The following is a 55,079-nucleotide window of genomic DNA, read 5'->3' as shown; positions in this document are numbered from 1 at the left end:
GTCGAGTGCCTCGCGTACGGCACGGTCGCCGAGCGCGTGGAAGTGGACCTGGAAGTCCAGCGCGTCCAGCGCGGTCACGTGACCGCGCAGGGCCTGCGGATCGACGAAGCTCAGCCCACTGTTGGCCGTGGCGCAGCCGCAGCCGTCCAGGTACGGGGAGGTCAGCGCGGCCGTGAAGTTCTCCGCGATCCCGTCCTGCATGATCTTCACCGACCCGGCCCGGAACCGCTCGTACGCCAACTCCTTGCGGCGCTCGACCAGTTCGGGTATCTGCTCGGCGCCGCGCTCACGGTCCCACCACAGCGCACCGGACACGCGGGCGGTCAGAGAACCGTCCCGTGCGGCGGCCAGATAGGCCGCCGAGGGGTCCCCCATCCCGTTGAAGCTGCCGAGCAGCGCGTCCTGCCAGCCGGTGATGCCGAGCGAGTGCAGCAGCTCCTGCGCCCGCAGCAGCCCGGCGAGCCGGTCCTCCGGCGTACTCGGCGGCACCAGCCGCGACACCAGAGCCGTCGCGCCCTCCTGGAGCATTCCGCTGGGCGTGCCGTCCGGCTCGCGCTCGATCCGTCCGTCGGCCGGATCCGGGGTGGTGGCGGTCAGCCCCGCCCGTTCCAGGGCCCGGGTGTTGGCCCAGGCCCCGTGGTGGTCGCGGTTCGCGAGCAGTACCGGCCGGTCCGGCACCACCGAGTCCAGCAGCTGCCGGGTCGGCAGTCCGCCCGCGAAGCTCTCCATCGACCAGCCGCCGCCGGTGATCCATTCCTGCTCCGGGTTCGCCTCCGCGTACGCCCGGATCCGCTCCAGGTACGCGGCGGCGTCGACGATCTCGGTCAGATCGCACTGCGCCAGCTCACTGCCCCCGCCCACCGCGTGGACGTGGGCGTCCTGGAAGCCGGGCATCAAGAGCCTGCCCGCGAGGTCGACCACCTCGGTACGGGGCCCGATCAGCTCCCGCACGGCGTCGTGGCCGACGGCGGTGATCCGCTCCCCCGTGACCGCGAGCGAACTCGCCCGGGTGCGGGCCGGGTCCATCGCGAGGACAGGACCTCCGGTGAAGACCAGATCGGCGTGAGGCATGCGGCGGCTCCCTTGCGTGCGGATGCGCTGGACGGATTGCGTACAGATGGCCCGGACGGCGTGGGTACGCAGGTGCGAAACGGGTGACGGGCGCCATCGAAGCCCCCGAGCCGTTTACACGTCAATAGTGTTGACGTAAGGTCCCGGCCATGTCCGAACGCGTGGTACCCGAGGGCAGCCGGCAGCGCAGCCGCCCGACCAAACACGGCGCCGTCCTCTCCGAGCGCCTCATCGTCGACACCGCACTGCGCCTCGTCGAACAGCACGGCGCGAAGGCACTCTCGGTCCGCAGGCTCGGGGCCGCGCTGGGCGCCGACCCCACCTCCCTCTACCGCTACTTCCGCAACACCGACGCCCTCCTCCTCGCCCTCGCCGACGAGCTCATCGGCCGTGCCCAGGAGGGCTGGACGGCCACCGGCAACTGGCGCGAGGACCTGCGCTCCATGGGCCGGCGCATCCACGCCTCGTACCTCGCCCAGCCCCAGGCCGCACTGCTCGCCGCCCACCGCACCACCGGCCGCCCGCACGAAACCAGGGCCGTCGAGAAGATCCTGGGCATCCTCCGCGACGGCGGTTTCCCCGACGCCTTGGCGGTGCGGATCTATCACGCCTTCGTCGACCAGTCACTCGCCTTCGCCGCCCAGGACGCCGCGGCGGCGGCCCTGCCCCCCTCGGCGGCGGCGGCCGACGCCGAGGTCTGGCATGCCGCGTACAGCCGCCTCCCCGCCGACACCCACCCGCACATCGCGGCGACGTACCCCCTCCTGGCCGTCGACATGCGCGACAGCGGCTACCCCTTCGCACTGGAGCTGATGCTCGTCGCCGCCGCCGCACTGCACCCGGACGCGGGGCGGTAGCGGCCGCGGACCGGGCCTCCGCAATCCGCCCGTAGGCGCTTATGTCAACATCATTGACGTTGTCGCGGCCGACCGGGTCTCATGGGCGGCACCTCGGAGGGAAGCCCCCGCGCGCGGGCTCCTCCGCCACCCGAAGGAGCCACCATGGACCCCCTGCTCTCGCTCCGGGACGCCGATCCGACCCCGTTCTGGCTCGACGATCCGCGCCGCCCCCGGCCCACCCCCGCCCTCATCGGCGCCGCCACCTGCGACCTGCTGGTCGTCGGCGGCGGTTACACCGGTCTGTGGACCGCCCTCATCGCCAAGGAGCGCGACCCCTCCGTCGATGTCGTCCTCGTCGAGGGCGACCAGGCCGGCGGCGCCGCCTCCGGCCGCAACGGCGGCTTCTGCGAGTCGAGCCTCACCCACGGTCTCGGCAACGGCCTCGCCCGCTGGCCCGACGAGATCGGTGTCCTCGAACAGCTCGGCCGCGCGAACCTCCAGGCCATGGAGGACACCCTCGCCCGCCACTCCATCGACTGCGACTGGGAGCGCACCGGATCCCTGGTCGTCGCCACCGAACCCCACCAGGTCGGCTGGCTCGCCGAGGAGGCCGAGACGGCCGCCCGGTACGGCGCCACCACCACCGTCCTCGACGCCGACGCCGTCCGCGCGGAGATCGACTCCCCCACCTTCCTCGGCGCCGTCTGGAACAAGAGCGACACCGCCATGGTCAACCCGGCGCGGCTCGCCTGGGGCCTCAAGCGCGCCTGCCTCGATCTCGGCGTCCGCATCCACGAGCACACCCCGGCCCTCTCCCTCGAAGAGCACGGCGCCGTCATCTGCGTCCGCACCCCCTACGGCCGGATCACCGCCGGGCGAGTGGCGCTCGCCACCAACGCGTACCCCTCCCTGGTCCGCCGCCACCGCCTTTACACCGTCCCCGTGTACGACTACGCCCTCATGACCGAACCGCTCGACGAGCAACAGCTCGCCTCCGTCGGCTGGCACAACCGGCAGGGCTGGGCGGACCCCGCCAACGCCTTCCACTACGTGCGGCTCTCCACGGACAACCGGATCCTGTGGGGCGGCTACGACGTCGTGCACCAGGGCCGGGTCCGCGCCGAACACGACCGGCGCCCCGAGACGTTCGCGACGCTCGCGCGACAGTTCTTCGCCACCTTCCCGCAGCTGGAGGGCATCCGCTTCAGCCACGCCTGGGGCGGCGCCATCGACACCAGCACCCGCTTCTGCGTCTTCTTCGACACCAGCCATCGCGGCAAGGTCGCCTACGCCGCCGGCTTCACCGGGCTCGGCGTCGGCGCCAGCCGGTTCGGCGCCGAGGTCATGCTGGACCTCCTGGCGGGCGAGCGCACCGAGCGGACCGCCGTCGACCTCGTGCGCCGCAAGCCGCTTCCCTTCCCGCCCGAGCCCGCCCGCTCCCTCGGCATCGGCATCACCCAGCGCTCCCTGGCCCGCGCCGACCGCAACGAGGGCCGCCGCGACCTGTGGCTGCGGACCCTGGACCGCCTCGGCCTCGGCTTCGGCAGCTGACCGGTCCCGCGCGCCCTCAGTCCCGGTCCCCGGCGGCCCGCATGCCCCGGGCTCGGGCGGTCTTCCACGCCGCCTCGGAACCGAGGAGATCGAGGACTTCGCGGGCCCGGCCCGGTCGGGTGGAGGCGGCCAGTACGCCTCCGCTGAACGTCGAGGTGATCTCGGCGGCGCCCGGCAGCGGGCCGACGACGACGACGCCCGGCAAGTCCATCAGTTCGCTGTGCTGCTGGAAGGCCAGGTCGGCCGTGCCGGATGCCAACAGGCTGCCTGCGGGCACACCCGGTGGTGCTTGGACGAGCCGGTCCCGGAGCGTTTCGGCGAGGTCCAGCCGGGTGATGAGATCCAGGAGGGCCGCGCCGCTGGGGCCCGTCGAGTAGGCGATCCTCATCGCGGACAGCAGAGCGGCCCGCAGGTCGGAATCCGAGCGCAGTGCCGGCACCGGTGTTCCTTCCGGCACGGCGGCGACGACCTGGGAGACCCACAGCGGGCGCACCGTGTCTCCGAGGAGGTGTCCCTCGGCCGCCAATTCGACCATTGCGCCGTCGGCCAGCACGAGGACGTCGGCATCGGCTCCCTGGCGCACCCGCTGGGCGATCTTGACGCCGCCGGCGGATTCGAACCGCATCGGAATCCCGTGCGCGAGGCGGATCTGTTCGGAAAGCTCGGCCAATATCAGCCGCGTCGCCATCGAGGACAGCCCGGAGGTGTGTCGGTCGTCCCGGTCCATGTCGCCTCCTTGTGTCCGGCAGGTGGTACGGAGTGTCCGGCAGATGGTAGGGCGCCCGGCCGGGGGCTACAACGCCGGTCTGCGAGACTGACCGTGTGAGCAGAACCCGGAGCACGGCGGCTGGGAAGGTCCTCGAAGTCCTCTCGGCCTTCGATCGCGACCACCCGTCGCGCACACTGTCGGAGATCGCCCAGTGCACGGGACTGGCCTTGAGCACCGCGCACCGAGTGGTCGCGGAACTGGCGGAGTGGGGCGCGCTGGAGCGCACCGAGGACGGGTCCTGGCACATCGGGCTGAGGCTCTGGGAGATCGTCTCGGGATGCCCCCGCACCCAGATTCTGCGCGATGCGGCCCTGCCGTTCATGCAGGACCTCTACGAGGCGACCCACGAGAACATCCAGCTCGCCGTGCGAGAGGGTACCGATCTCGTATTCGTCGAACGGATCGCCGGGCACCGCTCGGTGGAGCTGCTGACGATGGTCGGGTCCCGGTTCCCCATCGGCTCCACCGGGATGGGCCGCGTGCTGCTGGCACACGCACCGCTGGACGTCCAGGAGGAGGTACTCGACTCGCCGCTGCGCGCCTGGACCCCGCACACCGTCACCGACCAGCGAACGCTGCGCGCACAGTTGGACCTCATCCGCCGCGAGCAGGTCTTCGTCAGTGACCGGCAGCTCTCGGAGAGCACGGTCGCGGTGGCCGCACCGGTACGGATCGGCCCGGCCGGACCGGTCAGCGCCGCGCTGGGGATCGTCATCGCGGCCAGCAGCGCGAGCCGTGCGCGCGGGCTGCGCGAGCCGCTCCTGAGAGCCGCGTACGGGATCTCCGAAGAGCTCGGCCGGCGGACCCGTACGACGGTCTGAAATCCGAGCGGGGCTTCCGCCTGACGGAAACGGCGGTGACCGGTCGCGGTCGCGGGTGCCAGCGTTCGGGGTGTTCGAGACGCTCGCAGTCGCTCAGGAGGTGCCATGGCCGACGCCATCATCGACACCGTTGCCCCGGTTCCGGTCGTTGTCATCGGTGCCGGTCCAGCCGGCTTGATGCTGGCCCACCTACTCGGGCGCGCCGGAGTAGAGACGATCGTGGTCGACACCCGTACCCGGCAGGAGATCGAGAGCACGCAGCGCGCCGGCATCCTGGAGGCCGATGCGGCCCGGGACCTGGTCGAGACCGGCGTCAGCGACCGGATCCTGCGCGAGGGCCGCGAACACGAAGGCACCGAGCTGCGGTTCGGCGGGCGGGCGCACCGCCTCGACTTCAAGGAGCTGGTCGGCGAGTCGGTGTGGCTCTATCCGCAGACCGACGTGTTCATCGACCTGGCCGACGCCCGGGAGCGCGACGGCGGCACGGTCCGCTTCGGCGTCAGTGACACCGAAGTCCTCGACATCACCACCGACGCCCCCCGGGTCCGCTACACCGCGCCCGACGGGTCCCGCCACGAGATCCGGGCCCGGTACATGGTCGGCGCGGACGGTTCGCGCAGCATGTGCCGCGATCTGGTGCCGGAGGGTCAGCGGGTGCGCTACGGCAGGGAGTACCCCTTCGCGTGGTTCGGCATCATGGCCGAGGCTCCGATGAGCGCGCCCGAGCTGGTCTACGCCCACTCCGAGCACGGGTTCGCGCTGATCAGCCAGCGCACCGGGACCGTGCAGCGGATGTACTTCCAGTGCGGCCCCGACGAGTCCCCCGACTCCTGGCCGGACGAGCGCGTCTGGGAGACGCTCCAGGTCCGGGTGGCCGGCGAGGACGGCTTCCGTCTCAAGGAGGGCCCGATCCTGGACAAGACGGTGCTGCGGTTCCGCTCGTTCGTACAGGAGCCGATGCGGTGGGGCTCACTGTTGCTCGCGGGCGACGCCGCGCACACGGTGCCGCCGACCGGCGCCCGCGGGCTGAACCTGGCGCTGCACGACGTGAAGGTGCTCTCCGACGTTCTGCTGCGGGCACTCGGTGGCGCAGGCGAGGCCGCGCTCGACGAGTACCAGCCGCGCGCCCTGCAACGGGTCTGGCGGGCCCAGAACTTCTCCTACTGGATGACCCAGCTGCTGCACACCGCGCCCGGCGGCTCCCCGTTCGACCTGAGGCGTCAGCTCGGCGAGCTCGACAACGTGGTCGGCACCCGCGCCGGCCGCAGCTACCTCGCCGAGCAGTACACCGGCTGGCCCGCCCGCGGCCGGGGCTGACCCCACAAGACCACCGGAGAGAGCACATGATCATCGACTGCCACGGGCACTTCACCACCGCACCACCCCAGCTGGCGCAGTGGCGCGACCGGCAGACAGCGGCGGTCGGCGCCCCCGGGGACGCGCCCGACCCCGACGAGCTGGTCATCACCGACGACGACCTGCGCCGGGCGATCGAGGGCAACCAGCTGCGGCTCATGGACGAACGCGGAACCGACCTGACGGTCTTCTCCCCGCGGGCCAGCTTCATGGCCCACCACATCGGCGACTTCGCGGTCTCCTCGGTCTGGGCCCGGATCTGCAACGACCTGGTCCACCGTGTCAGCACGCTCTACCCCGGCCGCTTCGCGATGGGCGCGATGCTGCCGCAGTCACCGGGCACCGATCCCGCGACGTGCCTGCCCGAGCTGCGGCGCGCGGTCGAGGAGCTCGGCGCGGTGACGATCAACCTCAACCCTGATCCCTCGGGCGGCAGGTGGACCGCGCCGCCGCTGACCGACCGCAGCTGGTACCCGGTCTACGAGGCGATGGCCGAGTACGACATCCCCGCCATGATCCACGTCAGCACGTCCTGCAACCCGGCCTTCCACACCACCGGTGCCCACTACCTCAACGCCGACACCACGGCGTTCATGCAGCTGATCCAGGGCGACCTGTTCGCCGACTTCCCGACGCTGCGGTTCGTGATCCCGCACGGCGGCGGCGCGGTGCCCTACCACTGGGGCCGGTTCCGCGGCCTGGCGATGGCGCTGGGCAAGCCGGATCCCGAGACGCTCCTGGACAACGTCTTCTTCGACACCTGCGTCTACCACCAGCCCGGCATCGACCTGCTCACCCAGGTGGTCCCCAGCAGGTCCGTCCTGTTCGCCAGCGAGATGATCGGCGCGGTCCGAGACCTCGATCCCCGCACCGGCCACCACTTCGACGACACGAAGCGATACGTCGAGGCCACCCCACACCTCTCCGACGAGGAGCGGGCCGCCGTCTACTGCGGCAACGCCCTGCGCGTCTACCCCCGACTCGCCGCCCGCCTCGCCGCAGCCGGCCACTGACCCCAGGAGAAGAACCCATGGAGCACACCGAGATCGGCGTAGTCCACACGTCGATCGTCCGCGCCGACCCCGAGGCCGTCGCCGCGCTCTCGGCCTTCGGCGTGGCGACCATCCACGAGGCCATGGGCCGAGTGGGGCTGATGCGCCCTTACCTGCGCCCGGTCTACCCGGAGGCCCGCCTGTGCGGCACCGCCGTGACCGTGCTGCTTCAGCCCGGCGACAACTGGATGCTCCACGTCGCCGCCGAGCAGATCCGGGAGGGCGACGTCGTGGTCGCGGCCTGCACGACCGAGACCGAGGACGGCTTCTTCGGCGACCTGCTCGCCACCTCGTTCCGCTCCCGGGGAGGCCGGGGCCTGGTCATCGACGGCGGTGTGCGCGATGTGGCCGACCTGGCGGAGATGGACTTCCCGGTCTTCGCACGGGCGATCAACGCCAAGGGCACGGTCAAGGCCACGCTCGGCTCGGTCAACGTACCGGTGGTCTGCGCCAACGCCCTGGTCAGGCCCGGGGACGTCGTCGTGGCCGACGGCGACGGCGTGGTCGTGGTGCCGCGTGAACGGGCCGCCGCGGTCGCCGCGGCGTCGGCCGCGCGCGAGGCCTCCGAGGCGGGCAAGCGTGCGCGGTTCCGCGCGGGCGAGCTCGGCCTGGACCTGTGCGGCATGCGCGGCCCGCTGGCCGAGCGCGGACTGCGCTACGAGGACTGAGGATGACGACCATGTCCGAGAAGGTCCCCGACTGGCTCGACTGGTACGCCGGTCCGAGCCGACCGCGGTTCCAACTGCCCGAAGGCGCCGTCGACGCGCACTGCCACGTCTTCGGCCCGGAGTCGCAGTTCCCGTTCGCACCCGAGCGCAAGTACACCCCCTGCGACGCGTCCAAGGACCGGCTCTTCGAGCTGCGCGACCACTTGGGCTTCGCCCGCAACGTCGTGGTCCAGGCGACCTGTCACGGAGCAGACAACAGCGCCATGGTCGACGCCCTGCGGCACTCGGGGAACCTGGCCCGCGGCGTCGCTACGCTTCGGTCCGGGGTCCCGGACGCGCAGGTGCGGGAACTGCACGAGGCCGGCGTCCGCGGCGTGCGGTTCAACTTCGTCAAGCGGCTCGTCGACGCGGCGCCGCGGCGGGACCTGTGGGACGTCGTCGAGCGGATCGCCCCGTACGGCTGGCACGTGGTCGTCTACTTCGAGGCAGCCGACCTCGCCGAGCTGCGCGACTTCCTGCTCTCGGTCCCGGTGCCGTTGGTCGTCGACCACATGGGCCGGCCCGATGTCGCCAAGGACCCGTACGGTCCGGAGTTCGAGGCGTTCTTGGACTTCATGCGGGCGAGGCCGGACATCTGGTGCAAGGTGACCTGCCCGGAGCGGCTGTCAGCGGCAGGCCCGCCGGCCCTCGACGGACAGCGGGACGCCTACCGCGACGTCGTCCCGTTCGCCCGGCGCGTGGTCGAGGAGTTCCCGGACCGGGTGCTGTGGGGCACCGACTGGCCGCATCCGAATCTCGTCGACCACATGCCCGACGACGGCCTGCTCGTCGACTTCATCCCGCACATCGCGCCGACACCACCGCTCCAGCACAAGCTCCTCGTGGCCAACCCGATGCGCCTGTACTGGCCGGGCGCCGAATGACCACCCCACGATAGGAGCACCCGCAGTGTCGCTGGACAAGACCTACAAGCTGGTGCCGGGGACGACCCTCTTCGACGCCGAACAGTCCGCCAAGGGTTACCACCTCAACCAGTTCTGCATGTCGCTGATGACGGTGGACAACCGTGAGAGCTACCTGGCCGACGAGCGCGCCTACCTCGACGCGTGGCCGCTGCGGGAGGAGCAGAAGCAGGCGCTCCTCGACCGCGACCTCAACGCCGCGATGCGCGAGGGCGGCAACATCTACTTCCTCGCCAAGTGGGGTGCGGCGCTGGGACTGTCGTTCCAGCAGATGGCGGGCTCGATGACCGGCATGACTGAGCATGAGTACCGGGACATGATGGTCGGTGGGGGCCGCTCCGTCGAGGGCAACCGGATAGACCGCGCCGTCCTGGAGGCGGCACACGCCGCCCCGGAACCGTCGGCCGGGCACGCCGTGATCACCGGCGCGGTGTTCACCTCGCACGTGCCGGCGATCGGCGCGGCGATGGACCACCACAAGACGGACGAGCCCTACTGGAGGCCGGTCTTCGAGGGCTACGAGTTCTCCAAGCGGTGGGAACGCGAGAACGTACCCGATGTGGTCTTCCTGGTCTACAACGACCACGCCACCGCGTTCGACCTGTCGATGATCCCGACCTTCGTGCTCGGCACCGGCGCGGCCTACGACACCGCCGACGAGGGCTACGGGCCCCGGCCCGTCCCCGGCATCGAGGGCGACCCGGAGCTGGCCGCACACATCGCGCACTCGCTCATCAGGGACGACTTCGACCTCACCCTCGTCAACGAGATGGTCGTGGACCACGGTCTGACCGTACCGCTGTCGCTGATGTTCGGGGACGTCGAGAAGTGGCCGTGCAAGGTGATCCCGTTCCACGTCAACGTGGTGCAGTACCCCGTGCCTTCGGGCGCCAGGTGCTTCAAGCTCGGCCAGGCGCTGCGCAGGGCGATCGAGTCCTACGACAAGCCGTTGAAGGTCCAGGTGTGGGGCACCGGCGGTATGAGCCACCAGTTGCAGGGCCCCCGCGCCGGCCTCATCAACCGGGAGTGGGACAACGCCTTCCTGGACCGGCTGGTCGAGGACCCGGTCGCCCTGTCGCAGGTGCCGCACCTGGAGTACGTCGAGGAGGCGGGCTCGGAGGGCATCGAGCTGGTCATGTGGCTGATCGCCCGCGGGGCGATGAGCGACCTCGACGACTCCGGGCAGGTCGAGGTCAAGCACCGCTTCTACCACGTGCCGGCGTCCAACACCGCCGTCGGCCACCTGATTCTCGAAAACCACCCGCGGGCCGAGGCGCCCGCCGTCAAGGAGTGACATGACCGACGAGCAGACCCTGCGGATCGCCCTGGTCGGGGGCGGTGCCTTCGGCGCCAAACACGCGGCCGCACTCAGGCGGATCGACGGCGTCGAGGTCGCCGCCGTGGTGAGCAGCACCCTCGACAGCGCCCGGAGGTTCGCGCAGGAGCAGGGCGTCGGCCGCGGCGTCGCGACCTTGGAGGAGGTGCTGGCGATGGACGACATCGACGCCGTCATCCTCGCCACGCCCACGCCGATGCACGCCGCGCAGACGCTGGCCTGCCTGGAGGCGGGCAAGCACGTCCAGGTCGAGATCCCGCTCGCCGCCTCGCTCGGCGACGCCGAGGCGTGCCTGGCGGCACAGCAGCGCACCGGCCTCGTCGCGATGGTGGGGCACACACGGCGCTTCAACCCGAGCCACCAATGGGTGCGTCGGCAGATCCAGGCCGGGGAGTACCGCATCCAGCAGATGGATGTGCAGACCTACTTCTTCCGACGTACCAACCTCAACGCCCTCGGCCAGCGGCGCTCTTGGACCGACCATCTGCTGTGGCACCACGCCGCGCACACCGTCGACCTCTTCGCCTACCAGACCGGCTCGCCGATCGTGCAGGCCAACGCGATCCAGGGCCCGATCCACCCCGACCTCGGCATCGCCATGGACATGTCCATCCAGCTGCGCGCGGAGAACGGCGCCATCTGCACCCTGTCGCTGTCGTTCAACAACGACGGGCCGCTCGGCACGGTGTTCCGCTACATCGGCAACACCGGCACCTACATCGCGCGCTACGACGATCTGTCCACCGGCAAGGACGAGCCGATCGACGTGAGCGGGATCGACGTCTCGATGGACGGCATCGAACTGCAGGACCGCGAGTTCGTCGCCGCCATCCGCGAGGGCCGCGAACCGAACTCCTCCATCGCCCAGGTCATGGCCTGCTACCGGTCGCTGGCCGCCCTTGAGGAACAGCTCGACGCCGCCTCGGCCTCGTGACGTGACCTAGGCGCCGAAGCCGCGGCCCGAGTCGGCGTGGCGCGCGACTCGGGCCGCGGCTTCGGCGCCGACGAGGAACCACCTTGACCGGGTCAAGGTGCGCTCCGGCCCGGTCAAGTGCGCTGGTCCCCAACTGGTCCCCAAAAACGATCAAGGGGCCGTTTTGGATTGCTCCAAAACGGCCCCTGATCTGCGACTCTTTCGAGTCGGGACGACAGGATTTGAACCTGCGACCCCTTGACCCCCAGTCAAGTGCGCTACCAAGCTGCGCCACGTCCCGTTTACTGCTTTGCGCCCTTCACCTGGGGTTTCCCCTCGTGCCGGGCACATGCAGAACATTACCCCACGCCGAGGGGTGTGTGTGCACGGGTGATCGGCGGCGGGCAGGATGGCTCGGGTGAGCGAACGGGATCGGGACCGGGACGGTGAGGGGCGGGCGCGCAGTGCGCGGCCGCGGGACGGACTGGGGCGGCCGCTGCCGTACGGGGCCGAGGGGGTGGAGCGGCAGCCCGAAGGGGTGGTGCGCACGCCGGCCGGGACGGTGGCGGAGGCGCAGCGGCTGCTGGACGGCGGGATGCCCTTCCACGCGCACGAGGTGTTCGAGGACGCGTGGAAGTCCCGTCCCGGGGCCGAAGAGGCCCTGTGGCGGGGGCTGGCGCAGCTGGCGGTGGGGCTGACGCACGCCGCGCGGGGGAACTCCGTCGGCGGGGCGCGGCTGCTGCGGCGCGGGGCCGGCGCCCTGGCCGGGTACGGGGAGGCGTACGGGATCGACACGGCGGGGCTGGCCGGGTGGGCCCGGGCGCTGGCGGGGCGGGTGGAGGCCGGGGAGCGGATCGACGCGGCGGCCGAAGCCCCCCGGCTGACCGGGCCGCCGGGTACCGTTTAGGCGGGCTGGAGCAGGTCCCAGCGGTTGCCGTAGAGGTCCTCGAACACGGCGACGGAGCCGTACGGCTCGTGGCGCGGCTCCTCCAGGAAGCGGACGCCCTCCGCCGTCATCCGGGCGTGGTCGGCCGCGAAGTCGGCGGTGTAGAGGAAGAAGCCGACGCGGCCGCCCGTCTGGTCGCCGACGCGGGAGCGCTGGGCCTCGTCCTTGGCGCGGGCCAGCAGCAGGGCGGACTCCTTGGCGCCGGGCGGGCGGACCACGACCCAGCGGGAGCCGTCCGGCCGGGGGGTGTCCTCGGCGAGTTCGAAGCCGAGGGCGCGGGTGTAGAAGTCGATGGCCTCGTCGTAGTCGTGGACGACGAGGGCGGTCAGGGCGATGTGGGAGGGCATGGGCCTATTGTGCGCCGAGGAGGACGACTTCCAGGGTGCGGGGGCCGTGCACGCCTTCCACCCGGTCCAGTTCGATGTCGCTGGTGGCCGAGGGTCCGGAGATCCAGGTCAGCGGGCGGGTGGGGTCGAGGCGTTCGAGGGCCTGCGGGACGGAGTCCACGACCTGGCCGGGGACGCGGACCACGCAGATGTGGTGGTCCGGGATCAGGGTGATGCGCCGCCGGCCCTGGTCGGGGCCGCCGTCGAGGACGAGGGTGCCGGTCTCGGCGACGGCCAGGGCGCAGCCGGTGACCACGCTGTCGACGCGGTCCAGGTCGTACGGGGTGGAGTCCGCGTGGTCGTGGACGAGGGTCGGGTCCGCGGCGGAGAGCCAGTGCGGGGGCAGAGCGGGCGGGACCAGGACCGTGCGGGAGCCGCGCTGGGCGAGCAGCCGCGCGAGCAGCGGCGGGAGGCCGTCCTCGTCGGTGCGGTGGACCTTCGCCCGGTATTCGGTGAGGTGGGCGGCGAGCAGGTCGGCGCTCTCGGCCGGGGTGCGGGTGCCGTGGACGCGGAGGTAGTCGCGGGGGACGGCGGGGTCCGGGCCGGAGGCGGCCCTGCGGATGCGGGCCAGGACGCGGTCCTTGCTGCTCACGGTCGGTTCCCCCGTTCGCGGGTCCACCAGTCGCGGAAGGATTCCGCCGGGATCTCGGGCAGTTCGCGGGTGTCGGTCCAGGCGCGGCCCGGCCCCGGCAGCCGGCGCGGGCGCAGCCGGCGGGCGCGGGACAGCAGCCGCTCCCCGGCCCGCAGCGCGCCGGGGTGGTCGAGGAGGAGCCGGGCGGCGCGCATGGCGGCCCGTTCGGCGGTGTGGCCGTGCGCGGGCCGGATCCGTACGCGGACGCCCTCGCGGGTCACGGGCCCGCCCTGGACCACGCGTTCGCGGAGGTGGACGAGGACCTCGGGGATGTCGATGGCGACGGGACAGACCTCGTAGCAGGCGCCGCACAGGGTGGAGGCGTAGGGCAGGCTGGCGTCGATCGCGCTGCCGGTGCCGCGCAGTTGGGGGCTGAGGACGGCGCCGATGGGGCCGGGGTACACGGAGCCGTAGGCGTGGCCTCCGGCGCGTTCGTAGACGGGGCAGACGTTCAGGCAGGCGGAGCAGCGGATGCAGCGCAGGGCCTGGCGGCCGGTCTCGTCGGCGAGGGTGTCGGTGCGGCCGTTGTCGAGGAGGACGAGGTGGAAGGCGGAGGGGCCGTCGCCGTCGGCCCCTTGAGACGGCCCCGTTCCGGTCCACATGGTGGTGTACGGGTTCATCCGTTCGGCGGTGGACGAACGCGGCAGGGTCTGGAGGAAGACCTCCAGGTCGCGGAAGGTGGGGACGACCTTCTCGATGCCGACGACCGAGATGAGGGTGTCGGGCAGGGTCAGGCACATGCGGCCGTTGCCCTCGGATTCGAGGACGACCATGGTGCCGGTCTCGGCGACCATGAAGTTCGCGCCGGAGACGGCCACTTTGGCGCGCAGGAACTTCTCGCGCAGGTGGAGGCGGGCGGCTTCGGCGAGTTCGCGCGGGTCGTCGCCGAGTGCCTCGGGGGCCGGCCGGCCCCAGCCGGCCATCTCGGAGCGGAAGAGGTCGCGGATCTCGCCGCGGTTGCGGTGGATGGCGGGGACGAGGATGTGCGAGGGCCGGTCGTGGGCCAGCTGGACGATGAGCTCGGCCAGGTCGGTCTCGTAGGCGGCGATGCCGGCGGCTTCCAGGGCTTCGTTGAGGCCGGTCTCCTGGGTGGCCATGGACTTGACCTTGACCACCTCCCGCTCCCCGGTGGCGCGGACCAGGCCCACGACGATCCGGTTGGCCTCCTCGGCGTCGACGGCCCAGTGCACGGTGCCGCCGGCCGCGGTGACGGCGGCCTCCAGCTGGAGCAGGTAGCGGTCGAGGTGGCGCAGGGTGTGGTCCTTGAGGGCCTTGCCCGCCTCCCGCAGGCGGTCCCAGTCGGCGAGTTCGGCGACCGCGCGGGCCCGTTTGTCCCGGATGGTGTGGGTGGCGTGCCGGAGGTTGGCGCGCAGTACGCCGTCCCGTACGGCCTCGCGGGCGACGGCGGGGAACGGCGGGAAGGCGGGCATGCCGAGGTGCGTACCGGTCATGGCAGGGGGTCCTCCTCCGTGGCGGCCAGGATCTCGGCGAGGTGCAGGGTGCGCATGGGGTCCCCGGCGCGGTGGAGGATGCCGCCGAGGTGGGCGAGGCAGGAGTTGTCGGCCCCGCACAGCACCTCGGCGCCGGTGGCCCGGGCGGCGGCGGTCTTGTCGGCGCCCATCGCGGCGGACACGTCCGGGTTCTTCACGGCGAAGGTGCCGCCGAAGCCGCAGCACTCCTCGGCGCCGGGCAGCTCGACCAGTTCGAGGCCCTTGACGGCGGCCAGCAGCCGCCGGGGGCGTTCGCCGAGGCCGAGGGAGCGCAGGCCGTGGCAGGAGGGGTGGTAGGTGACGGTGTGCGGGAAGTACGCGCCGACGTCGGTGACTCCGAGGACGTCCACGAGGAACTCGGTCAGTTCGTGGACCCGCGGTACGAGGCCCTCCGCGAGCTCCGCCAGGGCGCTCCCCCGCCCCTCCTCGGCGGCCTTGCGGCCGATGCGGGGGTAGTGCTCGCGGATCATCGCGGCGCAGGAGCCTGAGGGGGTGACCACGTGGTCGTGGCCGGCGAAGGCCTCGGCGGTGCGGCGCAGCAGCGGCTCGGCCTCGTGGCGGTAGCCGGTGTTGTATTGGGGCTGGCCGCAGCAGCTCTGGGCGGCGGGGAAGTCCACTTCGACGCCGAGGCGCTCCAGGAGCCGTACGACGGCGATGCCGGTCCGGGGGTACAGCGCGTCGTTGACGCAGGTGACGAACAGGGCGGCGCGCATGATGGGCACAATAGCCCGGTGAAGAAGTTCTCAGTCATCGGCATAGGCGCGGGCGACCCTGACCACCTGACCCTCCAGGCGGTCCGGGCGATCGGCGCGGCGGACGCATTCCTCATCCTGGAGAAGGGGGAGGAGAAGTCGGACCTGACCGGTCTGCGGCGGGCGATGCTCGACGCGCACGCCCGTCCCGGCCACCGGCTCGTGGAGGGCCGCGATCCGGACCGGGACCGCACCCCGGCCGACTACACCCCGACGGTGGACGGCTGGCGCAGCGCCCGGGCCGAGATCTTCGAGCGGTTCATCGCGGAGGATCTGGCGGAGGGCGAGACCGGGGCCTTCCTGGTGTGGGGCGACCCCTCGCTGTACGACTCCACGCTGGCGATCCTCGACGAGGTGCTGGAGCACGGCCGGGTGGCCTTCGAGCACGAGGTGGTGCCCGGCATCAGCAGCGTGTCGGCGCTGCTGGCCAGGCACCGGACCAATCTGAACCGGGTCGGGCGGCCGGTCCAGATCACCACCGGCCGCCGGCTCGCGGAGGGCTGGCCGCAGGACGTGGACGACGTGGTGGTGATGCTGGACGCCCGGCACGCCTTCACCGCCCACCTGGACCAGGACCTCTACATCTACTGGGGTGCCTACGTCGGCACGCCGGACGAGATCCTGGTCCAGGGCAAGCTGGCCGACGTCGCGGGCCGCATCGAGGAGCTGCGGACCGAGGCCCGGGCCCGCAAGGGCTGGATCATGGACACCTACCTGCTCAGGCGCCCCTGAGGAAGCCGGGCAGGGCCGCGGCGAGGCGCTCGTACTCCTCGGCCCGGTTGTAGAGCTGCCCGCAGACCCGGATGCCGCCGCCGCCCGGCCGTGCCCAGATCAGCACGCGGATACGGAGCTTCGCCGCGAGTTCCTCGCGCATGGCCGCGGCGGCGTCCTGGGTCTCGGCGGTGCCGGGCGGCAGCAGCAGCGAGCGCATGGCCACGCCCGGGGTGTGCGGGAGCGGGGTCAGGCCGGGGACCCCGGCGAGCAGTTCCGCCCCGTAGGCGGCGAGGGCGCCGTTGTGGGCGCGGACCCGGTCGGCGCCGAGCCGCTCGATGAGGTCGAGGCCCTCGGGGGCGGCCAGCCAGCCGGTGTAGTCGGCGGTGGCGCGGTACTCGACGGAACGGGGGAAGCCGTGGTGGTCCTGCCAGGAGGGGGAGAAGGAGCGGACCCGGTCCCGGTGGGCGGGGGCGACGGCGAGGAGGGCGGTACCGGAGGGCGCGTACCCCCACTTGTGGAGGTTCCCGAACCAGAAGTCGGCGCCTGCGGGGACCGGCGCGGCCAGCATGCCGGGGGTGTGGGCGCCGTCGACGACGGTGGTGACGCCGCGGGCGGAGAGCTCGGCGAGGAGCCGGGGTCCGGCGATGAGGCGGGCGGTGGGCGAGCTGACGTGGTCGAGCAGGGCCACCTTGGTGCGGGGCGTGAGCGCGGCCAGCACGGTCTCGCGTACGGCGTCCTCGTCGGGCAGGCGCGGGTCCAGGGCGACGGTGGTCACGCGGGCGCGCCGGGCGGCGGCCGCGGTGACGGTGCCGTAGCCGTGGTCGGTGGCGAGGACCTCGTCGTCGTCGGCCAGCGGGATGGCTTCGAACGCCAGGTTGGCGCCCTCCGTGGCGTTGGAGACGAACGCGAGGCCGTCGGGGTCGGTGCCCAGCCGGGCCGCGATCCGCGCGCGGGCGCCGGCCAGCCGGTCGGGGAGGCCGTGGAAGAAGGCGTCGGGGTCGGCGTGGGCCTCGGTCCGCAGGGTCTCCTGCGCTTCGAGGACGGGCAGCGGGACCGCTCCGTAGGAGCCGTGGTTGAGGTGGGCGACGGCGGGGTCCAGCCGGAAGAGGCCGGGGCCGCCGGGGAAGGCGGGCGGGGCGGAGGGGGCGGACGGCGCGGGCACGGGTACCTCCGGACGGGACGTGTCGGGTGCGGGCTCCGTGGCCCGCACCCGGAGCATGCGGGCTCGCGCGCGGGGACGGAAGGGCCGCCTGGGCCGAATTGGCCTGCCCGGCCGCGGGCGGTCCCCCGGCGGCGGGCCGGCTCCCGGGCCGCGGGCCCCTCTCCCGCCCACGGGCCCCCGGCCGCGGGCCGGTCCCCGGGCCGGCGTCCGGTCACCCCGGGCGGCCGCTCGTCGCCGCGTAGTACTGGAGGTCCTGCACCGGTACCTCGTGGTCCGCGGGGTACGGCAGTTCCACCCGTACGGCGGCCTTCCCGGCGCGGGCCACCTCCGCCGCGCTGGTGCCGGGACGCAGCGGCAGCAGTTCGGCGTGGACCCCGGCCGGGGCCCGGTGTTCCCGCGTGGCGGAGCCGACGACGCTGCGGACGGTCGCGGGCTCCGTCAGGAAGCTGAGCACCTCGACCGTGTCCCGGGCGGCGGCGCTGCCCTTGCGCAGGGACATCAGCAGCGACTGGTCGCCGGTCGGGTCGGCGGCCGCGAACTGGGTGCGGCCGGTGAGGTAGAGGGTGTCCCGGACGATCGGGGGCCAGCCGCCGGTCTTGAAGCGGGTCAGGTAGTAGGAGGTGAGGTCCAGGTACGCGTGGCCGTTGTTCCGGGACGGGGCGAACTGGCTGCCCTCGGAGTAGTCGTTCCAGGTGGTCAGCTGGACCCAGTCGGCGCCGTCCTCGATGGCGTGGGTCCACGTGGCGCGCAGGGTGGCCGTGTTGCCCGCCTCGTCGTAGACGCCCTGGTTCGGGCGGGCGTCCTGCACGGAGACGGGCTGCATCCAGATCTTGCCCTGGCCGTGCGCCCGCCGGACGTCGGCGGCGGTGCCCTCCTGGCCCGCGTAGCTGCGGCTGCCCCACTCGGAGAACCCGTGGCTGATGGGTGCGAACGCTTCGTGGTGCGGGCCGAAGTCGAGGAAGAGGGGGACGAAGGCGGTGCGGATCCCGTGCCTCGACCTCAGCTGGTCCAGGACGCGGCGCCACCAGTCGGCGCTCTTCTGCTCGGCCTTGAACGGTGACACGACGAGCCGGCCGTCGTCGAGCCGGTGCGCGGCCGGGTGCCCGCCCAGGGCGGCCAGGGCCCCGGCGATCACGGCGGGGTCGTCGGTGTCCAGGGAGGTCATGTCCGGCATCAGCATGACCTTGAAGGCGGGGTCGACCGCGTGGGCGGCCCGCATCAGCAGGCCCGCGCGCTCCCAGTTCTTCCCGGAGAGGGAGAGCAGGTCGAGGGTGAAGCCGTCGATGCCCGCGTTCCGGGCGGTGCGGACCTCCTGCTGGAGGTTGGCGTACTCCCAGTCGCCGTCCTTCGGAGGGACGGGCAGCGGGCGGTCGCGCAGCAGGCCGCCGTACCGCTGGTGCTTGCCGTTCTCGCCCCGGGGGTCGAGGTAGTGACGGGTGTAGTAGTCGGCTTCGGTGCTCGCGTTGTCCAGGGAGAGCGGGTACGGGGTGAAGTAGTGGGCGAAGACCAGCTTGCGGCCGCCGGCGGCGGAGCGCAGCGCGTCGGGCGCGGGGAGGTCGAAGGGCAGGGCTCCGGTCGGACGGGCCGCGTCGGCGGCGGCGCTCGGGGCCGTGGTCCCGGCGGGTGACGGTGTCGGGTCCTCGTGCTCCGCGTCCGGGCCGGTGGCGGAGGGCGCGGCGGACGTGGCGGCGGGTCCGGTGGAGGAGGGCCCGGGGGCGGGCCGGGCGAGGTCCTGGCCGGCCGCGGCCGTGAAGGGGTTCCAGGCGACGCCGGCCGCGGCGCAGACACCGGCCAGCAGGAAGGCGGTGACCAGCAGGGCGGGCCGGCGCCCGGGCGGACGCGAGCGGGGCCGGTGGGACGGGGGTCCGTGCCGGTGCCCTGTCATCTGGTTCCCTCCCCTGGACACGCCCCGCCGCCGGGGCTGTTCAGCAGTAGAGCGGATTACCGCCACGCGGACAACCGTTCACCGGGAGCCGGGCGCGGCGACGGGGGCCGGGACCCCCGGCCCCACGCGACGGAACACGCCATTCCCCTGGCAGTGCCGCTGATTTGACGCATAATCATCTCCACGCGGCGCGAAACAACCCTCACGCCGCACCGGGTCACGCATGCGACGGGGGGCATCGTGATGATGGGCGACTCCAGGCCTGCGCCACCGGGCGGAGCTACAGGAACGCTGCCGGCCACCTCCACGGAACTCTCCCGGCTGCTCACCGTCGTGCGGCGGGGCCGGGTGCTGACGGTGACGGGCCGTTTCCACGAGCCGCGGAGCCTGCTGGTGCGGGACGTGGCCCGGCGGCTCTCCTCCAACTTCTGCGACGGCGTCGCGGTGGTCACGGTCAGCCCGGACGGCGGCGTACGCGGTCTCGTGGCCGCGCTGGGCTGCGTACCGGGGATGCCCTTCCTGCCCTGCGGGACGGCCAACGCGGCCTCCTGGCTGGCGGAGCGGGACGTGCTGCTGGTCCTGGACGGCAGCGACCGGCTCGGCCCGGAGGCGCTGACCTGGCTGCGGGAGCTGCTCGCCGCCGCGCCCGGGCTGCGCATCCTGGCCGCCGGCCGGCATCCCCTCGCCGTGGGCCAGGGCCGGGTGCACCGGCTCTGACCCCGCGCTGCCGCCCGCCGGGCCCCGCGCCCGGAAACGGGTCCGCCCCGGCCGGGCACGGGGCCGGCCGGGGCGGAACGCGTACTGCCTGCTGCTGCGGGCGTCAGCCCAGGAGGGCGAGCGCCCGGTTCAGCGTCGCGGAGGGACGCATCACCGCGGCCGCCTTGGCCGGGTCGGGCTGGTAGTAGCCGCCGATGTCGGCCGGGGAGCCCTGCACGGCGTTGAGCTCGGAGACGATGGTCTGCTCCTGCTCGGCCAGCGTCTTGGCGAGCGGGTCGAAGGCGGCGGCCAGCTTCGGGTCGTCGATCTGGCGCGACAGCTCCTGCGCCCAGTACATGGCGAGGTAGAAGTGGCTGCCGCGGTTGTCGATGCCGCCGAGGCGACGGGTCGGCGACTTGTCCTCGTTGAGGAAGGTGCCGGTGGCGCGGTCCAGGGTGTCGGCCAGGACCTGGGCGCGGGCGTTGCCGGTGGTGGTGGCGAGGTGCTCGAAGCTCGCGGCCAGGGCGAAGAACTCGCCGAGGCTGTCCCAGCGCAGGTAGTTCTCCTTGACCAGCTGCTGGACGTGCTTCGGGGCGGAGCCGCCGGCGCCGGTCTCGAAGAGGCCGCCGCCCGCCATCAGCGGGACGACCGACAGCATCTTGGCGCTGGTGCCCAGCTCCAGGATCGGGAAGAGGTCGGTCAGGTAGTCGCGCAGCACGTTGCCGGTCACCGAGATGGTGTCCTCGCCGCGGCGGATGCGCTCCAGGGAGTACTTCGTGGCCTCGACCGGAGAGAGGATCTCGATGGTCAGGCCGTCGGTGTCGTGCTCCGCGAGGTACGTCTTGACCTTGGCGATCAGCTGCGCGTCGTGGGCGCGGGTCTCGTCGAGCCAGAAGACGGCCGGGGATCCGGTGGCGCGGGCGCGGGTGACGGCGAGCTTGACCCAGTCCTGGATCGGCAGGTCCTTGGTCTGGCAGGCGCGGAAGATGTCGCCGGCGGCGACCTCCTGCTCGATGACGACGTTGCCCGCGGCGTCGACGACGCGGACGGTGCCCGCGGCGGCGATCTCGAAGGTCTTGTCGTGGCTGCCGTACTCCTCGGCCTTCTGGGCCATCAGGCCGACGTTCGGCACCGAGCCCATGGTGGCCGGGTCGAAGGCGCCGTGGGCGCGGCAGTCCTCGACGACGGCCTGGTAGACGCCCGCGTAGCTGCTGTCCGGGAGGACGGCGAGGGTGTCGGCCTCGGCGCCGTCGGGGCCCCACATGTGGCCGGAGGTGCGGATCATGGCCGGCATGGAGGCGTCGACGATCACGTCGGACGGCACGTGCAGGTTGGTGATGCCCTTGTCGGAGTCGACCATCGCGAGGGCGGGGCCCTCGGCGATCTCGGCGTCGAAGGAGGCCTTGATCGCGTCGCCGTCGGGGAGGGCGCCCAGGCCGTTCAGGATGGTGCCGAGGCCGTCGTTCGGGGACAGGCCGGCGGCGGCCAGGGTCTCGCCGTAGCGGGCGAAGGTCTTCGGGAAGAAGGCGCGGACCACGTGGCCGAAGATGATCGGGTCGGAGACCTTCATCATCGTGGCCTTGAGGTGCACGGAGAACAGGACGTCCTCGGCCTTGGCGCGCTGGATCTGGTCGTTCAGGAAGGTGCGCAGGGCGTCGACGTGCATGACGGACGCGTCCACGACCTCACCGGCGAGGACCGGTACCGACTCGCGCAGGACCGTGGTGGCGCCGTCGGCGGCGACGTGCTCGATGCGCAGCGTGCCGGCCTCGGACATCACGGCGGACTTCTCGGTGGAGCGGAAGTCGTTCTCGCCCATGGTGGCGACGTTCGTCTTCGACTCCGGGCTCCAGGCGCCCATGCGGTGCGGGTGGGCCTTGGCGTAGTTCTTCACCGAGGCGGGGGCACGGCGGTCGGAGTTGCCCTCGCGCAGGACCGGGTTGACGGCGCTGCCCTTGACCCTGTCGTAGCGGGCGCGGATCTCGCGCTCCTCGTCGGTCTTCGGGTCGTCCGGGTAGTCCGGAAGGGCGTAGCCCTGGCCCTGGAGCTCGGCGACGGCGGCCTTGAGCTGCGGGATGGAAGCCGAGATGTTCGGCAGCTTGATGATGTTGGCTTCGGGGGTCTTCGCCAGCTCGCCGAGCTCGGCGAGGGCGTCGGCGATCCGCTGGCCCTCCTCGAGGTACTCGGGGAAGACGGCGATGATCCGACCGGCCAGGGAGATGTCACGGGTCTCGACATTCACACCGGCCGTCGACGCGTACGCCTGCACCACGGGCAGGAAGGAATACGTCGCGAGGGCCGGGGCCTCGTCAGTGTGCGTGTAGATGATGGTCGAGTCAGTCACCGGATGCTCCGCTCCACAGTCTGCGTCTCTCGTCTGCAACATTGCTCGACATCAAGATATCTCGTGATCGGGGCTGTCCGGACAGCCCCCTCCCGCAAGACGCGGAGAGACGCGCGTCACGGGAACGCGAAAGGCGCCGCCGCCGGCCCCGTGGGCCGGCGGCGGCGCCGTGTCGCGCCTGTCAGGCGGTGAGCTGCTTGGGGTTCGCTCCGTACTGGTTCGGTCCGGCGTCACCCTCGATGGCCATGAGGACGATGATCCCGATCCAGCCGACGAAGGGGATGAGCCCGACCAGGTACCACCAGCCGGACCTGCCGGTGTCGTGGAGGCGGCGGACGCTGAGCCCCAGGGTGGGGAGGAGGACGCCGAGGTTGTAGAGGTAGAAGGCGACCGGGTAGCTCCCGAGCGCGAGGTCGAGCGCGATCAGCACGACCATGACCGGGATGCTGCACAGGACGAACATCCAGTACTCCCGGCGGCGCGCACGGCCGGAGAAGTCCGCGTAGCGCTTGATGACGTCGACGTAGTAGTGCACGAGTCCCCCCTAAGGACGGCATCGACGGCCCCTCGGCCTGAAAAGGGGGCCGGGCCCGCTTTATGCCCTCCGACCACCGCGTTCAAGCCACCACGGGACACTTGTACGAGGCCAACCGCGTTGTTTTCAAAGGGAGTTGAGCACGCCTGCGACGGGTGTGCCGGCAGGGGCGGGGCTTGCGTCAGCCGATGCGGCCGGGCGTCCGGGACGCCAGGCGCTCGCGCAGGGCGGCCTTCGCCGCGGGCCACTCGGGGCGGGTGAGCGCGTAGATCACGGTGTTCCGGACGTGGCCGTCCCGCATCACCATGTGCTGCCGCATGATCCCCTCCTCGGTCGCACCGAGACGGGCGATCGCGGCGCGCGAGGCGGCGTTGCGCTCGTCGGTGAGGAGCTCGACCCGGTTCATCCCGAGCTCCTCGAAGGCGTGCGTGAGCATCAGCAGCTTCGCCTCGGCGTTCACCCCGGTCCGCTGCCAGGTCCGTCCGAGGAAGGTCCAGCCGATCTCCAGCCGCCGGTGCTCCGTATTGATCATCATCAGCCGGGTCGAGCCCGCGATCCGGCCCGTGGCCAGGTCGACCGTGGCGTACGCCCCCTCCCGGCCGGCCTCGCGCGCCGCGACGGCGTCGGCGATGAAGCCGCGTACGTCCTCCGGGCGCGGCACGAGGGTCACGGCGAGTTCCCACAGGGCCCCGTCGCTCACGGCCTCGCACAGGCCGTCGTGGTGCCGGTGGTCCAGCGGTTCCAGCCGTACCCGCTCGCCGGTCAGTTCCGCCGCCAGCGGGTCCGTCCCCGCCCCCGCCGCCCGCGTCCGTTCCACCATGTCCGGCCTGCCCGTTCCCATCGGTTCCCGTGCTGTCGAGCGGACCCTACGCGGCGGCCCGACCGGTTTCACCCGGGTTTCCGGGACCGGGACGGGCCGGCGGGGGTGGCGTTCCGGGCCGGTGCGGCGTGCGGCGTTCCGGGCCGGTGCGGCGTGCGGCGTTCCGGCCGGTGCGGGGTGCGCGTGCGGCGTGCGGCGTGCGGTCAGATCCAGCCGTTGCGCCGGAATCCCCGGTGGATGAGGAAACAGGCGACCGCCATCACACCGAGGACCAGCGGGTACCCGTACGTCCAGCGCAGCTCGGGCATGTGGTCGAAGTTCATGCCGTAGACCCCGCAGACCATGGTGGGCACGGCCACTATGGCCGCCCACGCCGTGATCTTGCGCATGTCCTCGTTCTGGGCGACCGTCACCTGCGCGAGGTGGGCCTGGAGGACGGAGTCGAGGAGGCCGTCGTAGGCGCCGATCTGCTCGGTGGCACGGGTCAGGTGGTCGGCGACGTCGCGGAAGTAGGCGCGGACCTCCTGCGGGATCACCGGTATCGGCTGCGTCGCCAGGTGCTGGAGCGGACGGTCGAGCGGGGCCACCGCCCGGCGCAGCTCGAGGAGTTCCCGCTTGAGCTGGTAGATCCGGCCCGCGTCGCCGCGTCCGCCGTGGTCGCTGAACACGGCCGTCTCCACGGCGTCCATGTCGCTCTGCACCGCGTCCGTGACGGCCACGTAGTCGTCGACCACGTGGTCCGCCATGGCGTGCAGCACGGCAGCCGGGCCCTTGGCCAGCTGCTCCGGATCGGCTTCGAGGGCCTCGCGGACGGGGCCGAGGGTGCCGCGCCCGCCGTGCCGGATGGTGATGACGAAGTCCTGGCCGATGAAGGCCATCAGCTCGCCGGTCTCCACCACCTCGCTGGTCGCGGTCAGCTCCTCGTGCTCGACGTAGCGGACGGTCTTGAAGACGGCGAAGAGGGTCTCGTCGTAGCGCTCCACTTTGGGCCGCTGGTGCGCGTGGACGGCGTCCTCGACGGCGAGGGGGTGCAGGCCGAAGAGGTCGGCGAGCCCTGCGAGCTCCTGCTGCGAGGGTTCGTGCAGGCCGATCCAGACGAAGCCCCGGCCGGTCTTGCGGACCCTGCGCAGCGCCTCCTCGGCCTCGGCGCACCCGTCCTGGCGGACGCCGTCCTGGTAGACCACACAGTTGACGACGGCGCTGCCGAGCGGGGAGCGGGCGGGGTGGCTGAGGTCGACGGCCCGCCGGTAGCCGCGGCGCACGGCACGGCGCAGGTTGCTGAACATGGACACGGACGTACTCTCCTTCGGCGGATCAGCGGCCAGTCTGCCACCGACCCGCCGACGGCCCGCCACGCGCCCGCGCCCGGGTCCCGCGCCGCCGCCCTCCCGGCGGGTCCGGAAGCGGCCGGCACCGGGCCCGGCGCCCCCGGGGTGTCCGGACCCACGCCCGGCGGCCCGTGCGGCGCGGCCCAGGCGGGCCCCTGACGACAGGCCTAGCAGGCCGGGGAGGAGCCCTTCTGGCGGGTGAGGTCGCGGTTGTACAGCCAGCCGGTGGTGTTGGTGCCGTCCACGCGCACGAACGTCCACTGGTTTCCGTACGAGTTGACGATGTAGCAGTGGTACCAGAGCTTCGTGCCGCTCTTGACCAGGGTGCCCTTCGCGCACTGCTGGTACGGCGCGGCCAGCAGGTGGTGGTCGCCCGAGATGTAGCCGTAGGTGCCCGGGGTCGGGTCCCGGTGGGTCCAGCCGGCGCACCCCGTGGGCACGGGGCTGGGCTTGCCCGGGGCCGGCGAGGAGGACTTCCCGGAGGGCGACGGCGTGCCCGGCTTCTTCGAGGCGCTCGCGGACGGCTTGGTGGTGGGCGCCGAGCCGGAGGGCGAGGGGGCGGGGGCGGGGGTGTCCCCGCCCGGCTGCCCGCCGGGCGCCGGGGAGCCGCCGGGTGCGGGTGTGGGCGCCGCGCTCCCCCGGCCCTGGCCGCCGCCGGAGGTCACGGCGTAGGTGACGCCCCCGGCGGCGAGTACGGCGACCACCGCGACGGCCATCACCGCGCGGCTGCGGCGCCGCGCCCGGTCCGCGGCCGCCGAGGCGGGCCGGGTGGTGGCCGTGAGGGGCTGGCCGCTCGGGGGCCCCTGCGGCGGGAAGCCGGGCTGGGGGGCGGGACCGTACGGCTGCGGAAACGGTACGCCGCCGGGGCCGGCCGCGGGCGGGGGCCCGAAGCCGGGAACCGGCGCGGGAGCGTACGGGGACGGCGGCACGGGGACCGGCGGCACGGCGGCGGACGGCTGCGCGGGGGCGGCGCCGCCCGCCGCCACCTGCTCCAGCATCGCGCGGGCCCGCTCGGCGGTGGGCCGGTGCTCCGGCTCCTTGGCCATCAGCTCCCGCAGCACGGGGGCGAGAGGCCCCGCCCGCCGGGGCTCGGGCAGCGGGTCGCCGACGATCGCGGCCAGCGTGGACCACACCGAGGTACGGCGAAACGGCGACAGGCCCTCCACCGCCGCGTAGAGGGTCATCCCGAGCGACCAGATGTCCGAGGCGGGACCGGGCTCCCTGCCCTGCGCGCGCTCCGGCGGCAGGTAGTCGAGCGAGCCGACCAGCTCGCCGCTGCGGGTCAGCTTCGCCAGGGCCTCGTCGCCGGAGGACTCGATCGTGGCGATGCCGAAGTCCGTGAGCACGACCCGGCCGCCGCGCTCCAGCAGGACGTTCCCCGGTTTCACGTCCCGGTGCAGGACGCCCGCCCGGTGCGCGGCGTCGAGCGCGTCCATCAGCTTGGCGCCGATCGCGGCGGCCTCGTGCGGGTCGAGAGCACCATGCCGCGTCACCACCTCGTCGAGGGAGGGGCCGTCGACCAGTTCCATGACGATGACGGGCAGGCCCTGCTCGTGGGTCACGTCGTGGACGGTGACCACGCCTTCGTGCCGGATGCGGGCGGCGGCCTGCGCCTCGCGTTCCATCCGGGTGCGTAGGTCGGCCAGTTCGGCGTCGCTGGAGTCGGTGTAGGCCCGCAGGACCTTGACGGCGACCTCGCGGGCGAGCAGTTCGTCGACGGCCCGGGCGACCACGCCCATGCCGCCGCGGCCGACCACGGAGGTCACCCGGTAGCGCCGTCCGAGCACCTTGCCGACGAGGTCCCCGTCGTTCGCTTCCCCCGTTTGGCCCGCTGGCACCACATGCTCCGTTCCACGACCGGTCGTCCGTCTCGACGATCTACGGGGCACAAGCGTAGATGCACCACCGGCGGGCGGGCCGGGCGGCCGCCCCCAGGCGACACGGTCTGGGTCGTCTCTTTCGGATCTTGCCGGTTAAGCCCGCGCTGTCCGGTGCCGTGCATCGCAAGGCGGAGCGGCTCCCGATTACTGGACGTCCTCGGGTGCCGCGACAACGCGGCGAGGTGCGGTGCCGGACAGCGCGGGTCTGGGGGCACCTCCCAGCGGTAGCTGGGGGAGCAAGATCCGGAAGAGACGACCTAGCCGCCGGTGCGCGGCAGATGGGCCTTCGCTTCCCGGTAGCCGGCGCTGCCGGGCCGCTCGGCGGGGGCGTAGAAGAGGTTGAGCACGCCGGTGCCGAAGGCCTCGCTGGAGAGCAGTTCGAGCGGGACCGCGGGCCCGCCCTCCTCGAAGAGGCGCATGCCCTTGCCCAGTACGACCGGGTGGACGAGCAGCTGGAGGCGGTCCAGCAGCCCGGCGGCCAGCAGTTGGCGGACGACGGAGACCGAGCCGCTCATCACGACCGGGTCCTCGCCCGGCTCGTTCTTCAACGCCGTGACGGCCTCGGTGAGTTCCCCGTTGAGGCGCTCGGAGTTGCGCCAGCCGGAGTCGAGCGGCTGCCGGGACACGACGATCTTCCGGGCGTCGCCGAGGCACCGGGCGAAGTCGGCGTCCTCTCCCCCGGCCGCTTCCCGAGCGGGCCAGGCCCCCGCGAAGCTGTCGTACGTCCTGCGGCCGAGGAGCAGGGTGCCGGCCGATCCGACCACGGCGTCGACGGCCGCGCCCATCCGGTCGTCGACGTAGGGGAAGTGCCACTCGTGGGGCGCCTCCACGACGCCGTCGAGCGAGATGAACAGCTCTGCGGTGATCTTCCTCATCCGGGCGCTCCAGGGAGTCGGTCCTCTCCCTCCAGTAGACGCCCGGGCGCGGACCGCCACACCCGGGCCGTCCCGTCCGTCGGGATCACGGCCCCGCGGCCGACGCGGGGCAGGTCCCGTCAGGCCGGCCGCAGCTCCTCCATGGCCGTTTCGGCGACCACCCGGGCGACCAGTGCCAGCGCGGGCGAGTCCAGCTTCCACTGCTGCCAGTACAGCGGTACGTCCAGCCACCGCCCCGGCGCCAGCGGTACCAGCGCCCCGGCCTCCAACAGCGGCTCCGCCTGCGGTTCGGGGACGAGCCCCCACCCGAGGCCGGCGGCCACCGCGTCCCGGAAGCCCTCCGAGGTGGGTACGAGGTGCCGCGCGGCCGAGGCCGTCGCGGCGCCGCCGGTCAGAGCCCGGACGAAGTCGTCCTGGAGGACGTCGCGCCGGTCGAAGACGATCAGCGGGGCCTCCCTCAGGTCCCGGGCGGGGGCCCCGGTCAGGTGCCGGGCGGTGAAGTCGGGGCTGGCCACCGGCAGGTACCGTGCCAGCCCCAGCGCCCGTACGGTGCAGCCGGCCACCGGGTCCGGGGAGGAGGTGACGGCCGCCATGACCTGCCCCTCCCGCAGCAGGGCGGTGGTGTGGGACTCGTCCTCGCGGTGCAGCTCGAAGCAGATCGGCGGCTCCTGCGGCACCCGGGTCAGCGCGGGCAGGAACCACGTGGCCAGCGAGTCCGCGTTGACGGCGATCGGCATCCGGACCGGTCCGAGCCCCTCGCCCATCCCCATCCCGAGCTCGGCGCGCGCGTCCCGCTCCAGCCGGGCCAGCTGCCGGGCGAAGCGGATGACCACCTCCCCCGACTCCGTCGCCCGCACCGGCTTGGTCCGCATCAGCAGCACCCGCCCGGTGCGCTGCTCCAGGGCCTTGACCCGCTGGCTGACGGCGGAGGGCGTCACGTGCAGGGCCGCGGCGGCCGCGTCGAAGGTGCCTTCGTCGACGACCGCGAGCAGGGTCCTCACCTGCTCCAGGGGAAGCTCGTCCATCACGAGCGCTAATGATACGTAAATATCTTTAGCTGTACTCAGCGACGCGCCGTCCTTACGGTCGGGTCATGACGAACGGCATCACCACAGCACTCCTGGCCGGTTTCGGTACCGGCCTCTCCCTCATCGTCGCGATCGGCGCGCAGAACGCCTTCGTGCTGCGCCAGGGCGCGCGCCGGCACGCCGTCCTGGCGGTGGTGGCCATCTGCGCCGTCTCCGACGCGGTCCTCATCTTCCTGGGCGTGGCCGGGGTCGGCGCGTTCGTCACCGCCTGGCCGGCCGCCCTGACCGCCGTCGGGATCGCCGGGGGCGGCTTCCTGATCTGCTACGGGATCCTCGCGGCCCGGCGCGTGCTGCGTCCCGCCCCCGGGGCGGCGCTGAGTTCCGAGGGCGCCACCGCCGGCTCCGCCCGCGCGGCGGTGCTCACCTGCCTCGCCATGACCTGGCTCAACCCGCACGTGTACCTCGACACCGTGCTGCTGGTGGGCTCGCTGGCCGCCGACCGGGGCGATCTGCGCTGGGCCTTCGGGATCGGGGCCGGGCTGGCCAGCCTGATCTGGTTCAGCACCCTCGGCTACGGCGCCCGGCTGCTCAGCGGCGTGCTCGCGAAACCCGCCGCCTGGCGGGCGCTGGACGGGCTGGTCGCCGCGACGATGGTCACCATGGGCGGGCTGCTCCTCGTACGGGCCTGAAGCCGTGCCGCCGGGCCCGGACGTGGTACTGATTCCGGTACGTCCCGAGCCCCGACCCGACTCCCGACCCGATCCCCGTCAGCATCCCGATCCCGGAGCCGCCGCCGTGCCCGACCGCCCGACGCCCGAAGCCGTGCGCGCCTACTACGCCGCCCGGCCGGCCCCGCTCGTGGCCGCGACCGGGATCGTGCTGGACCCGCGGGGGCGGGTCCTCGTACTCACCCCCTCGTACAAGGAGGGCCTGGAACTGCCCGGCGGCTCGGTGGAGGACACCGAGACCCCTGAGGAGGGCCTGGCCCGGGAGCTGGCGGAGGAGCTCGGCCTGTCCGTCCCGGTCGGACGGCTGCTGGCCGTGGACTCCTGCCCGCCGGGCGCGCTCGGCCGCTCGATCGTCGTCCACGTGTACCTCGTGGGGCCGCTGACCAGCGCCGCTGTCGAGGGGATCACCTTCGCGGACGGCGAGGTCGCCGAGGCCCGCTGGCTCACCCGGGAGGAGGCCGCGGAGCAGCTGTCCGACCGGCTCGCGCCCCGGCTGCGCGCCGGGCTGGCCGCCCTGTACGCGGGCTCCGTCGCGCACCTGGTCGACGGCGTCCCGCAGCCCGGCTCCCCGGCCGGGCTGGATCCGGCCGACCGCGCCGCCCTGGAGCACGCGGGCCGCTACGACGACGCCGGCCACCGGGCCGCCCGGCCGAAGGCCCTCACCGCCGCCAACGTGGTGTTCACCGACGGGGCCGGCGGGGTCCTGCTCGTCCGGCCCGGGTACGGCGAGCCGGGCCGCTGGCTGCTGCCCGGCGGCGGAGTCGACAGCGACCTCGGCGAGACACCCCGGGACGCCGCGGCGCGCGAGGTCCACGAGGAGACCGGGCTCGACCGGGCCCCCGGCCGCCTCCTCGCCGTCGACTGGACCCACCGGCCCGGATACCCGGCGCGGATCCGCTTCCTCTACGACGGCGGGGTCCTCGGCCCGGACGACCTCGCGGCGGTCCGGCTGCCGCCGACCGAACTGCTGGAGTGGCGCACCGCGCGCCGCGAGGAGCTGCGGGGGCTGGTCAAACCCCGGCTGCGCCGGCAGATCAAAGCCTGCCTGACCGCCCTGGCCGAAGGCACCGGCCCGCTGGAACTCCACTCGGGCCGCCCGGTGGCTCCGGCCTGAGACGCCCCGCAGCGAGCGCCACGCCATACCCCCTACCCCTTTGGAGTATGGGGGCACGGCCCTCTACGATGCCGCCATGGGTACGAGTACGGGCGCGCGGGCCGCAGGCGTAAGAAGGCCCTCCCGGCTGCCCGCCCGGCTGCTCCTCGTACTGGCCCTGCTCACGGGGATCCTCGGCATGCACGGCCTCGGCCCGGGAGCGGTCCCGCCGGCCGCGGCGCACCCGCCCGCGGCCGCGCACAGCGCCGCTGCCGGGCACCCGTCCGCCGACCCCTGTGGCTGCGCTCACGCGGGCGACGCCCGGCACGGCGGCCCGGCCGACGGACACGCCCAGCACGCCGACCCCACCTGCGCGGCACCGGGCACCAGCGGCACCCCGGTCCTGCACCCCCCGGCGGCCACGCCCGGCGGGATCCCCGCCGCGGTCCGGGCGGCGCACGGCACCGTGCTCCGGGCGACGGCGTACGGCCGCGCACCTCCGTCGCTCGGCGAACTGCAACTCCTGCGCGTATAGGGCGGCCCCTGCCGGCGTTCCAGCCGGCCGAGCACCCGTACGACCCAGCACAGGAGAGGCACCACCATGACCGTCAAGCGTTCCCTGCTCCGCCGCACCACCGGCCTGGCCGCGGCAGCCACCGCCGCCCTCGTCCTCGCCGCCTGCGGCGGGAACAACGGCTCCGGCGACCACCCCGACGGGGCGTCCGCGTCCCCCACCGCCAAGCCCTCCGGACCGGCCGCCGCCGACAGCGCGCAGGCCCCGAACAACGCCGCCGACACCGCCTTCGCCCAGGGGATGATCCCGCACCACCGGCAGGCGGTCGACATGGCCGGCCTCGCCGCGACCCGTGCCGGATCGGCGGAGGTCAAGGAACTCGCCGCCGAGATCAAGAAGGCCCAGGACCCGGAGATCAAGACCCTGACGGGCTGGCTGAGCGCCTGGGGCGAGCCGGTCCCGCCGGCCGACTCGGCGCACGACGGCGGCCACGACGGCCACTCCATGTCCGGGATGATGACGGCCGAGGAGATGGACCAGCTCACGAAGGCCACCGGCAAGGCCTTCGACACGGCGTTCCTCAAGCTGATGGTCAAGCACCACGAGGGCGCCGTCGCCATGGCCGAGAAGGAGCGGTCCAGCGGGAAGTACCAGCCCGCCAAGGACATGGCCGCCGCCATCGTCACCTCGCAGAGCGCCGAGATCGCCCGGATGAACGCGCTCCTCGGCAAGGGCTGACCCGAACGGCCGGGGATCCCCACGCCTTCCGCGGGGATCCCCGGCCCGGGCCGTGTCCGAGCCGGTCTGAGGTCAGCCGCCGACCCTCGCGACCAGCAGCGCGATGTCGTCGTCGGCCGCCGCCGGGACGAGGTGCGTGATCAGCGAGTCGCACACGTGGTCCAGCTGGCGCTGGGGGTCCGCGAGGAGTTGCGTCAGCTCGTTCAGCCGCTCGTCGAGGTCGCTGCCGCGTGCCTCGATGAGTCCGTCGGTGTAGAGCACGAGGAGGCTGCCCGGGGGCACTTCGACCTCGGTGGGGGTGAACGCGATGCCGCCGACGCCCAGCGGGACGCCGGGCGGGGTGTCCAGGAGGCGGACGGTGCCGTCGGGGAGGGCGAGGGCGGGCGGCGGATGTCCGGCGCGGGTGACGGTGCAGCGTCCGGTGGCCGGGTCGCAGACGATGTAGAGGAAGGTGGCCAGCATGGGCTCGGCCAGGTCGGCGAGCGCGGATTCCATCTGGTGCAGCAGCCGCACGGGCGAGAGGTCCAGGCGCGAGAGGGAGCGTACGGAGGCGGAGAGCCGTCCCATGACCGCGGCGGCGGCGATGCCGTGGCCCATCACGTCGCCGATCAGCAGGGCCGCCTTGCCGCCGGACAGGGCCAGGACGTCGTACCAGTCGCCGCCGACCTCGTTGACGTCGCTCGCGGGCAGGTAGCGGTGGCTGACCTCGATGCCGGGCGGCGGGGTGATGTGCTGCGGGAGCATGCTGCGCTGGAGGATGACGGCGGTCTCGTGCTCGCGGTGGTAGAGCCGGGCGTTGTCGATGCTGAGCGCGGCGCGGGCGGCGAGTTCCCCGGCGAGGGTGACGTCCTCGGCGGTGAACGGTCCCACCGGGCGGGTGCGGTAGAAGGTGGCGACGCCGAGCACCGAGTCCCTGGCGACCAGGGGGGCCATGGCGAAGGAGTGCACTCCCGCGGTGAGCAGCTGCGCGGGTTTGGCCGAGTGCCGGGCGGCGGGGGCCACGGCCTGCTCGTCGAGGCGGGCGATGAGGAAGGGCTGCCGGGCCGCGAGGGCCTGGGTGTAGGGGGCGGTCATGGGGAAGGTGAGGGTGCGGCCGAGGGGGGCCAGGATGTCGGTCAGTCTGGAGCCGGACAGCGGCGCCCGGCCGAGCCTGCGCAGGGCCACCCCGCCGGTGAGCCCCATGCCGGGCTCGTCCCCGCGGGCCAGGGCGTCGAGTACGTCGACGGTGACGGCGTCGGCGAGGCGCGGTACGGCCAGGTCGGCGAGTTCCTGCGCGGTGCGCTCCAGATCCAGGCTGGAGCCGACGCGGATGCTGGCCTCGCTGAGCAGGGCGAGCCGGCGCCGGCCGGCTTCGGCCTCGATGTGGTCGCGCTGCTGCTCGGTGATGTCGACGAGGGAGGCGATGACCCCGATCGGCATCCGGGCGGGGTCCTCCACGCGGACGTAGGAGCACGACCACACCCGGTCGTGGTCCGGCTGGGACGGGGTCCGCCCGACGCGGCGGCGGTCCAGGACCGGCTCCCCCGTCTCCAGGACCTGCCGCATGGCCTCCTCCATCTCGAGGGCGTTCACCTCGGGGAGGATCTCGGCCAGACGGCGTCCCACGTGCGCCGACTCGGGCAGCCCGTTCATGGCTTCGAGGGCGGCGTTGACCTGGAGGAACCGCAGTTGGGTGTCGAGGATGGCGATGCCGACGGGCGAGCGGGCGAAGAGGCCGTCCCAGACGGCGGAGGACCCTCGGATGCGCCGGGCCGCGTGGGCGTCGGCCGCGAAGACCAGCACCGTCGAGCCGTGCTGCCGGTCGGACACCGGGGAGGCCCAGATCTCCACCTCCAGGGGGTGCCCGTCGCGGTGCCAGGCCGTGACGGTGCCCATCACCCCGCGCCCGGAGGCTGCCGCCTCCCACAGGGAGCGGCCCAGGCTGCGGTCGGATCCCGGGTGCAGCAGGTCGGCGATGTGGCGGCCGAGCATCTGGGGCGGGGTGTAGCCGAGCAGCTCCTGCGCGACCTGGTTCCAGCGCACGATCGTCCCGTCGGCACCTGTGGCCACGAGTGCGACGGGCAGCGCGCCCAGCCAGCCGCCGGCGGACTGCGCGGCGCTGCTGATCAGCTCCTCGACCGGCACCTGCTCGTTCATGGAGCCCCGCTCACCGGACCCCGCTCACGGGGCCCGCTCGTGTGGCACCTGCACGCCTCCATCGTCTGCCGGTCCGCGCGCCACCGCCTCCCGGCGGCTCGCCCGGACGGGTGCCGTCGCACGACGGGGTCGGGGTCTCGGGTCGGCCGTGGCCGGAACGGGTCACTGAGCCGGCGGGACCGCCTGCGCGGCGGAGGCTGTCCGTCGATGACGACGCTCAACCTCGCGAAGTCGTGCCTCGGCGTCGCTCAGGGGCACCCCCAGGGCCAGGCGCACCGCCACGACACAGGCACCCGAGTCCCCGGTCCTCGCGGCCGGCTCAGCGAAGACCTCTTCCTCGCTCTGCCCTGCGGCAAGCATCGTCTGCGCCTTGAGAACCAGCGCGTCCTCGCCCTCCCCGTGATCCATCCCATGATCCATCCCGAGCGGCTACCGCGAGGTGCGGCGGCCGGGATCGGCGGAGGTCACCTGGTTGACGGATGCGGCAGAAGCCGCGGATCTCCAGGGCCTTGGAACGGTCGGGGCGATGTCGTCCAGTCGGGAGCGCTCGACCAGCACGTACTGGTCGCCGGCGGCGTAGGCCTTGACCATGGTGTTGGTCGCGGCGTCTGCTGCATCGACGCGTCTGGGCCTGCCGGAAACGGCACGGGCCGGCCGCGCGCGGTGGCGGGGAGCGGGTAGGCGCCGGGTGCCGGGAAGGAGGGAGCCGTGGAAAGGGACGAGGTGGTCGCGCGGCTGCTGCGCGAGCACGGGCGGACGTACGCCGAGGAGGCCGGGATCAGGTTGCGCGACACGCCGGCGCCGCTGTACCGGTTGCTGGTGCTGACCGTCCTGTTCTCGGCTCCGATCAGGGCGGAGACCGCGACGGCCGCCGCCCGGGAGCTCTTCGCGGCGGGGCTGCGCACGCCCCGCGCGATGGCGGGTTCGTCGTGGCGGACGCGGGTGGCCGCCCTCGGGCGGGGGCACTACGTCCGCTACGACGAGAGCACCGCGACCGCCCTGGGCGACGGCGCGGAGCTGCTTCTGGAACGGTACGGCGGTGATCTCCGCCGGATGCGGGACCGGGCAGCGGGCGACCGGGAGGCGCTGTGCGCGCTGCTGCGCGAGGTTCCGCGGATCGGGCCGGTCGGCGCGGGCATCTTCTGCCGGGAGGTCCAGGCCGTCTGGCCCGGCCTGCGCCCCTGCTTCGACGGGCGCTGCCTGTCGGCCGCCTCCGGACTCGGGCTCCCGCACACCGCGGACGCCCTCGCGGGCCTGGTGGCGCCGGACGATCTGGCCCGCCTCGCCGCCGCCCTCGTACGCGCCGGGTCGTAGGGGCCCCGGGAGGCGCGGACGTCCGGGCCCCGCGCCCCGCCGTACCCGGGGGGCACGGCGGGGCGCGGGGTCACGGGCGTACGTCGGCGCCGGCGGTGGGGGTGTCGTCGAGGAAGCCGCCCGACTGGTGCTGCCACAGCTTGGCGTAGGCGCCGTCCGCGGCGAGGAGCTCCTGGTGGGTGCCCTGCTCCACGATCCGGCCGCGGTCGAGGACGACGAGCCGGTCCATGGTGGCGACGGTGCTGAGCCGGTGGGCCACGACGAGCGCCGTCCGCCCTTCCATGAGCCGCCAGAGGGCGTCCTGTACGAGGATCTCGCTCTCGGAGTCCAGGGCGCTGGTGGCCTCGTCGAGCAGCAGGATCGGGGCGTCGCGCAGGATCGCCCGGGCGAGCGCGACCCGTTGGCGCTGTCCGCCGGACAGCTTGACCCCGCGCTCGCCGACCATGGTGTCGAAGCCGTCCGGCAGGGCGTCGGCGAACTCCGTGACGTGCGCCGCCTCGGCGGCCCGGCGGATCTCGGCGTCGGTGGCGTCCGGGCGGGCGAACGCGATGTTCTCCTTGAGGGTGCGGTGGAACATCGCCGGCTCCTGCGGCACGTACGCCATCAGGCCGCGCAGGTCGCTCTGGGACACCCGGCTGATGTCCTGTCCGCCGACCGTGATCCGTCCGCCGTCGATGTCGGTCAGCCGCAGCAGGAGCCGAGTGAGGGTGGTCTTGCCCCCGCCGGAGCGGCCGACGAGACCGATCTTCGTCCCGCTGGGTACGGCCAGGTCGAGCCCGTCGAAGAGCGGTTCCGCGCCCGCGTGGGCGAAGCGCACCCCTTCGAAGCGTACGTCGGCGCCCTCGGGCAGCAGCGGTTCCGGGGACTTCGGGTCGAGGACGGTCGGCGGGGTGAGCAGCAGCGAGGTGAACTGTGCGGCCTCCGTCATCGAGCTTTCGAGGCGGCGGTAGATCTGGTTGAACTCGAACATGATCCGCGTCGCGTTGCTGTAGTAGGTGAAGGCGACGACGACCGTCTCCACGCCGTGCCCTCTCCCGGCGAGCCCCACGGCGAGCAGCATGCCGAGCGCGTTGGTCAGTACGGACATCGGTGCGACCAGCGTGTCGATGCGCAGGTTGCCGTAGTCCCACGAGCGCACCATGAGCCGCCGCGATTCCGCGACCCGCTTGCGGTGTTCGGCTGCCTCGCGCGCCTCGGCGGCGAACGCGCGGACCGTGTCCATGTTCATCAGGCTGTCGGCGACGTGGCCGGAGACCCGGGCGATGGCCTCCTCGCGCTGGTCGACGAGGGCCTGACGGCGGCGGATGAGGGGGGTCGCGCAGAGTGCCGTGAGCGCGATCATCGTCAGGAGCCCGACGACGAGGAGCGGTTCGTACTGCCACAGCACCACCGAGCCGAAGATCAGGGGCACGAACTTGCCGACGATCTGGAAGGTGAGGGTGTCGACGAACTCCTCGAAGCGGGAGGCGAAGCTGAGGACCCGCTTGGTCAGCGAGCCGGCGAAGTTGTCGTGGAAGAACGCCGCGTCCTTGGCGAAGAGTTCGTCCATGCCGAGTACGTAGAGCCGTTCGACGCCGAAGGCGTCGACGCGGTTGAGGCAGTGCAGTCCGAGCCGCCACAGCGCCTCGGACAGCAGCAGGACGCCGCCGAACCCGATGACGTACGGCAGGACCGGGCCGATGCCCGCGGTGACGGCGCCGTCGTCGCCCGCGATCCGGCCGACGAGTTTGGCGACGACGAGCGGCGCGATGTAGTTGATGCCGATGTTGCCCAGTGCGGGGAGCAGCATGGCGGGCAAGGCCAGCCACCGGAGGCGGACGAGCTCCCGTCCGTAGTGGCGCAGTGCGAGGAGTACCGGGCCCCTGCCCGGAGGACTTTGCTGTGACTCAGGAGATCCCATACCAACCCTGTGCGGTGTGAGCGGCGTCAGGACAGGAGTCGCAGTGTTCCGCAGGACCGCTGACGCCGTCCAAGCGTTTTCTCCGTCTTTCCGCCGATCGGATGGCGTCTGCGCCGTGCCGCAGGGTGGGCCTCGCCGGGGTCAGACGGCGGTGATGGTCTTCAGGGCGAGGGCGCGCAGGGGGGCGGTGCGGCGGCGGGCTTCGCCGTGGTGGACGGCGTTGGTGAGGATGGCGAGGTAGCGGCCCGAACCCGGGGCGAGGTAGAGGCTGGTGCCGGTGAACCCGTGGTGGTGGGCGACACCGCCGGGGGCGCAGATCCACGACAGGCCGCGGTCGAGTCCCGGCTCGATCGGGGCGAGGGGCAGGGTGGAGGCGCGGAGCCAGCCGTGCGGCCGGCCGGCGCGGGCGAGGAGGTGCTCGGCGTAGCGGGCGAGGTCGCGGGCGGTGGAGAAGACCCCGGCGTGGCCGGCGACGCCGCCGAGGAGGGCGGCGTTGTCGTCGTGGACGGTGCCCCAGATCAGGGGGGCACCGGGGATGCGGCGTTCGGTGGGGGCGACCCGCGGTCCGCGGGCGACGGGTCCGTACGTCGTACCGGTCATGCCGAGTTGGTCCCACAGGGCGCGGCCGAGTGCGTCGAGGGGGATGCCGTGGGCGTGGGCGAGGGCCAGGCCGAGGAGGATGTAGCCGCGGTTGACGTACCGGTGCTCGCCGGGGGTTCCTTCGAGGGGTTCGCGGCACAGGAGTTCGTGCAGCGGCCGGTCGGTGCCGCGGTACTGGTCCAGGCGGGTGGCGGCTTTGAGACCGGCGGTGTGGGTGAGGAGCTGCTCGATGGTGGCCTCCCCGCTGGGCGCCGGTCCGTCGATCGGGGGCAGGAAGTCGCGTACCGGGGCGGTACGGGAGAGGACGCCGGCATCGAGGGCCTGGCAGACGAGCGGCCAGGTGGCGACGACCTTGGTGAGGGAGGCGAGGTCGTAGAGCGTGTCGGGGCCCGGTGCGGTGTCGCCGAGTTCACCGGCGATCCGGCCGGCCCGGAGGAAGCGCGGGGGTTCGCCGAGGGTTCCGAGGGCGATGACGCCTCCGGGGGTGGCACCGTCCGTGACGGCCTGGTCGAGGGCTTCGGCGACGCGCGCGGTGTCGTCGGACGTGAACGGGACGAGCGTCATCGGCCTCTTGCCTCCGCGGCGGTGGTGGTGGTGTCGGCGCCGGGCGCGGCCGGGTTGGGGCAGCGGACGGCCGTAGCCGCGGGCCGGGTGGTACCTGCCGTCGATCGTAGAGGTGCCGTCGGCGGGAGCCCGCGGCCGGAGCGCGGGCATCCTCGCTTCAGGGCGTTCGTCGGTTCGGACCGGTCAGCCCGCCGCGGCGAAGGCGGCTTCGAGGCGCGGGACGTAGTCGGCGAAGGCGGGCGCCCGGCACCCGTGGTTGTGGCCGCCGTTGCAACTCGGCGCCAGTGACGTGCCGTTGCCGTAGTCATCCTCGGCCGGGCCGACACCGTTCGGCCACCTGGTCCCGCGTCGGGTGCGCTCGATCGCGCGGCGTGCGCAGCAACGTGCCGAGGTCCTCCGTCATCCGGCAACTCCCCTGATCCGCCCGTGTGAACGGCGGTGAGCCCACCCGTGGCCGCCGGTCACGAATGGCCGGGCCCCTGACCTGTGCAGCCGCCGGCTTCCGGGCCACCGTCGGGCCGGTCGTGCCCGTATACGGACGTCAAGGCAAGGAGCCGAAGTGGCCAACCGCTTCTGGTGCGGGGAGTGCGGTTTCAAGACGCCCTGGGTCGACCAAGGCCCATCTCGGCCTGGTGTGGCCCCCGCGCCATCGCCGGCACGGTACCGGGAGAAAATCCGGCCGGGGGCGAATCCTTCCGGCTCCTCTCCGCCTCTTGTCCGTGTACCGATCGAAAACACGGCAGAACCCGGAGGAACCCCCAATGATGATCACTGGCCTCGTAGTGGTCGGAGTCCTGCTCATGGGCGCGTGCGGCTGGCACCTGATGCGGCGCTACAGGAGCCGGGGCTGACCAGCGACCGCACCCACGGCACCCGCCCGAAAAGAGCAGCACATGAACCAACGCTTCCACTGGCCGGACGATCGGCTGATCAGGGCCGCGCAGGACGGCGACGTCCCGTCGCTCACCACGGTCGTGATGGAATCGCAGCCCCACGTACGGAAGTTCGCCCTCACCCTGTGCGCCTCGCCGCAGGACGCGGAGGACGCGGCGCAGGAGGCCCTGATCATCCTCTACCGGAAGATCGGTACCTTGCGGGCCACCGGCGCGCTCGCCTCGTGGATGTTCCGCATCGTGCGCAACGAATGCCTCCGGCAGGTGCGCCAGCTCGCCCCGAGGGGCGAGGCGGCACCGGCCGGGCCGGAGGCCTCCGCGGAACCGTCCGCCGAGGAGGCGGTCCTGCGCGGGCTGGAGGCGGAGAGGATCGCCGCCGCGGTCGGCGCCCTCCCCCGGGAGCAGCGCCAGGTCCTGATCATGCGGGACGTACAGGGCCTGCCCGGCAGGACCGTCGCCCACACGCTCGGCCTGAGCACCGCCGCGATGAAGTCGCGGCTGCACAGGGCACGCGCGGCCCTTCGCCTCGCGCTGGCCGCGCCGGCCGGCCCGGGCGCCGAGGAGGCCGTCACCCCACCAGTCGGAGGAGACCCACGACCGTGAACCCCATGGACACCCTGAAGCCCGTACGGTCCGCCCCTTCCGGCCCTTCCGGTCCGGACTTCGCCAGCAGTTCCGTCCCGCGCCATCTGCTCCGCGGCGCCATCGGCTTCGGGCTGATCATCGGCTCGATCGCCCTGGTGCCCGCTTTCGGCCCGGTCGTCCTCCTGGCGGCCCCGCTGTCCCTGATCGCGTTCCGGGGCTGCCCCACCTGCTGGATGGTGGGGCTGGCGCAGACCGTCTCGCGGGGCCGTCTGGAGCGCCAGTGCGAGGACGGCACCTGCACCCTCACCCGTGCGACTCCGGCGGCGGACGCCCGCACGTGAGCGAGGGGGCCGTTCCGGATCCCTCCGCGACGGCCCCTCCGCCCGCCGGTGGTCCGCGGCACGGTCACGTGCCGGAGCCGGGGCGTCCGGGCAGCGGCGGGGTCCGGACGGGGGCGGGGTCGCGGCGTGGACGTCTGACGGGCGCACCTCCGCGCCCCCATGTCCGGATCTGACAGAACACGGTCATTGCGGCCCTCGTGGTGGCGCGAAATGATCGGCACATGCTTCCACCGCACAGAGTCGTCCTCGCCGCCTTTCCCGGCGCGGAACTGCTCAACGTCACGGGACCGGCCGAGGTGTTCTCGATCGCCACCCGGGTCGCCGGCACCGGCCGGCGCGGCTACACCGTCCGCATCGCGACCGCCGGCGGTGAGCCGGTGGTCACCGCCGGCGGGATCCGGCTGATGGCCGATCTGGCGCTGGACGAGGTGGACGGCGACGTGGACACCCTGCTCGTGTCGGGCGCCGTCCGCGTGGACGACCACGGGGTGGAGCCGGTACTCGACGCCGGGTTCATCGACTGGCTCCGCGAGGCGGCACCGGGAGCGCACCGGCTGGGGTCCGTCTGCTCGGGCGCGCACCTGCTGGCCGCGGCCGGTCTGCTCGACGGTCTCTCGGCCACCACCCACTGGCGGACGGCCGCACGGCTGGCCGCCGATCATCCGCTCGTCACCGTCGATCCCGACCCGATCTTCATCCGGGAGGGCCGCCTGTGGACCTGCGCGGGCATCGCCTCCGGGATGGACATGGCACTGGCCATGGTCACCGAGGACCACGGACCCGAACTGGCCCTGGCCACCGCCCGCACCATGGTCATGTACGTCAAACGAGCGGGCGGGCAGAGCCAGTTCAGCGTCCCGCTCGCCCTGCCGGCCGATCCCGGCGACCGGATCGACGGCCTGCGCATGTGGATCGGCGAACACCTCACCGAGGACCTGTCCGCCGAAACGCTGGCGGCGCGGCTGCACCTGAGCGTGCGCCACTTCTCCCGGCTCTTCCACCGGCGCACCGGCACCACCCCGGCCGCCTACGTCGAGTCCGTCCGGCTGGAGGCCGCCCGCCGGCTGCTCCAGGACAGCGGCCACGGCCTGCCGGAGGTCGCCGCCCTCAGCGGCCTCGGCTCCGTCGAGAGCCTGCACCGTTCCTTCCGGCGCCGCCTCGGGACCACTCCCGCACAGTACCGGCGCCGTTTCCACTGATCCGCCCGTCACCGTCACCCGGCGCCCGCGGACCACCGCGCGCGGCGGAGCACGGCCATGCCCCGAGGAGAAATGCAGTGTCCCGAACCAAGGTCGTCCCGATCCCGGTCATGGGCCGGCACCACATCAACGCGTACCTGCTGCTGGGCCGCCGGCCCGTCCTCGTCGACGCGGGAATACCCGGCAGCGGCCACAGGATCCGGGAACAGATCGCCGCACACGGTGTGGACCCCACTGACGTGTCGCTGATCGTCCTCACGCACGGCCACATCGACCACTTCGGTGCGGCCGCCGAACTGCGCCGCCTGACCGGGGCCCCCGTGGCGGGACACATCGCCGACCTCGGCCCCTTCCGTACCGGCCGGGTCCGCGAGCCCTATCTGCCGACCGGGCCGATGGGCCGCCTCATGGCCAGGAACAAGAACCTGCACGTGCGGGTCGAACCGTTCGAACCGGACGTCCTCCTGACCGGCGAGACGGACCTGGAGGAGTTCGGGATCGCGGCGCGCGTCATGCCCACCCCCGGACACACCGCCGGGTCGGTCTCCGTCCTCACCGGACAAGGGGACCTCGTCGCCGGCGACCTGATCGCCAACTCCTTCTTCGGTCTCGTCCGGGGCCGGCCGGCCAACCCTCCCTTCCACGACGACCCGCTGCTCAACCTGGCCAGCCTGCGCAGGATGCTCGCCCTGAACCCCGCCAGGCTCCACGTCGGGCACGGCACTCCCCTGGAGCCGGACCGCGTCCGGCGCTGGGCCTCCCGGGAACACGAGCGGCTTTCCCGGCTGGACGCGGCCGGGCGGGTCCGCGTCCGTACGGAGGACGCCACGGCCTGACCCGCCTCACGGAATCACGGGTCGCCGGGGCGGCCGCGTTCCGCCTGGTCCGGCGGTTCGCTCACCGTGACCTGGGCCGGGCGCAGCAGGTGCCGGCCGACCCGGTAACCGCGGCGCAGCACGGTGGTGCAGGTGGGCCGGTCGACCTCGTCGGAGCGCTGGCAGGAGATCGCTTCGTGGCGGGCGGGGTCGAAGGGTTCTCCCGGGGCGCCGACCTCCTGGAGGCCGAGTGCGGCGAGCTGGGATTCCAGGGCGTCGGCGACCGCTCGCAGGCCGGGGCCGACGTCATCGTGCTCGCGGGCCTGGTCGATCGCGTCCAGGACGGGCAACAGCCCGCCCAGGACGTTCGCGACGGCGATTTCCCGTACCGCGAGGCGGTCGCGCTGGACCCGCTTGCGGTAGTTGTCGTACTCCGCCTTCAGGCGTTGCAGGTCGGCGGTGCGTTCGGCGAGCCGGCTCCGCAGGGCGGTGTCCCCGGCGGCAGGGGTGCCGCCGGGGGTTCCGTGTTCGTCGGGGCGGGTTTCCGTCCGCGTGGGCAGGCTCCCGGGCGGGCCGCTGTCCGCCGCCCTGAGCTGGAGGGTGACGGGGTCGATGCGGCGTTTGTCCGTGATCACGATGGGGGGAGGCTGCTTCCTCGGTCCGCCGGAAGCCTTCGGCGGGTTCATCGCACGCCTCCCTTCGAGCTCTCGTCGTCGACGATCTCCGCGTCGACGACTTCTTCCTCCGTGCCGGACGGTCCGTCGCCGGACGGTCCTGTGCCGGATGCCGGGCCGCCACCGCCCGCGGCCGCTCCCTGGGGCTCGTACAGGGCGGTTCCGATCTTCTGCGCGACGGCACCGGCGCGTTCCGTCGCCGCCCGGACGGCCGCCGTGTCCTGCCCCTTGAGCTTCTCCTTCAGGTCCCCGATCGCCGTCTCCGTCTCCGCCCTGACGTCGGCCGGGATCTTCGACTCGTTGTCGCGCAGCAGCTTCTCCGTCTGGTAGACGAGCTGCTCGGCGCGGTTGCGGGTCTCGGCCTCCTCCTTGCGGCGGCGGTCCTCCTCGGCGTGCTGCTCGGCCTCGCGGACCATGCGGTCGATGTCCTCGCGGGGCAGTGAGGAGCCGCCGGTGACGGTCATCTTCTGCTCCTTGCCCGTGCCGAGGTCCTTGGCCGTGACGTGCATGATGCCGTTGGCGTCGATGTCGAAGGAGACCTCGATCTGCGGGACGCCGCGCGGGGCCGGCGGCAGGCCCGTCAGCTCGAACATGCCGAGCTTCTTGTTGTACGCCGCGATCTCGCGCTCACCCTGGTAGACCTGGATCTGCACGGACGGCTGGTTGTCCTCGGCCGTCGTGAAGATCTCCGACCGCTTGGTCGGGATCGTGGTGTTGCGCTCGATGAGCTTGGTCATGATGCCGCCCTTGGTCTCGATGCCGAGGGACAGCGGGGTCACGTCGAGGAGCAGGACGTCCTTGACCTCACCCTTGAGCACACCGGCCTGGAGGGTGGCGCCGATGGCGACGACCTCGTCCGGGTTGACGCCCTTGTGCGGGTCCTTGCCCGTCAGCTCCCGGACCAGCTCCGTCACGGCCGGCATGCGCGTCGAGCCGCCGACCAGGATGACGTGGTCGATGTCCGAGACCTTGATCTTCGCGTCCTTGACCGCGTTGTGGAACGGCGCCTTGCATCGCTCCAGGAGCTCGGCGGTCAGCTGCTCGAACTGGGAGCGCGTGAGCTTCTCGTCCAGGTGCAGCGGGCCCTGGGCGGAGGCGGAGACGTAGGGCAGGTTGATCGTCGTCTCCGTCGCGGCGGACAGTTCGATCTTCGCCTTCTCGGCGGCCTCGCGCAGCCGCTGGAGGGCCATCTTGTCCTGGGACAGGTCGATGCCGTAGGCGTTCCGGAACTGCTTCACCAGGTGATCGACGATCTTCTGGTCCCAGTCGTCGCCGCCGAGGTGGGTGTCGCCGTTGGTGGACTTGACCTCCACCAGGCCCTCGCCGATCTCCAGGAGCGACACGTCGAATGTGCCGCCACCGAGGTCGAAGACGAGGATCGTCTGGTCGTTCTCCTTGTCGAGGCCGTACGCCAGCGCCGCGGACGTCGGCTCGTTGATGATCCGAAGCACCTTCAGGCCCGCGATCTCGCCGGCCTCCTTGGTCGCGGTGCGCTGGGCGTCGTTGAAGTACGCCGGAACGGTGATCACCGCGTCCGTGACCTCCTCGCCCAGGTACGCCTCGGCGTCGCGCTTCAGCTTCTGCAGGACGCGCGCCGAGATCTCCTGGGCCGTGTACCGCTTGCCGTCGATGTCACCGGCCTCCGGGAAGCGCCAGCCGGCCTCACCGATGTGGCGCTTCACGGACCGCGCGGTGCGGTCGACGTTCGTCACCGCCTGCCGCTTGGCGATCTCTCCGACCAGGACCTCTCCGCCCTTGCCGAAGGCCACCACGGAAGGGGTGGTCCTGTTTCCTTCGGTGTTGGTGATGACCGTGGGCTCGCCGCCCTCGAGGACCGCCACGACGGAGTTGGTCGTGCCCAGGTCGATCCCGACCGCGCGTGCCATCATCGGCTCCTTTCAGATCGCTTCGGCTGCTCACGCCTTTCGGTCGTTGACGCCTTTCGGTCGTTCACGCATGTACATGTCGGCTGTTCGCCTTTGCCGGCTGTTCACGGCGCCGGGCGGCCGGGGAGAGGGCGGCCTTCGGCGAAGGCCGCCGCTTCCGCGTTCCCGCCGTGCGCCCGTCAGACGTCGATCTCCTTGCGCGAGCCCTCTCCGGCCGCCCTGATCTCGATCTTCCGGGGCTTCGCCCGCTCCGCGACCGGAATGCTCAGCCGGAGCACGCCGCCCTCGTAGGAGGCCTCGATGCGTTCGGTGTCCAGGGTCTCGCCGAGGAACAGCTGGCGGCTGAAGGTGCCGGAGGGGCGCTCGGCGATCAGCACGTCGCTGTCGCCGCCGGAGACGGTGGTCCGTCGCTCCGCCCTGACGTTGAGCACGTTCTGGTCGACGTCCACGTCGATGGACGCGGGGTCGACGCCGGGCAGGTCCAGCTCGACGACGACGGAGTCACCCTCGCGGAAGGCGTCCATGCGCATGCCCTCCGGCCGGGCGGCGGTCCCCAGGAAGCGCTCGGTCAGCCGGTCCAGGTCACGGAAGGGATCGGTTCGCATGAGCATCGTCGTTCACTCCTCTCCCGCTTGTCACAGATGCACATGGCAACACCACCTATATAGCGCGCGGCAATAAACTTGACAAGAGCCGACTCAAGGAAGGGGGCGGGCCGCCGAAACGCCCGCGTGGACCCCCCGCACACCGCCGCCGCGGATCTCAAACAAAGATCACTCGATGGTGCATTCGGGCCGCCCGGGGAAGGCTCGGTGGCCAGACTCGAACCGTGCGGCGGGGAGTACCGCTGCGCGCGCTCCGCGCCGGGCCGGCGCGAAGCCGGGGTGCCGGGGCGGGGCTCGCCGTGCGGGAGACATGCTGTGACACACCACGACGGCCGCGAGCCGCGGCTGACCGAGGACGCCGTGGCCCTGGTGGCCGGCCTCGCCGATCTGGCGGTCAGCGGTCTGAGCAGCGCGGTGGACGGCCTGAGCGGCCTGCTGCGCCGCGCCGACCTCGGGGAGCTGCTGGCCGACGGCCAGGAGGAGACCAAGGCGCGCGGCCGCCTCTTCCTCGACCGGCACGCCGCCGCGCCGGCCCACCTGGAGATCCTGGCCCGCACCGTCACCGCCCGCGTCCGGGCGGAGAGCGGCGATGAGTGAAGCGGAAGCACACACCTTCCTGAAGGAGCGCGTCGACCGGGTCCTCGACGGCTTCGTCTCCGCGGAAGCGCAGGCGCTGGCGGACATCGACGCCTCCCTGGCACCGGTCGCGGAGCGACTGCACGCCACGACCGCGCACGGCAAACGCCTGCGGGCGGCGTTCTGCTACTGGGGATGGCGCGGGGCCGGCCAGCCGGACAGCGAGGCACTGGTGCGCGCCGCCGCCGCGATCGAGCTGGTCCACGCGGCCGCCGTCGTCCATGACGACCTGATCGACCACAGCCGCACCCGGCACGGCCTGCCCACCGGGCACATCGCCCTCCGCGGGGTCCTCACCGGCCATCCGCGGCCCAAGGCCGGCGCCCGGGCCCTGGCGATGCTGGTGGGGGATCTGCTGGTGTCGATGGCCGGGGACCTGTTCACGACCTCGGGGCTGCCCGGCGCCTTCCTGAGCAGGGCCCGGCCCCTGTGGGCGGTCCTGGCCCGCGAACTGGTGGCCGGTGAATGCCTGGAAGTGCTGCGCACCGGCTGCCCGCCGGACCCCGACGCGTCGGTCAAGGTGATCCGCTACAAGACGGCCAAGTACACCGTCGAGCACCCCTTGCAGATCGGCGGCCTGCTCGCCGGCGCCCCGCCCCGGCTGATCCGGGCGTACAGCGACTACGGCCTGCCGCTGGGCGAGGCGTTCCAGCTGCGCGACGACCTCCTGGGGCTGTTCGGCGACCCGGAACGGACCGGCAAGGAGCCCGCGGACGACCTGGCGGGGAACCGGCCCACCGCTCTGATGGCCCACGCGCTCACCTCCGCCACCGAGGCGGAACGCGGCGAGCTGCGCCACCTGCTCGGGCGGACGGAGCTCGGCCAGCGGCAGGTGGAGCGGGTGCGGGAGATCGCGCACCGCACCGGGGCCGTCGCCCGCGTCGAAGACATGATCACCGCCCGGTTGCGCGAAGCGCACGACGCCCTGACCGACGCCGACGTGACCACCGAAGCCCGCACGGCACTGGCGGACCTGGCGACGCTCTCGGCCACCCGCATCCACTGACCGCCACCCCACCGGAACACCGGGAGCAGCACCATGACCTACACCCAGGCGTCCATGGACGCCCTGCGCACCACGGGGGACGAACTCGCCGACGCGACCGTGGCGGCCCTGTTCGAACGCGGCGAAGTGGGCACGTTCAACACGCTCATGCGCTACTTCTCCGCCGTCGGGCAGGACCTCCCCGAGGGCCTGCCGGAGGTCGCCCGCGCGTACCTGCACGAGACCGGCGCTCCCCCGGCCTGGGTGGACTGGGGCGAGATGGAGAAGGCACGGCTGTTCTTCATCGACAACAACGTGCACATCTCCACCGCGCTGTCCTTCGCCTCGATGCCCGCCTGCTACGTGCTGCCGCACGTGGCCAGGCTGCTGTCGGCCACCCACTCGCTGAAGTACCCGTCCAAGCGGATGGCCGAGACGGGCCAGTTCACCGTCTACCTCATGCAGCCCGACGCGTTCGAAGCGGGCAGCCGCTTCATCCCCGCCGCCCAGAAGGTACGGCTGCTGCACGCCTCCATCCGCCACCACCTCAGGCGCGAGGACCGCTGGGACACCGCCGCCCTGGGGACGCCGATCTGCCAGGAGGACATGATCGGCGGGCAGATGATGTTCTCCATCCAGGTCCTGGACGCCCTGCACCGCCTCGGCATCCACATGAGCACCGAGGGCGCCGAGTCCTACTACTACGCCTGGAGGGTGGTCGGCGCCATGCTCGGCGTCGACCAGGACCAGGCACCGGAGGACCTGCGGGCCGCCCGCGCGTTCTCCGACCTCTACATGACCCGCCACATGGGCCCCAGCGAGGAAGGCGCCCTGCTCACGCGCCAGCTCATCGACCTCTACGAGGAGGTCGTGCCCGGCACCTTCTTCGACCCGCTCGTCTCCGCCCTGATCCGCTACCTGATCGGCGACACCTGCGCCGACTGGCTGCACGTCCCCCGCACCACCTGGGACACCGTGGTCAAGACCGCCCCCACCCTGCTGGGGGTGCTGGAGACCATCGAGGACCGTTCCCCCCTGGCGGGCTGGGCCCTCGACCGGCTCGGACACCTGACCAGCGTCCTCGAACTGTCCGCCCTCACGCGCGGCCGCGTGATGCACTACGCCATCCCCGAACAGCTCAAGAACGACTTCGGGGTCAGCGGCACCATCCCGCCCAAGAGCCGCTGGACCCCGCCGCCGGCGAGCGTCCCCCCGGCGGGCCGGGAGCCGTCCGGCCACCCGGGCCGCTCCGGGGTGAGGTGAGCGGGGGGCGGCGGCACGGCGCGGGATCAGCGGGTGGAAGCGCCCCTGCCGCCCTCCCCCTCCGTATACTCCCGGTGTTCCGACGGCGTCGGTCCGTACGTGACCGCCGCAGGCGCCGGCGAGCAGGCCGCCGGTGTCCGGCAAGCCCGGCGGGTGGGCCGGCCTCGCGCGGGACACGGCCGGGGGGAGAGGACCATGCAGCCGTGAGCGCGGGCACCGTGAAGTCGGCGGCGTCGTCCGGGGGTGGTGCCGACGCGTGGCGGGTCGAGGTCGATGCGGCGCCGGGCCGCCTGGTCGTGGCCGGGGTGATCGGCACGGCCCGGGAGCACGCGCACGCCGCCGTGCAAGTACTGGCGTGCCGGTCCGGCAGAGTGCTGCTGAGCGACGGGCGGGACGAACTGCCCGTACGAGCCGCCGTCATCCCCGCCGGGCACACGCATCGCGTGCGTCCGGCACCGGGGCCGGCGCCGATGGGGGTGATGGTCTACCTCGACGCGGACACCACCGCCGGACGCGCCCTGCACTCCACCGCGGCCCGTGGCGGGGTGGCCTGCTGGTCCGCCGCGGCGTCGGTGTTCACCGAGGCGGACCCGTCGCCCTCCGCCGTGTCGGTGGCGGGTGTGCTGCGGGCGCTGGACCGGCTCGGCGCCACCGCCCCCGGCCGGCCCCGGCACCCGGCCCTCGCGGCGGCGCTGGCGGCGCTGCCGGGCGCGGTGGCGGACGGACCGGTGCGGGTGGGCGAGGTCGCCGCCCGGGCCGGGGTGTCCGCGAGCCGGCTGGGGCACCTGTTCGCCGAGCAGTTGGGCTGGTCGTTCCCGGCGGCGGTGCGGTGGGCGCGGCTGCACGCCGCGATCGTCTCGGTGCGTGGCGGGGCGAACGCCACGGAGGCCGCGCACGCCGCCGGGTTCTCGGACAGTGCCCACCTGACCCGCGTGTGCAAGGCCATGTTCGGCATCACCCCCTCCCAGGCCCTGGCCGCCGCCCACTGGACGCCAGCGGCCGACGGCCCTGATACGCGGCGGGACCGGTAGCGGATCCGTTCAAGCCCGCCGGACACCGCGGCCGCGAGGCTGCCGGTATGCCTGCAACGACCGCCGCGGCGCCCGCTGTCGCCCTCGCTCGATTCCTGGTCCGGTACGCGTACGTGCCCTTCATGCTGCTCGGCGTCAACGGCGCCGCCATCTGGCTGGTGAGCGCCGGAGCCCCGAAGCCGTGGCTGCTGGTGGTATTGGCGTTCGCGGTGGGCTGCTCGTTCGCCGCCGAACGCGTGCTCCCGTACCTGCCCGCGTGGAACACCCCGCGCGGGGACGGCCGCCGCGACACCGTCCACGCGTTCGTCAACGAGGTGTTCACCCTTGCCGGACTCGCCGTCGTGCCCGCGGCCGCCGCGCTCGCGCCGGGCCCGGAAGTGTGGCCGGACAGCTGGCCGCTGTGGTGCCAGGTGCTGCTCGCCGTCGCCGTCGCCGACCTCGGCATCACCCTCGTGCACCGCGCCAGCCACCACGTCGGCTGGCTGTGGCGGCTGCACGCCGTCCACCACAGCGTCACGCGCTTCTACGGCTTCAACGGTCTGATGAAGCACCCCCTCCACCAGAGCCTCGAAACCCTCGGGGGCGTCACCCCGCTGCTGCTGCTCGGCATGCCCCTCGACGTCGCCTCCGTCCTGGCCTGCGCCGTCGCCGTCCAGCTCGTGCTCCAGCACTCCAACGCCGATTACCGCACCGGCCCGCTCACCACGGTCCTCGCCCTCAACCAGGGCCACCGGTTCCACCACCTGAAATGGGCCGGCATCGGAGACGTCAACTTCGGCCTGTTCACCCTCGTCTGGGACCACGCCATGCGCACCCACTCCTACGACCCGGACCGGCGGTTCACCTCCGAAGACCTGGGCATGGCCGCCAAACCCGACTACCCGGTCTCCTACCTCGCCCAACTGGCCGAACCGTTCCGGCCCGGTCGTTGATCACGGCATGTGGCCACCGCCATCCCCCACGCACCCCGTGACCGGCCGGCCCGCATCCGGGCCCGGTCGTGACGGGATCGACGAAGACAGGAGGACCATGACCACCACCGACCCCACCCAGGCCAGGGAGCGGTCCGCACCACCGCCCGGTGCCGATCCCGCGGCGGCAGAGAGCACGGCGGCGCTGCTGCGCCCCTATTACCCGGGTTTCGCCGCCGTGGTGACGCTGCAGGTCATCGGCGCCCTCGCGGGTCTGATGCCGCTGCTGGCGGTCGTCGAGCTGGGGCGCACGCTGCTGGCGCCCGGCCCGGCCGATGCCGGCCATGTACGGATCATCGTGATCGAGGGCGCCGCGGGCCTGTTCCTCCGGCTCCTGTTCACGGCCGCTTCCTCCGGGCTCGGACATGTCCTGGACGGCCGGGTGCAGCTGACGCTCCGCCGGCGACTGGCCGCGCGGCTCGGGCGGGTACCGATCGGCTGGTTCTCCCGGCGCCGCACCGGTGAGCTGGCGAAGGTGGTGGGCGACGACGTCAGCGCGGTGCACCCGTTCATCGCTCACACCCCCGGCGAGCTGGTTTCCGCCTTCGTGGTTCCTCTGGCGTCGCTGGTCTACCTGTTCACCGTCGACTGGCGGCTCACACTGATCACGCTGATACCGGTCGTGCTGGCAGTGGCGCTGGTCCCCCTGATGATGACCCCGGCCCGGCTGCGCGAGCAGGAGGAGTTCGACGCGGCCATGGGACGGATCTCGAGTTCCGTCGTCGAGTTCGTCCAGGGCATCGCGGTGGTCAAGGCGTTCGGCGCGTCGGGGCGCGCCCACCGTAGGTTCCTCACGGCCGTGGACGAATTCGTCGGCAGCTTCTTCGGGATGGTGCGCGGGCTCGCCGGCATCGCCGCGGGGATGCAGGTGGCGCTGTCGCCGCCGTTCGTGCTGTCGGTCGTCCTGACCGGCGGTACGGCTCTGATCACCACCGGTGCCATGGCCCCGGCCGACCTGCTGCCCTTCCTGCTCCTCGGACTGGGCCTGACCGCTCCGGTGGCGGCCCTCGGCCACGGGTTCGACGACATGCAGGCCGCCCGCCGCGCCGTCGGCCGGATCCGGGAAGTGCTCGCGGTGCGGCCGCTGCCGGAGCCCGCGCACCCGGCGGCACGGCGGGGTCACCGGGTGGAACTGCGCGGCGTCCGATTCGGCTACGAAGCCGATCACGAGGTTCTGCGCGGGGTCGACCTGGTGCTCGAACCGGGTACTACCACCGCGATCGTGGGGCCGTCGGGAAGCGGGAAGTCCACCCTGGTCCAGCTGTTGCCGCGGTTCTTCGACCCGACCCACGGTTCGGTGACCCTGGGCGGCGTGGACCTGCGGGAGCTCGGCAGCCGGGAGCTCTACCGGACGGTCTCCTTCGTCTTCCAGGACGTCCGCCTGCTGCGTGCGTCGGTCGCGGACAACATCGCGCTGGCGGTACCGCACGCCGGCCTCGACGACGTGGTCCGCGCCGCCCGGTTGGCGAACATCCACGATCGCATCCTGGAACTGCCCCGCGGGTACCGGTCGGTGATCGGTGAGGACGCCGGTCTGTCGGGCGGCGAGGCGCAGCGGATAGCACTCGCCCGCGCACTGCTCGCCGACGCGCCCGTCCTCGTGCTCGACGAGGCGACCGCCTTCGCGGACCCGCAGACCGAACAGGCGGTGCGCCGCGCACTGGCCACGCTGGAGGGTGACCGGACCGTCCTGGTCATCGCCCACCGCCTGGAGACGATCGCCGACGCCGACACCGTCGTGATGCTGGACGGAGGATTGATCGTCGAACAGGGCAGACCGGCCGAACTGCTGGCACGGCCCGGCAAGTTCGCCGCGTTCTGGCAATCCCGGCGTACGACGGAAGCCGACCCGGCCACGCCCCTGGCTGACGTACCGCAAGGAGACGAGCTCCGATGATCCGCATGCTGCTGCGCGTGCTGGGCCGCGAATACGCCCGGCCGGTGCGTCGCACCGTGGCCCTGATGACCACGACCGCGGTGGTCGAGGGTCTGTCCTACACCCTGCTGGTTCCCGTGCTGCGGGCCCTCTTCGGCAGCACGCCCGAAGACGCCTGGCCCTGGCTGACCGCGTTCGGGGCCGCGGTCGCGGGCTACGCGGTACTGCGGTACGCCGGCGACCGGTCCGGTTTCCACGCCGGGACCACGCTGTTGCGCGGCACGTACCACCGTCTCGGTGATCATCTGGCCCGGCTGCCCCTCGGCTGGTACGACGCGGGCCGCCTCGGACAGCTGTCCGTGCTGGCCGGCCGCGGCGTCCTCCAGGCGATGAGCGTGATCGCGCACCTGCTGGCCCCGTTCATCTCCGCCTGCGTGACCCCCCTGACGATCGTCGTCGTGATGCTGGCCTTCAACTGGCAGATCGGTCTGGCCGCGGCGGTAGCCGTACCGATCGTGGCGGCGATCCACGTCCGGACCGGCCGCTCCACGGCCGCCGCCGACGCCGAGCGGCACGAACGCGACCACGAGGCGACCGGGCGGGTCATCGAATACCTCCAGGCCCAGCCGGTGCTGCGCGCCGGAGGCCGGACCGTCGAGGGCTTCAGGCTGCTCGACGACTCGCTGCGGGAAGTCGAGCGCGCGTCCCGGCGCTCCACGCTGTCGGCGCTTCCCGGCGTGGTGGGTTCGACGCTCGCGGTGCAGATGACGTTCACCGGCGTGCTGGCCCTGGGCGCCTATCTCGCGCTCGGCGGGGACATCGGTGCGGCGGAGGTCCTGTCGATCCTGGTATTGGCCGCCCGCTGCGCGGACCCGCTGCTGTCCCTGTCGGACATCGGCGGCCAGATCCGCGGCGCGCGCTACGAACTGGCGCGACTCGACGCGGTGTTGCGTACCGAGCCGCTGCCGGAAGCTGCCGAACCGGTCCAGCCGGTACGGCACGACGTGGAGTTCGAGTCCGTCTCCTTCCGCCGCGGCGAGCGCACGGTGATCGACGGCCTGTCGTTGGCCTTGCCGCAGGGACAACGGCTGGCCGTGGTCGGGCCCTCGGGTTCCGGCAAGAGCACGTTCCTGCAGTTGCTCGCGAGGTTCTACGACGTGGACGCGGGCGCCGTGCGCGTGGGCGGTGTGGACGTACGTGCCGTCGACCCGCGGGTGTTGATGGAGCAGTTCGCCATCGTCTTCCAGGACGTCTACCTCTTCGACGGCACGATCGAGGAGAACGTGCGTCTGGGCCGCCCCGACGCCGACGAGGCCGAGGTACGGGCGGCGGCGACGGCGGCCCGGCTGGACGAGGTGATCGAGCGCCTGCCCGGTGGATGGTCCGCGCGTGTCGGCGAGGGCGGGGCGCTGCTCTCGGGTGGGGAACGCCAGCGCGTGTCGATCGCGCGGGCACTGCTGAAGGACGCGCCCGTGGTGCTGTTGGACGAGGTGACCTCGGCACTGGACCCGGTGAACGAGGCGGCCGTCCACGAGGGCATCGAACGCCTGATGGCCGGCCGCACGGTGGTGATGGTCGCGCACCGGATGCGCACCGTCCGACGCGTCGATCGCGTCGTCTTCCTGGACGGCGGCCGGATCGTGGAGGAAGGCAGCCACGACGAACTGCTGCGCCTCGGCGGCCGCTACGCCGCTTTCTGGAACGTCTCCCTGACCCCGGGCGGCGCGTGACGAGCCGGGCCACGGCGGTCGGACCCGGACCGGAACACGCAGATGCCGCACCGCACCGCACACCTGTTACTCGCTCGGCGATGGCGCGGTTGGAGAGCCCCCGCGCGGCAAGGACGGCGACGATCCCGGTGTCGAGCTGCGCGGTCCGGGCGGCGTTCACCAGGTCGAAGCGCGCGGCCGCGGTGTCACCCGGCCGATGGAGGGCGAGCAGGCCGCGTACCAGCAGGGCCTCGGCGGTGAGGTCGCGGATGTCGGCGTGGAGGAGGACGGCGCGCTCGACGCGCGCTGCGAGGTCTTCCCAGTGGCCGGTGGTCCAGGCGAGGAGCGGGTTGGCGGTGTCGGCGAGCCCTTCGAGATAGGGGATGCCGTTGCGTTCGAGGATCGCGTCGGCCCGGGTGAGGCAGTCGCGGGCGGCGTCGGGATGGCCGAGCGCGGTGGTGGCCGTGGGTGAGGTTGACGCGGGCGCGGGCGCGGGCGAGCTGGACTTCCTCGGCCGGGGAGGAAGGGGTCCGGGGCAGGGCCGCTCCGCGCTTTTGGAATCCGGGTAGGCGCCGACAAGGTGCTCGCGGGGACGATCGCCTTGCGGTTCGCAGGGGAGGGCTTGGCTCCGGGCCAGGTGAATGTCGCCTACGGCCGCTATCCGTCATGGAGGGGGCGTGAACTGGCTACCCGGGCGGTCCTCCTGGCGTCCCAGTACGCGGCCAGTGTGGGCGGGAGGAGGCGGTGATCCAGGTGGAGCCGGAGAATCCCGCATCCGCCGCAGTCGCGCGGCGGGCCGGACTCACCCCCGGAAACCAGCCGCACAGCAAGGACGGCACACGGTTCCACTGGTACATCCGGGACCTGCGCGTCGCTCTCCAGTGATCACGGGAAGCTGTGAGATCCGGCCAGTGTCGCTCTTCCTACCCCAGGTGCTCGGGGTTTCGAGACGGGCGTCGGAGGCCGCTCGCCTTGGCGGCTCCTAACAGAGGGGGCCCACCAATGTGGTTGGGCTCAAGGGGATGCGAGGCTCGCGCGTGCTGCGGCCATGAAGGCGATCTTGTACTCCTCGAGGTGCTCGTTGACCTCGACGTCGCCGATCTCTCGCCACACCGCTTGGTTGAGTGCCCGACCGAATGTGTGCACAGGGGCGTGCAGGTCCGCGTCGCTGAGCAGCACGAGGTGCCGTTCAGCGATCCAAAGCCTGGTCATG

At 72.8% G+C, this 55,079-nt stretch carries 54 protein-coding genes and 1 tRNA gene (2 of these 55 only partly in view); 30 read left to right on the top strand and 25 right to left on the bottom strand.

The annotated features are described in order from the left end of the window. A protein-coding gene (locus tag ACFY7H_RS01070) for an amidohydrolase (protein WP_388931242.1) crosses the window boundary here: on the bottom strand, positions 1-1,071 show its 5' portion. 564 nt of this gene lie to the left of the window's left edge; only the first 1,071 of its 1,635 coding nucleotides appear in the window; its start codon is at positions 1,069-1,071; its stop codon lies beyond the left edge, outside the window. Positions 1,072-1,220: 149 nt separating this feature from the next. Here ACFY7H_RS01070 and ACFY7H_RS01065 point away from each other — a divergent pair, with 149 nt between their 5' ends. Both ACFY7H_RS01065 and ACFY7H_RS01060 read left to right on the top strand, forming a co-directional pair. Then, on the top strand, positions 1,221-1,928 hold the full coding sequence (locus ACFY7H_RS01065) for a helix-turn-helix domain-containing protein (protein WP_388931239.1): 708 nt from the start codon (positions 1,221-1,223) through the stop codon (positions 1,926-1,928). 144 nt (positions 1,929-2,072) lie between these two features. Then, positions 2,073-3,461, top strand: a complete 1,389-nt coding sequence (locus tag ACFY7H_RS01060) for an NAD(P)/FAD-dependent oxidoreductase (protein ID WP_388931236.1) — start codon at positions 2,073-2,075, stop codon at positions 3,459-3,461. 16 nt (positions 3,462-3,477) lie between these two features. Here the strand turns inward: ACFY7H_RS01060 and ACFY7H_RS01055 are convergent, their stop codons facing one another. After that, on the bottom strand, positions 3,478-4,188 hold the full coding sequence (locus ACFY7H_RS01055; RefSeq protein ID WP_388931233.1) for a substrate-binding domain-containing protein: 711 nt from the start codon (positions 4,186-4,188) through the stop codon (positions 3,478-3,480). 95 nt (positions 4,189-4,283) lie between these two features. Between ACFY7H_RS01055 and ACFY7H_RS01050 the strand changes: the two genes are divergently transcribed. The 7 genes from ACFY7H_RS01050 (at position 4,284) to ACFY7H_RS01020 (ending at position 11,359) form a co-directional block, all read left to right on the top strand. Then, a complete protein-coding gene (locus ACFY7H_RS01050; RefSeq protein WP_388931231.1) occupies positions 4,284-5,051 on the top strand; it encodes an IclR family transcriptional regulator in 768 nt (255 codons plus the stop codon). Between the two features lie 105 nt (positions 5,052-5,156). Continuing rightward, on the top strand, positions 5,157-6,368 hold the full coding sequence (locus tag ACFY7H_RS01045) for a 4-hydroxybenzoate 3-monooxygenase (protein ID WP_388931228.1): 1,212 nt from the start codon (positions 5,157-5,159) through the stop codon (positions 6,366-6,368). A gap of 26 nt (positions 6,369-6,394) precedes the next feature. Next, a complete protein-coding gene (locus ACFY7H_RS01040; RefSeq protein ID WP_388931226.1) occupies positions 6,395-7,420 on the top strand; it encodes an amidohydrolase family protein in 1,026 nt (341 codons plus the stop codon). A 17-nt stretch (positions 7,421-7,437) separates the two neighbouring features. Beyond that, positions 7,438-8,127: a 4-carboxy-4-hydroxy-2-oxoadipate aldolase/oxaloacetate decarboxylase gene (gene ligK, locus ACFY7H_RS01035; RefSeq protein ID WP_388931223.1), complete on the top strand. Its 690-nt coding sequence runs from the start codon at positions 7,438-7,440 to the stop codon at positions 8,125-8,127. Positions 8,128-8,129: 2 nt separating this feature from the next. Continuing rightward, positions 8,130-9,050 (top strand): amidohydrolase family protein, encoded by a 921-nt coding sequence (locus ACFY7H_RS01030; RefSeq protein WP_388931220.1) that lies wholly within the window; start codon positions 8,130-8,132, stop codon positions 9,048-9,050. Between the two features lie 25 nt (positions 9,051-9,075). Next, positions 9,076-10,383, top strand: a complete 1,308-nt coding sequence (gene ligA, locus ACFY7H_RS01025) for a protocatechuate 4,5-dioxygenase subunit alpha (protein WP_388931218.1) — start codon at positions 9,076-9,078, stop codon at positions 10,381-10,383. 1 nt (position 10,384) lies between these two features. After that, a complete protein-coding gene (locus ACFY7H_RS01020) occupies positions 10,385-11,359 on the top strand; it encodes a Gfo/Idh/MocA family oxidoreductase (protein WP_388931215.1) in 975 nt (324 codons plus the stop codon). A 206-nt stretch (positions 11,360-11,565) separates the two neighbouring features. Here the strand turns inward: ACFY7H_RS01020 and ACFY7H_RS01015 are convergent. Beyond that, positions 11,566-11,639 (bottom strand) — tRNA-Pro (locus ACFY7H_RS01015). 117 nt (positions 11,640-11,756) lie between these two features. Here ACFY7H_RS01015 and ACFY7H_RS01010 point away from each other — a divergent pair. Further along, positions 11,757-12,245, top strand: a complete 489-nt coding sequence (locus ACFY7H_RS01010; protein WP_388931213.1) for a DUF309 domain-containing protein — start codon at positions 11,757-11,759, stop codon at positions 12,243-12,245. Here the strand turns inward: ACFY7H_RS01010 and ACFY7H_RS01005 are convergent. The 4 genes from ACFY7H_RS01005 to ACFY7H_RS00990 are packed head-to-tail and all read right to left on the bottom strand — an operon-like array spanning position 12,242 to position 15,504. Then, positions 12,242-12,631 (bottom strand): VOC family protein, encoded by a 390-nt coding sequence (locus tag ACFY7H_RS01005; protein ID WP_388931210.1) that lies wholly within the window; start codon positions 12,629-12,631, stop codon positions 12,242-12,244. The two genes, ACFY7H_RS01010 and ACFY7H_RS01005, sit on opposite strands and share 4 nt — an antisense overlap. 4 nt (positions 12,632-12,635) lie before the next feature. Further along, positions 12,636-13,262 (bottom strand): lactate utilization protein C, encoded by a 627-nt coding sequence (locus ACFY7H_RS01000; protein ID WP_388931207.1) that lies wholly within the window; start codon positions 13,260-13,262, stop codon positions 12,636-12,638. Further along, a complete protein-coding gene (locus tag ACFY7H_RS00995; protein ID WP_388931204.1) occupies positions 13,259-14,752 on the bottom strand; it encodes a lactate utilization protein B in 1,494 nt (497 codons plus the stop codon). The genes ACFY7H_RS01000 and ACFY7H_RS00995 overlap by 4 nt, the downstream gene beginning before the upstream one ends. Then, entirely contained in the window at positions 14,749-15,504 is a 756-nt protein-coding gene (locus ACFY7H_RS00990) for a (Fe-S)-binding protein (RefSeq protein WP_388931201.1), read from the bottom strand. Before ACFY7H_RS00990 ends, ACFY7H_RS00995 begins: the two co-directional genes overlap by 4 nt. 18 nt (positions 15,505-15,522) lie before the next feature. Between ACFY7H_RS00990 and cobF the strand changes: the two genes are divergently transcribed. After that, positions 15,523-16,275 carry a precorrin-6A synthase (deacetylating) gene (gene cobF / locus ACFY7H_RS00985; RefSeq protein WP_388931198.1) on the top strand — a complete coding sequence of 251 codons (753 nt, stop codon included), beginning with the start codon at positions 15,523-15,525 and terminating at the stop codon, positions 16,273-16,275. Here the strand turns inward: cobF and ACFY7H_RS00980 are convergent. Both ACFY7H_RS00980 and ACFY7H_RS00975 read right to left on the bottom strand, forming a co-directional pair. Next, complete coding sequence (locus ACFY7H_RS00980) at positions 16,262-17,419, bottom strand: aminotransferase class V-fold PLP-dependent enzyme (RefSeq protein WP_388931195.1); 1,158 nt, start codon at positions 17,417-17,419, stop codon at positions 16,262-16,264. The two genes, cobF and ACFY7H_RS00980, sit on opposite strands and share 14 nt — an antisense overlap. A gap of 211 nt (positions 17,420-17,630) precedes the next feature. Continuing rightward, complete coding sequence (locus ACFY7H_RS00975) at positions 17,631-19,304, bottom strand: glycoside hydrolase family 71 protein (RefSeq protein ID WP_388931192.1); 1,674 nt, start codon at positions 19,302-19,304, stop codon at positions 17,631-17,633. Between the two features lie 246 nt (positions 19,305-19,550). Here ACFY7H_RS00975 and ACFY7H_RS00970 point away from each other — a divergent pair, with 246 nt between their 5' ends. After that, complete coding sequence (locus tag ACFY7H_RS00970; RefSeq protein ID WP_388931189.1) at positions 19,551-20,021, top strand: hypothetical protein; 471 nt, start codon at positions 19,551-19,553, stop codon at positions 20,019-20,021. Positions 20,022-20,124: 103 nt separating this feature from the next. On the opposite strand, the gene ACFY7H_RS00965 is transcribed toward ACFY7H_RS00970, so the two are convergent. The 7 genes from ACFY7H_RS00965 to ACFY7H_RS00935 form a co-directional block, all read right to left on the bottom strand. Further along, positions 20,125-22,344 carry an NADP-dependent isocitrate dehydrogenase gene (locus tag ACFY7H_RS00965; RefSeq protein ID WP_388931186.1) on the bottom strand — a complete coding sequence of 740 codons (2,220 nt, stop codon included), beginning with the start codon at positions 22,342-22,344 and terminating at the stop codon, positions 20,125-20,127. Between the two features lie 181 nt (positions 22,345-22,525). Further along, on the bottom strand, positions 22,526-22,879 hold the full coding sequence (locus ACFY7H_RS00960; RefSeq protein ID WP_388931183.1) for a DUF805 domain-containing protein: 354 nt from the start codon (positions 22,877-22,879) through the stop codon (positions 22,526-22,528). Between the two features lie 181 nt (positions 22,880-23,060). Next, positions 23,061-23,699: a GNAT family N-acetyltransferase gene (locus tag ACFY7H_RS00955; protein WP_388931179.1), complete on the bottom strand. Its 639-nt coding sequence runs from the start codon at positions 23,697-23,699 to the stop codon at positions 23,061-23,063. 203 nt (positions 23,700-23,902) lie between these two features. Beyond that, positions 23,903-24,985, bottom strand: a complete 1,083-nt coding sequence (gene corA, locus ACFY7H_RS00950) for a magnesium/cobalt transporter CorA (RefSeq protein ID WP_388932227.1) — start codon at positions 24,983-24,985, stop codon at positions 23,903-23,905. A gap of 209 nt (positions 24,986-25,194) precedes the next feature. Continuing rightward, the gene (locus ACFY7H_RS00945; RefSeq protein ID WP_388931177.1) at positions 25,195-26,865 is read right to left on the bottom strand and encodes a protein kinase; all 1,671 of its coding nucleotides are present in this window, start codon (positions 26,863-26,865) and stop codon (positions 25,195-25,197) included. Positions 26,866-27,164: 299 nt separating this feature from the next. Continuing rightward, complete coding sequence (locus ACFY7H_RS00940; protein ID WP_388931174.1) at positions 27,165-27,782, bottom strand: dihydrofolate reductase family protein; 618 nt, start codon at positions 27,780-27,782, stop codon at positions 27,165-27,167. Positions 27,783-27,901: 119 nt separating this feature from the next. Next, positions 27,902-28,807, bottom strand: a complete 906-nt coding sequence (locus ACFY7H_RS00935; RefSeq protein ID WP_388932224.1) for a LysR family transcriptional regulator ArgP — start codon at positions 28,805-28,807, stop codon at positions 27,902-27,904. Positions 28,808-28,875: 68 nt separating this feature from the next. Here ACFY7H_RS00935 and ACFY7H_RS00930 point away from each other — a divergent pair, with 68 nt between their 5' ends. From ACFY7H_RS00930 to ACFY7H_RS00915, 4 genes are all read left to right on the top strand, one after another. Beyond that, positions 28,876-29,499: a LysE/ArgO family amino acid transporter gene (locus ACFY7H_RS00930; RefSeq protein WP_388931171.1), complete on the top strand. Its 624-nt coding sequence runs from the start codon at positions 28,876-28,878 to the stop codon at positions 29,497-29,499. A 106-nt stretch (positions 29,500-29,605) separates the two neighbouring features. After that, positions 29,606-30,652: an NUDIX domain-containing protein gene (locus ACFY7H_RS00925; protein ID WP_388931168.1), complete on the top strand. Its 1,047-nt coding sequence runs from the start codon at positions 29,606-29,608 to the stop codon at positions 30,650-30,652. 76 nt (positions 30,653-30,728) lie between these two features. After that, positions 30,729-31,166, top strand: coding sequence for a DUF6153 family protein (locus tag ACFY7H_RS00920; protein ID WP_388931165.1), 438 nt, complete (start codon positions 30,729-30,731; stop codon positions 31,164-31,166). 66 nt (positions 31,167-31,232) lie between these two features. Further along, on the top strand, positions 31,233-31,883 hold the full coding sequence (locus ACFY7H_RS00915; protein ID WP_388931163.1) for a DUF305 domain-containing protein: 651 nt from the start codon (positions 31,233-31,235) through the stop codon (positions 31,881-31,883). A gap of 72 nt (positions 31,884-31,955) precedes the next feature. On the opposite strand, the gene ACFY7H_RS00910 is transcribed toward ACFY7H_RS00915, so the two are convergent. From ACFY7H_RS00910 to ACFY7H_RS00900, 3 genes are all read right to left on the bottom strand, one after another. Next, positions 31,956-34,019, bottom strand: coding sequence for a SpoIIE family protein phosphatase (locus tag ACFY7H_RS00910; protein WP_388931160.1), 2,064 nt, complete (start codon positions 34,017-34,019; stop codon positions 31,956-31,958). Between the two features lie 162 nt (positions 34,020-34,181). Then, positions 34,182-34,427 (bottom strand): hypothetical protein, encoded by a 246-nt coding sequence (locus tag ACFY7H_RS00905; protein ID WP_388931157.1) that lies wholly within the window; start codon positions 34,425-34,427, stop codon positions 34,182-34,184. Positions 34,428-34,448: 21 nt separating this feature from the next. After that, entirely contained in the window at positions 34,449-34,610 is a 162-nt protein-coding gene (locus ACFY7H_RS00900) for a hypothetical protein (RefSeq protein WP_388931155.1), read from the bottom strand. Between the two features lie 117 nt (positions 34,611-34,727). Here ACFY7H_RS00900 and ACFY7H_RS00895 point away from each other — a divergent pair, with 117 nt between their 5' ends. Continuing rightward, on the top strand, positions 34,728-35,333 hold the full coding sequence (locus tag ACFY7H_RS00895) for an endonuclease (protein ID WP_388931153.1): 606 nt from the start codon (positions 34,728-34,730) through the stop codon (positions 35,331-35,333). A 70-nt stretch (positions 35,334-35,403) separates the two neighbouring features. Here the strand turns inward: ACFY7H_RS00895 and ACFY7H_RS00890 are convergent, their stop codons facing one another. Both ACFY7H_RS00890 and ACFY7H_RS00885 read right to left on the bottom strand, forming a co-directional pair. Further along, complete coding sequence (locus ACFY7H_RS00890) at positions 35,404-37,233, bottom strand: ABC transporter ATP-binding protein (protein ID WP_388931151.1); 1,830 nt, start codon at positions 37,231-37,233, stop codon at positions 35,404-35,406. A gap of 141 nt (positions 37,234-37,374) precedes the next feature. After that, the gene (locus ACFY7H_RS00885; protein WP_388931149.1) at positions 37,375-38,397 is read right to left on the bottom strand and encodes a serine hydrolase domain-containing protein; all 1,023 of its coding nucleotides are present in this window, start codon (positions 38,395-38,397) and stop codon (positions 37,375-37,377) included. Positions 38,398-39,290: 893 nt separating this feature from the next. Between ACFY7H_RS00885 and ACFY7H_RS00880 the strand changes: the two genes are divergently transcribed. From ACFY7H_RS00880 to ACFY7H_RS00865, 4 genes are all read left to right on the top strand, one after another. Next, on the top strand, positions 39,291-39,893 hold the full coding sequence (locus ACFY7H_RS00880) for an RNA polymerase sigma factor (RefSeq protein WP_388931147.1): 603 nt from the start codon (positions 39,291-39,293) through the stop codon (positions 39,891-39,893). Positions 39,894-39,898: 5 nt separating this feature from the next. Then, positions 39,899-40,216 carry a hypothetical protein gene (locus ACFY7H_RS00875; RefSeq protein ID WP_388931145.1) on the top strand — a complete coding sequence of 106 codons (318 nt, stop codon included), beginning with the start codon at positions 39,899-39,901 and terminating at the stop codon, positions 40,214-40,216. A 221-nt stretch (positions 40,217-40,437) separates the two neighbouring features. Next, positions 40,438-41,415 carry a GlxA family transcriptional regulator gene (locus tag ACFY7H_RS00870; RefSeq protein WP_388931142.1) on the top strand — a complete coding sequence of 326 codons (978 nt, stop codon included), beginning with the start codon at positions 40,438-40,440 and terminating at the stop codon, positions 41,413-41,415. A gap of 77 nt (positions 41,416-41,492) precedes the next feature. Beyond that, on the top strand, positions 41,493-42,251 hold the full coding sequence (locus ACFY7H_RS00865) for an MBL fold metallo-hydrolase (protein ID WP_388931139.1): 759 nt from the start codon (positions 41,493-41,495) through the stop codon (positions 42,249-42,251). Positions 42,252-42,265: 14 nt separating this feature from the next. Here ACFY7H_RS00865 and grpE read toward each other — a convergent pair whose 3' ends face one another. The 3 genes from grpE to ACFY7H_RS00850 all read right to left on the bottom strand — a co-directional run bounded on the left by grpE (position 42,266) and on the right by ACFY7H_RS00850 (position 45,401). Beyond that, entirely contained in the window at positions 42,266-42,865 is a 600-nt protein-coding gene (grpE, locus tag ACFY7H_RS00860; protein WP_388931137.1) for a nucleotide exchange factor GrpE, read from the bottom strand. A 47-nt stretch (positions 42,866-42,912) separates the two neighbouring features. Beyond that, the gene (gene dnaK / locus ACFY7H_RS00855) at positions 42,913-44,790 is read right to left on the bottom strand and encodes a molecular chaperone DnaK (protein ID WP_388931134.1); all 1,878 of its coding nucleotides are present in this window, start codon (positions 44,788-44,790) and stop codon (positions 42,913-42,915) included. Positions 44,791-44,969: 179 nt separating this feature from the next. Beyond that, entirely contained in the window at positions 44,970-45,401 is a 432-nt protein-coding gene (locus ACFY7H_RS00850; protein ID WP_388931132.1) for an Hsp20/alpha crystallin family protein, read from the bottom strand. A gap of 309 nt (positions 45,402-45,710) precedes the next feature. Between ACFY7H_RS00850 and ACFY7H_RS00845 the strand changes: the two genes are divergently transcribed. The 9 genes from ACFY7H_RS00845 to ACFY7H_RS00805 all read left to right on the top strand — a co-directional run bounded on the left by ACFY7H_RS00845 (position 45,711) and on the right by ACFY7H_RS00805 (position 54,751). Continuing rightward, the gene (locus ACFY7H_RS00845) at positions 45,711-45,992 is read left to right on the top strand and encodes a polyprenyl synthetase (RefSeq protein ID WP_388931130.1); all 282 of its coding nucleotides are present in this window, start codon (positions 45,711-45,713) and stop codon (positions 45,990-45,992) included. Further along, entirely contained in the window at positions 45,985-47,037 is a 1,053-nt protein-coding gene (locus ACFY7H_RS00840; RefSeq protein ID WP_388931127.1) for a polyprenyl synthetase family protein, read from the top strand. Before ACFY7H_RS00845 ends, ACFY7H_RS00840 begins: the two co-directional genes overlap by 8 nt. Before the next feature lie 33 nt (positions 47,038-47,070). Continuing rightward, complete coding sequence (locus ACFY7H_RS00835) at positions 47,071-48,279, top strand: oxygenase MpaB family protein (RefSeq protein WP_388931124.1); 1,209 nt, start codon at positions 47,071-47,073, stop codon at positions 48,277-48,279. Positions 48,280-48,482: 203 nt separating this feature from the next. Next, a complete protein-coding gene (locus tag ACFY7H_RS00830) occupies positions 48,483-49,310 on the top strand; it encodes a helix-turn-helix domain-containing protein (RefSeq protein ID WP_388931121.1) in 828 nt (275 codons plus the stop codon). A 47-nt stretch (positions 49,311-49,357) separates the two neighbouring features. Beyond that, positions 49,358-50,242 (top strand): sterol desaturase family protein, encoded by an 885-nt coding sequence (locus ACFY7H_RS00825; protein ID WP_388931118.1) that lies wholly within the window; start codon positions 49,358-49,360, stop codon positions 50,240-50,242. Positions 50,243-50,339: 97 nt separating this feature from the next. Further along, entirely contained in the window at positions 50,340-52,178 is a 1,839-nt protein-coding gene (locus ACFY7H_RS00820) for an ABC transporter ATP-binding protein (protein WP_388931115.1), read from the top strand. After that, a complete protein-coding gene (locus ACFY7H_RS00815; RefSeq protein ID WP_388931112.1) occupies positions 52,175-53,887 on the top strand; it encodes an ABC transporter ATP-binding protein in 1,713 nt (570 codons plus the stop codon). Before ACFY7H_RS00820 ends, ACFY7H_RS00815 begins: the two co-directional genes overlap by 4 nt. 196 nt (positions 53,888-54,083) lie before the next feature. Beyond that, complete coding sequence (locus ACFY7H_RS00810; protein WP_388931110.1) at positions 54,084-54,338, top strand: hypothetical protein; 255 nt, start codon at positions 54,084-54,086, stop codon at positions 54,336-54,338. Between the two features lie 272 nt (positions 54,339-54,610). Beyond that, a complete protein-coding gene (locus ACFY7H_RS00805; protein ID WP_388931108.1) occupies positions 54,611-54,751 on the top strand; it encodes a hypothetical protein in 141 nt (46 codons plus the stop codon). Between the two features lie 129 nt (positions 54,752-54,880). Here the strand turns inward: ACFY7H_RS00805 and ACFY7H_RS00800 are convergent, their stop codons facing one another. Further along, positions 54,881-55,079, bottom strand: the 3' end of a protein-coding gene (locus tag ACFY7H_RS00800; RefSeq protein WP_388931106.1) for a hypothetical protein. 272 nt of this gene lie beyond the right edge of the window; only the last 199 of its 471 coding nucleotides appear in the window; the start codon falls outside the window, past its right edge; its stop codon occupies positions 54,881-54,883.

The organism is Streptomyces sp. NPDC012794, from assembly GCF_042901085.1.
Classification (GTDB): Bacteria; Actinomycetota; Actinomycetes; order Streptomycetales; family Streptomycetaceae; genus Streptomyces.
This window is presented reverse-complemented; position numbering and strand designations above follow the sequence as displayed.

Excerpts from the sequence above, each read along its gene's own strand:
- ACFY7H_RS01020 (WP_388931215.1), top strand. The coding sequence starts at position 10,385 with ATGACCGACGAGCAGACCCTGCGGATCGCCCTGGTCGGGGGCGGTGCC.
- ACFY7H_RS01040 (WP_388931226.1), top strand. The coding sequence starts at position 6,395 with ATGATCATCGACTGCCACGGGCACTTCACCACCGCACCACCCCAGCTG.
- ACFY7H_RS00940 (WP_388931174.1), bottom strand. The coding sequence starts at position 27,782 with ATGAGGAAGATCACCGCAGAGCTGTTCATCTCGCTCGACGGCGTCGTG.
- ACFY7H_RS00885 (WP_388931149.1), bottom strand. The coding sequence starts at position 38,397 with ATGACGCTCGTCCCGTTCACGTCCGACGACACCGCGCGCGTCGCCGAA.
- ACFY7H_RS00915 (WP_388931163.1), top strand. The coding sequence starts at position 31,233 with ATGACCGTCAAGCGTTCCCTGCTCCGCCGCACCACCGGCCTGGCCGCG.
- ACFY7H_RS00875 (WP_388931145.1), top strand. The coding sequence starts at position 39,899 with ATGGACACCCTGAAGCCCGTACGGTCCGCCCCTTCCGGCCCTTCCGGT.
- ACFY7H_RS00995 (WP_388931204.1), bottom strand. The coding sequence starts at position 14,752 with ATGACCGGTACGCACCTCGGCATGCCCGCCTTCCCGCCGTTCCCCGCC.
- ACFY7H_RS00990 (WP_388931201.1), bottom strand. The coding sequence starts at position 15,504 with ATGCGCGCCGCCCTGTTCGTCACCTGCGTCAACGACGCGCTGTACCCC.
- ACFY7H_RS00900 (WP_388931155.1), bottom strand. The coding sequence starts at position 34,610 with ATGGTCAAGGCCTACGCCGCCGGCGACCAGTACGTGCTGGTCGAGCGC.
- ACFY7H_RS00930 (WP_388931171.1), top strand. The coding sequence starts at position 28,876 with ATGACGAACGGCATCACCACAGCACTCCTGGCCGGTTTCGGTACCGGC.
- ligK (WP_388931223.1), top strand. The coding sequence starts at position 7,438 with ATGGAGCACACCGAGATCGGCGTAGTCCACACGTCGATCGTCCGCGCC.
- ACFY7H_RS00970 (WP_388931189.1), top strand. The coding sequence starts at position 19,551 with ATGGGCGACTCCAGGCCTGCGCCACCGGGCGGAGCTACAGGAACGCTG.
- ACFY7H_RS00890 (WP_388931151.1), bottom strand. The coding sequence starts at position 37,233 with ATGGGATCTCCTGAGTCACAGCAAAGTCCTCCGGGCAGGGGCCCGGTA.
- ACFY7H_RS00820 (WP_388931115.1), top strand. The coding sequence starts at position 50,340 with ATGACCACCACCGACCCCACCCAGGCCAGGGAGCGGTCCGCACCACCG.
- ACFY7H_RS00905 (WP_388931157.1), bottom strand. The coding sequence starts at position 34,427 with ATGGATCACGGGGAGGGCGAGGACGCGCTGGTTCTCAAGGCGCAGACG.
- ACFY7H_RS00840 (WP_388931127.1), top strand. The coding sequence starts at position 45,985 with ATGAGTGAAGCGGAAGCACACACCTTCCTGAAGGAGCGCGTCGACCGG.
- ACFY7H_RS01045 (WP_388931228.1), top strand. The coding sequence starts at position 5,157 with ATGGCCGACGCCATCATCGACACCGTTGCCCCGGTTCCGGTCGTTGTC.
- ACFY7H_RS01060 (WP_388931236.1), top strand. The coding sequence starts at position 2,073 with ATGGACCCCCTGCTCTCGCTCCGGGACGCCGATCCGACCCCGTTCTGG.
- ACFY7H_RS00935 (WP_388932224.1), bottom strand. The coding sequence starts at position 28,807 with ATGGACGAGCTTCCCCTGGAGCAGGTGAGGACCCTGCTCGCGGTCGTC.
- ACFY7H_RS00815 (WP_388931112.1), top strand. The coding sequence starts at position 52,175 with ATGATCCGCATGCTGCTGCGCGTGCTGGGCCGCGAATACGCCCGGCCG.
- ACFY7H_RS00870 (WP_388931142.1), top strand. The coding sequence starts at position 40,438 with ATGCTTCCACCGCACAGAGTCGTCCTCGCCGCCTTTCCCGGCGCGGAA.
- ACFY7H_RS01065 (WP_388931239.1), top strand. The coding sequence starts at position 1,221 with ATGTCCGAACGCGTGGTACCCGAGGGCAGCCGGCAGCGCAGCCGCCCG.
- ACFY7H_RS00810 (WP_388931110.1), top strand. The coding sequence starts at position 54,084 with ATGGAGGGCGAGCAGGCCGCGTACCAGCAGGGCCTCGGCGGTGAGGTC.
- ACFY7H_RS00920 (WP_388931165.1), top strand. The coding sequence starts at position 30,729 with ATGGGTACGAGTACGGGCGCGCGGGCCGCAGGCGTAAGAAGGCCCTCC.
- ACFY7H_RS00850 (WP_388931132.1), bottom strand. The coding sequence starts at position 45,401 with ATGCTCATGCGAACCGATCCCTTCCGTGACCTGGACCGGCTGACCGAG.
- ACFY7H_RS01005 (WP_388931210.1), bottom strand. The coding sequence starts at position 12,631 with ATGCCCTCCCACATCGCCCTGACCGCCCTCGTCGTCCACGACTACGAC.
- ACFY7H_RS00975 (WP_388931192.1), bottom strand. The coding sequence starts at position 19,304 with ATGACAGGGCACCGGCACGGACCCCCGTCCCACCGGCCCCGCTCGCGT.
- ACFY7H_RS01055 (WP_388931233.1), bottom strand. The coding sequence starts at position 4,188 with ATGGACCGGGACGACCGACACACCTCCGGGCTGTCCTCGATGGCGACG.
- ACFY7H_RS01030 (WP_388931220.1), top strand. The coding sequence starts at position 8,130 with ATGACGACCATGTCCGAGAAGGTCCCCGACTGGCTCGACTGGTACGCC.
- dnaK (WP_388931134.1), bottom strand. The coding sequence starts at position 44,790 with ATGGCACGCGCGGTCGGGATCGACCTGGGCACGACCAACTCCGTCGTG.
- ACFY7H_RS00825 (WP_388931118.1), top strand. The coding sequence starts at position 49,358 with ATGCCTGCAACGACCGCCGCGGCGCCCGCTGTCGCCCTCGCTCGATTC.
- ACFY7H_RS00880 (WP_388931147.1), top strand. The coding sequence starts at position 39,291 with ATGAACCAACGCTTCCACTGGCCGGACGATCGGCTGATCAGGGCCGCG.
- corA (WP_388932227.1), bottom strand. The coding sequence starts at position 24,985 with ATGTTCAGCAACCTGCGCCGTGCCGTGCGCCGCGGCTACCGGCGGGCC.
- ACFY7H_RS00835 (WP_388931124.1), top strand. The coding sequence starts at position 47,071 with ATGACCTACACCCAGGCGTCCATGGACGCCCTGCGCACCACGGGGGAC.
- ACFY7H_RS00910 (WP_388931160.1), bottom strand. The coding sequence starts at position 34,019 with ATGAACGAGCAGGTGCCGGTCGAGGAGCTGATCAGCAGCGCCGCGCAG.
- ACFY7H_RS00955 (WP_388931179.1), bottom strand. The coding sequence starts at position 23,699 with ATGGTGGAACGGACGCGGGCGGCGGGGGCGGGGACGGACCCGCTGGCG.